The following is a 57,671-nucleotide window of genomic DNA, read 5'->3' as shown; positions in this document are numbered from 1 at the left end:
CGCCGTCGCACCGTCCCCAGGGAAACACTGATTAATGTACGCACTCGCGTTGGTACCCCAGGTTTTCCGAGACAAGGCGCGGTGCGCAGCCGGTAGTGGTTCTACCGGCAAGGGCCGCAACGCAGGATCGGGGAACCTGGGGTGCCAACCCCACAAATCATTGAATGCAGGGGCTCGGCCGCTTTTGCGTGGGAACGGCGTTGCGGTTCCCTTGTGCAGAATGACTGCACGGCAGTCACCGCGCCTTGTTCGCACGCAAAAGTGACTCGAGCGCGAGTGCGTACATTAATCAGTGTTTCCCTTGAGGCGTTCCCGCCCATCCTGCGTGCGGACACCCGCCTGATCGTGCTGGGCAGCTTTCCCGGCGTCGCGTCGCTGGAGGCCCGGGCCTACTACGCCCACCCGCGCAACCAGTTCTGGCCGATTGTCGGGCAGATCCTGGGCGCCCCCTTCCCGGAAATGGATTACCCCGAGCGCATCGAGCGCCTGCTCGACCACGGCGTGGGCCTCTGGGACGTCTACGGGGCCTGCTCGCGCGAGGGGAGCCTGGACAGCGCCATCCGCGCCCCGGTCCCCAACGATCTCGCCCGCCTGACCCGCGAGGCCCCGGGCCTGCGCGTGATCGTCCACAACGGCGCCGAGAGCGCGCGGCGCATCCGCGAGACCCGCGCCCTGGGCGTCGAGGCCCTGCGCCTGCCCTCCACCAGCCCCGCCAACGCCCGCCTCAGCCTGACCGAGAAGCTGGAACCCTGGCGCAACGCCTTCGCCCTCGCTGGCCTTCCACGCGACTGACCGGCACCGCACCGGCTCGCAAGATTAGGGTTGAATCGCGAATTGTTATTGTATAACGTTTATTAGCGTTTCGTTACGCTATAACAGTCCATTTCCGTTGATTGGCACTGCCCAGAACAGCAGACTGCCGCGCAACCAGGAGCCCAAAATGCCTCGCACTCCGTACTCCCGCCCGGTCCTCGCCGGCCTGACCGCCCTGACCCTCGCCGCCCCCGGAGCCGCTGCGGCGCAATGGACCGCCAGTGACGACAACTCGTCCTGGGGCCTGGATGTGTCCCTGATTCTCGAGGGCGTCTACTACAACGAGCTTTCGCACGGTAACGATTCGCCCGCCGGCTTCAGCGATGGCCACGACCACGGTCATGACCATGGCCATGACCACGATCATGGCTTCGACGACGGCTTCAACATGGGACATTCCGAGCTCGCACTGAACGCGCAACTGGGCGACCTGTTCGACGGCGTCCTGATTCTGGGCTTTGACGACAGCGATATCGAGGTCGAGGAGGCCTACCTGACCACCCGTGCCCTGCCCGGCGGTTTCCAGGTCAAGGCCGGTAAATTCCTGTCCGACATCGGCTACATCAACAGCCGCCACGGGCACGACTGGGACTTCGTCGACCGCCCGCTGGTCAATGAATACCTGTTCGGTGACCATGGCCTGCAGGAAACCGGCGTACAGGCCACCTGGCTCGCCCCTACCGAAACCTACACCCAACTAGGGGTGGAACTACTGCAGGGCGAGACCAGCGGGATCGCCAACTACGAGGGCAGCCAGTCGGCGCTGAACGGTCAGGAGCGCATCCTGCGCGACCGCTCCGGGCCACGCCTGGTCACCGCCTTTGCCAAGATCGGACCGGATCTCGGTCCGGACCACGCCGCGCAGTTCGGCATCTCCGGTGGCTACGCCCGCAGCTATCAGGTGACCGACGAGCACTCGACGCGCTTCGAGGACTGGGACGGCAGCGCCTGGTTCGCCGGTCTGGATGCGGTCTACAAGTACAGTGCCGGCCGCGCCTACGGCCATGGCGACTGGCGCCTGCAGGGCGAGTACTTCTACCGCGAGATCGACGTCGACCGCCGCGACGTCGAATTCACTGACGTCGATCGCGATGGCGACCCTACGGGCCGCAATGTCGGCGATGTGCGTAACGTTCAGTCTTTCAAGAACAAGCAGGACGGTATCTACGTCCAGGGCGTCTACGGCTTCGCCCCGCGCTGGGAGGCCGGCCTGCGCGCCGAAGCCCTGGGTCTGAGCAACGACGTCGGCCGCGGCGACGGCGAGTCCTTCGGTGCCTCCTATCGCCACTCCGCCCAGGTGACCTTCCGCCCGGTGGAGCCGGTGTTCCTCCGGGCTCAGTTGTCGCAGAACGACTTCATCGATGACGACGGCCATCGCGACCGTGGCCTGGAGTTCATGCTGCAGCTGAACGTGGCCCTCGGCGCCCACGGCGCCCACCGCTTCTGATCCGTATTGCCTTGTTCAGGGTCGGCAGGACCGTTGATGCCCTGCCGACCCCATCCGTATCCCGTTATCACCAGGAGTCCCGCATGTTTTTTAGCAAGACTCGCACCCGTATCACCCGTACGCTCGCCGCTGTTACCTCGGTGGCGGCGCTTACCCTCATCCTGCTGCCGTCGCAGGCCGCCGCCGGACTGAACATCGTCGCCACCACCTCCACCCTGGGCGCCCTGGCCCGCGAGATTGGCGGCGACGAGGCCGAGGTCCGCGTGCTCGCACCGCCGGACCGCGATGCCCATTACCTCGACGCCCGCCCCAGCTTCATGGCCGCCCTGCGCCGGGCCGACATGCTGCTCGAGATCGGCGCCGGCCTGGAGGAAGGCTGGCTGCCGGCCGCCCAGCGTGGCGCCAGCAACCGCGCCATCAACTCCGGCCAACCGGGGCACTTCCGATCGGCGGACATGATCGAACTGCGCCGCTCCATCACCATGGACGGACCGAACATGGGCCACGTGCATGAAGAGGGTAACCCACACTTCAACGCCGATCCTTTGCGTATGGCCGAACTCGCTCTAGCCCTGGGCGCGCGCATGGGCGAGCTCCGCCCCGACCAAGCCGACACCTTCATGGAGCGCGCCGAACGTACCGCCGAACGCCTGCGCGAACATGCCGAGGCCCTGGCCGAACAGGTAGAACCGGATCAGCGCATCGTGGTGTATCACGAGGATCTCGACTACCTGGAAGAATGGCTGCCGGTGGAGATCGTCGGCTACCTCGAACCCGCCCCGGGCATCCCGCCGACCGCGCGCCACCTGCGCAGCCTGGTCAGTGATCTCGAAGGCACCGAGGGCACCGTCCTGTACGCCGAATTCCAGCCGCCGCGCGGCGCCGAGTTCCTGGAGCGCAATCTCGGCTGGCCCACCCATGCCGTGCCGCTGGATCCGCCCGCCGATTCGGCGCTGGAGGGTTATCTGGATCTGATGACCACCTGGGCGCAAAGCCTGCCCCAGCGGTAACCTGCCGGCACAAGCCTGCTGAAGGTTCGGACCCGGAAAGTCACTTTCCGGGTCCGTTATCATTTGCGCCTTCCCAACTCTGTCGAGCCCACATGCCGCCGAACGCCACCCCTGCCATCCTGAGCGTGCAGTCCGCCCGGCTCGGATTTGATCGTCCGGTGCTGGGGCCATTGTCAGTTGATATACCCAATGGTGCGCGCTGGGCCTTGACCGGCCCCAATGGCGTTGGCAAATCCCTGCTACTGAAGGCCGTTACGGGCCAGGCACGGGTGCATGGCGGCCGGCTGCACCTCGCACCCAATGTTGATGTCAGCTTGCTGGGACAGGACCATCCCCGGCGACAGCCTTGGCCCTTGTCCGGACACGACTGGTTCCGGGCGATGGGGGCAAATACTCCGGATCAACCCCGCATACAGGCACTGCTCGATCGCCGGCTCGACCGCCTGAGCGGCGGTCAGTGGCAACTCCTGCGTCTCGCCGCCGCGTTGCACAGCGGCAGCGCACAACCGTCACGTGAGCGCTTGGTCCTGCTGGACGAGCCGGCCAACCACCTTGACGCCGAGGTGCGGGGTGACGCCGTCGACCTGATCGCCGCACTTCCAGCCAACGCGACACTGGTCATGACCAGCCACGATGATGACTTCCTGCGAGCCATCGGCGTGGAGAACCACCCACTAGAGGGCTACTTCGATGCTGGGTGACCTCCTGCTCGTTCCGTTCGTCGCCGGGCTGCTGGTCACGGCTGTACTCGCGCTGGCCGGAGCCGGGCTGTTCCTGCGCGGCTCAGTCTGGCAGGCACTGGCACTTGGCCAATGGGCGGCGGCCGGCGGGGTCCTGGCCTCCGTGCTGCACTGGCCGGTACTGCCCGTGGCACTGGCCCTAGGCGCTGGCGTAATGGCGCTGCTGCAACGCACTCCGGACCGCGAGCGTCTACCGCTTGCCGTTTTCCTAGCCGGACTGGCCGCGGTCACGTTGCTCGCGGCCAATTTCTCGCAGGCCAGCCTCGCCGCCGCGGCCTGGGCCGAGGGTCAGCTGTACTTCGCGGGACCGCAGGAACTCTGGGCTGTTGCGGCACTGGCACTCGCCAGTCTCATGTTAGTACCCGGCTTGCTGAAGGTATGGCGCCATGCTCAGCTCGCCCCCGACGTGCCCGCCAAGCGCGCCCCGGCAGCATGGCTGCGCCTGACGGAGATTGCCTGGCTGGTGGCGGCGATCGTGCTCGGCAGCATGGTCCTGGGCCTGCCAGCCGCGCTAGCCAGCCTGCTGCTCCCAGCCTGGGGCGCCGCCCATCTGGCGCGCGACCTTCGCGGCCACTTCCTGTGGGCGCAGTCGCTCGCCCTGGCAGGATTCCTGATCGCCTGGAGTCTAAGCCTCCCGCTGGACCAGCCCTTCGCCCCGGTACTCGTACTGGTGAACGTCGTACTCGCTCTCGTCGCCCGCATGGTCGCGATCTGGCGCTGAACTGACGGCCCTCGGCCTATTCAATTCGAGGGCCGACCCAGGAGTTGAAAAATGCCTCTCAAAACTACGCACAAGAAAAGCTCCCACACGACTTCATCGACCGCCAAGGCAGCGGATTCGCCGATCTTCCAGGCGATCGAGAAGCTCCAGGGTGAGCGTCCCTGGGGCAGTTTTCTGGATGCCGGAACCGGGCGGAAGTCGGTCGAATGGATATGTGGCCTGGACACCGAGCGCTGGACGGCCGTAACTGCCTCCAATCAGATGGCGACGACCGTGAAGAAGGCAGCGGGCACGGCCCGTCGCCGCCAGGACCGCATCATGGTCGGCAACTGGATGTCGGAGCAGCTGCTGTTTGGTGAACGCTTCGATACCGTCCTGCTCGACTACTTCATCGGCGCGATCGAAGGCTTCGCCCCCTACTGGCAGGACCGCGCACTGCACCGGCTGCGACCCCACGTGGGCGAGCGGCTGTATCTCGTCGGCGTGGAACCCTATGTAATGACCGAACCCAAGACCGAGTCCGACCGCATCGTGCGCGAAATCGGTCGCCTGCGGGATGCCTGCCTGCTGCTCGCGGGGAACCGCCCCTATCGCGAATACCCTTCGTCCTGGGTCATGCGCCATCTCGGGATCGCCGGCTTCCGGGTTCTGGATGTCCGCTATTTCCCGATTCACTACCGCGAGCGCTTCGTCAACGGCCAGCTCGACCTGTGCCTGCGCCAGCTGTCGCACTTCAATGACGATAGCCTGGCAAAGGCCATGCACCAGAAGATCGAGGCGCTGCGGGAAACCGCCCTGCCGCTGGCCCGAAGCAAGGAGGGCCTCCGGCACGGGGCGGATTACCTGATCGCGGCCGAGCCGATGGCCGACCGGCATCGCAGCCTGCCCGACGCGGCAGGCACCCCGCAGTCAGTGCCGTCCGGGCCGTAGCACGGGCTACGCCATCGTCCCCCTGGGCCCGAACAGGCCTCAGTCCGTTTGACAATGCACCGCAAGTGCGTATGATTCTCATTTAGATGCGCAGCCCGGACAGCTGTGTGTCGCCAGGACGAACGGTGACTTCCTGCCTTTGGTCTCTCCAACCTCCGTAAGCATTGCCGCCGGATTGCGTATCCGGCGGCTTTTTTACGTGTCCACACACTTGCCGAAAAGCGACGTGGCAGATGCCTGACCAACCCCACCGCCTTGTGGCGGTCCACGGTCCGACTGGCTGCTTCAGCGTTCCGCTGACGGCAGACGCACGACCCGCGCCACGGCGTCGTGTGCATGCAGGCTCTCGCGGTGGCGAACCTGGATGCGATAGCCGCGGGCGGAGTACTCCGGGCGCAGGGTGCTGTCCAGGCGCCGTACGGCGTCTTCGCAGAACATCAGGTTGCGGCCGTTGGCGAGCGCGAAGGCCTTCTCGTCGATACGCTTTACCGCGGTCTGCAGGGCGGTGCCCAGCGCCTGTTCGACGCGATCGATCAGGTCGGGCAGGGGCAACCTCGATACCAGCGGATCCAGACCGACCGTGACGGTTGCCTCGCTGCGCTGGCTATGGGGCGTCGCGACAATGCCCTCGGCCCGGCCCAGCCATTCGCGCACGGTTGCCGCATCCACGGCCGAGCGTGTGAAGTCGCGGTCGAACTGTTCCTGGATCGCCTGCCGCGCCAGGGCGGCGGAGCAGGGACAGGTGGAGGAATAGCCCACCTGAACCTCCAGCTCCAGGGACACCGCCCCGGACTCGCTGCGTGCAGCGATCCGGAACGGGTAGCGCTTCCAGCCCGCGGCGGCACTGACCAGGGCCGGCCGTTCCAGCGGCAGCTCCCCGGCAAGACGGACCTCGGCCACGCTGGACAGACCATCGTGCGAAGCCAGAAACGCCTCGAGCACGCCACACAGGCGCGCAACGTCCAACTCGCGGGACTCCAGCTGCCGTAGGGCCCCGTAGAGCCGTGACATATGGATGCCGCGCGCGCCCGCGTCGTCGAGGCTCACTCCCGCGCTAGCCCGGGCGATCACTGGCTGGCCGGTCAGATACAGCGGAAGGGTGATGTCTTCCATACCCACCCAGTCGAGCGCGGAGGCGTGCGTAGCAGCCGACGCGGCAATATCCGGTAGCGGATCCGGCGCGGAGGTTTCCCTATCCGGCGAGACCGGAGACACACATTTAGAGGACATAAGACACCTTGTTGCAGGCGGGTCGACCCCATCACAGGACGGTGGCCGATCCGTGTTGTCGGGGCTCAATCGAAACGTTATGGTATAACATCCCACGCGCAACCGACGGAACCCCATGACCCGTGACGAACTGCTGGCCATGCCTGACGAGGCCTACATGAACGAGGCCCAGCTTGCGTACTTCCGCGAGCGCCTGCTCGACATGCGCGAGGAGATCCTGGCCGACATGGAGGGCGCCCGGGACGGACTGCGCGACAACGAACGCACCCCGGACGAGCTCGACCGGGCGGCAATGGAGGAGTCGCGTCTTCTGTCGATGCGGGTGCAGGAGCGCGAAGGCCGCCTACTCCGAAAGATCGATGCGGCCCTGTTCCGCGTCGAAACCGGCGATTACGGCTACTGCGAGGTAAGCGGCGAACCGATCGGTCTGCCCCGCCTGCTGGCACGCCCGACGGCGACCCTCTGCATCGAGGTCAAGGAACGCCAGGAAAAGACCGAACACGTCTACAGCCGATAGCCCCGAACACTGCCCGCAACCGAATATCAGGAGGCACCATGAAACGTCTGCCCGTTACCGTCCTTTCCGGCTTTCTCGGAGCCGGCAAGACCACCCTGCTAAACAATATCCTGCACAATCAGGCAGGCCTGCGCGTCGCCGTGATCGTCAACGACATGAGCGAGGTGAATATCGATAGCGCCATGATCCGTGGCGGTCAGGATGCGGTTACCCGCACCGACGCCCGCATGGTCGAGATGACCAACGGCTGTATCTGCTGCACGTTGCGCGACGACCTCCTGGTCGAGGTTCGCCGTCTCGCCGAATCCGGCCAGTACGATCACCTCGTGATCGAGTCCACCGGCATCTCCGAACCCATGCCGGTGGCCGCCACCTTTGCCTTCCGCGACGAGGATGGCCAGTGCCTGGACGACGTGGCGCGTCTGGACACCATGGTGACGGTCGTGGACGCCGGCGCGCTGTTGCAGGATTACGCCTCCAGCGACTTCCTGGGCGAGCGCGGCGAGTCCCTGGGTGAAGACGACGAACGTACGGTGGTCGACCTGCTGGTGGACCAGATCGAGTTCGCGGACGTAATCATCCTCAACAAGATGGACCGTGCCTCGGCGGATCAGGTGGATACCGTGCGCGGTGTGGTGCGCGCCCTAAACCGCGAAGCCAAGGTCATCGAGACCACCCACGGCAAGGTATCGCCGCAGCAACTGCTGGGCACCGGGCGTTTCGATTTCGACCGCGCCTCCCAGGCCGCCGGCTGGGCCCAGGAAATGATGGGTGGACATACCCCGGAGACCGAGGAATACGGCATCTCCAGCATCGTTTACCGCGTCAATCGGCCGTTCCACCCGGAGCGCTTCTTCGCCCTCCTGCACGAGGAGTGGCCCGGCATCATCCGCAGCAAGGGCTGGTTCTGGCTGGCCTCGCGCCCCGACTGGGTCGGCACCCTGTCTCAGGCTGGCGGCGCGCTGACTCACCACGCCGCGGGGTTCTGGTGGGCCTCCGTACCCCCCGAAAAGCGTCCGACCGACGAAGACTGGTGGGCAACCGCAATCGCTCCCGTCTGGGATGAACATTTCGGCGACCGGCGCCAGGAAATCGTGCTGATCGGCATCCACATGGACGCGGATGCGATGCGCAAGCGTCTCGACGCATGTCTCCTGACGGACGACGAGATGACAGCCGGTCCAGAACGCTGGCTGAGCTACGCGGACCCCTTCCCGGTCTGGCACCTGGGGCCCGAGGCCGCGGAGCGCGAGGCGGAAGCCCCGGCCGCCAGCGACACTCGGTCGGACGTTCCCGCATGACGGCTACTCAAACCTCGCCACCAGCCGCGGCGCGTTCGCGGCACCGCTTTGTTGACCGGGCTGCCGAGCTCAAGGGCATTCACCGCAACGATGTGAATGCCCTCATATGGCGGCGGTGCATGAATGCACCGTTGCAGGAGCAGGCCCGCGCACTAGCCGCAAGTGAAAGCGACATGGTCCTGAACACCTGCTGCCGGCCAGACCAAGTGCGTGAACGGCTTCTGGAGCACACCGCCCTGTCCCCGTTCAGGGTCCACCGTCTGGCATACGACCTCGAGCGGCTGGCACACAACTTCGCGGTGGCCGCCCACGCGCTCAGCGTTCGCATCCAGCTCGAGGTTCTGCACGGTCAACCGTGTCCGATGTTCCATGTCGACAACAACGTCCTGCGGATGGTCTGCAGCTACACCGGACCCGGGACCGAATATGCAGACGATCGCTACGTGAACCGGGACCGGCTGCGTTGTGGCGACAACGAGGGCGTTCTCGGGGGGCATCCGCCGGTGACGCTGGATACCGGGGCCGTCATCCTCATGAAAGGCGAGCGCTCACCCACTTGCGCAGGCCTGGGGGCGGTCCATCGCTCACCGCCACTGGCGGACAATGCCCGACGCCTGCTCGTGCGGCTCGACCACCCCTGATCGAACACCATCCCATAGCTCCAAAAGAAGCCCGGGAGACGCGGAGCGATCACAGGATCCGCATCTTGCCGCAAAAACTGCGATTCATTGCTTGACTCCCGCCTCCCCTTCGAGGAACATAAATGCGAATCGTTCTCGTTTGCAAGGAGTTAACATGTTCACCCTCGACGCATGGCTTGAAAACCCCGACCCCTCGCTGCGGATCATCGACGATCACTCCCGCCGGGTCGTGGCCGAGTGGCGCGGGCAGGAACTCCGGGATCTGCTGGACTCGGGCATCATTGCCCCGACCGATTGCTGCGGCCCGCATAGCCGCGACACCGTCCACGAAACCATCCGGAACCTGATCCTGGAGGCCTGCCTCGAAGGCATTACCGTCCAGCGCAGGGCGCCGCAGCCACGCCCGGACGCCCAGGCACCCCCAATGGCAAACCGATCCAGAGTTAACGCTGCAAACCCTGAAAAGCGCCATTGCCGCCCGCACTCCGGCCGACCAGCCGACCCACAGCGCAACCGCCAGCGGCGAGTCACCTGTGCACAAGGCCCAGCAGGAGCCCCCCGCCCCACGAAAAAGACTCGCAACGCGGCCAAGGGGCATGTCCTCCACCTGATGTTTCGGAAGCACCCACCACTTCACTGATTCCGATGAACCGCGCCGGGCGCATCGTTCACCCGAAGTCACCGAGGCAGGGACTCGCGTGCCGATGGCCCCGCCCCTCGCCCCGCTACGGGTCAGAAGTGTGCGCGGGTGTGCTCAGAACGGACCAAGGACACGCATATGCGCCACCACACTGCGTCCCAGGGCGCTCAGGGCGTAGCCACCCTCCAGCATGGAGACCACGCGCCCATCGGCGTGACGCTCGGCCAGGGCCACCAGCTCACGAGTGATCCAGGCGTAGTCATCCTCGGCCAGCAACAGGCGCGAGAGTTCGTCCTCGCGATGGGCATCGAATCCGGCGGAGATCAGCACGAGTTCCGGGGCAAAGGCGTCCAGCGCATCGAACCAGGCCCCAGCCACCGCGTCGCGCCACTGTTCCCCCGACGATCCGCCGGGTACCGGGACATTCAGGCAGTTGTCGGCCAGCGGCGGGATGCCCGACCCGGGATAAGCCGGATGCTCGAAGGCGGAAGCGAACAGGATAGCGTCATCACCCGCCACCAGGGACTCGGTGCCGTCGCCATGGTGCACGTCGAAGTCGACGATGGCGATGCGCCCCACACCATGGCGCTCCTGTGCATGGCGGGCGGCAATCACCACGTTGTTGAACAGGCAGAACCCGGCCGCCCGGTCGGCACGGGCGTGGTGCCCCGGTGGCCGCACCGCGCAGAAGGCCCGCCGGTTCGCCGCCCCCATAACCCAGTCCACCGCGCCAATGCCCGCGCCGGCCGCCAGCAACGCGGCCTCGCGACTCCCCGGCGACAAGGCCGTGTCGCCATCCAGCATCACCCGCCCCCCTTCCGGGACGTGCTGCTGGATGGTGTCGATAAAGTCGCGTGTGTGAACCCGGCGCAGGTCCGCCCGCGTCGCCGGGAACGCCTCGCGATGCAGGACCCACGGATCCAGCCCGCTGGCCACCAGCTGGTCACGGATTGCGCTCAGCCGCTCCGGACATTCCGGGTGGCCGGGACCATTGTCGTGCTCAAGGCCGGCGTCCGGCGAGAAGAACGCTAGATTCATGCTATGAAGACACTGGGCACGTCATAACCGAGAGCATGCATGGGAACCCACATCCTGGACAAGCTGTTCAATCCGCGCGGTGTCGCCGTGTTCGGCGCATCCGAACGCGAGGGCAGCGTCGGCCGCACGGTGCTGGCCAACCTCCTGGCGGCCGGCTTCAAGCGCACCCTGCTCCCGGTAAATCCCAAATACGCCGAGGTACAGGGCCTGCACTGCGTGCCCGAGCTGAAACCCGGCGAGCACATGGTGGACCTGGCGCTGATCGCCACCCCGGCTCGGGCCGTCCCCGGCATCCTGCGCAACTGTGGCGAGGCGGGCCTGCGCGGCGCCGTCATCCTCTCGGCCGGCTTCGGCGAAGCCGGCCGAGAGGGCGAACGCCTGCAGCAGGAATGCGTCGAGATCGCACAGCGTTACCGCATGCGCCTGATCGGCCCCAACTGCCTGGGCATCATGCGCCCGGGCATCGGGCTCAACGCGACCTTCAGCCACAACCAGGCGCTGCCCGGCAAGCTCGGGCTGATCTCCAGCTCCGGGGCGCTGATCACCGCCGTCCTGGACTGGGCGGAGCCCACCGGCATCGGGTTTTCCAGCGTGGCCTCGACCGGCGACGCCGCAGACGTCGACTTCGGCGAGCTGCTGGACTACCTCGCGGTGGACCCCGAGACCCAGGGCATCCTGCTGTACGTCGAGGGCATCCGCCACACGCGGCGCTTTCTGTCGGGCTTGCGCGCCGCCGCGCGCATGAAGCCCGTGGTAGTCCTCAAGTCCGCTCGCCACGCGGCCACCGCCCAGGCGGCCGCCACCCATACCGGGGCGATGATGGGCTCCGATGCGGTGTTCGACGCGGCCCTGCAGCGCGCCGGTGTGGTCCGGGTGGAGCGCGTGTCGCAGTGGTTTTCCGCAGCCCAGACACTGGCCAGCGGCGTGCGCCTGCGCGGCGAGGATCTCGCCATCCTCACCAACGGCGGCGGACCCGGCGTGATGGCCGTGGACCGGGCCGCCGACCTCGGCCTGAACCTGGCCACGCTGGCCGACGGCACGCTGGAGGCACTCAACGCCCTGCTGCCCGCCCACTGGTCGCATGGCAACCCGGTGGACATCCTCGGCGACGCCACCCCCGAACGCTATGGCGAAGCCCTGCGCATCGTGCTCGCGGACCCCGGGGTTCACATGGCGAGCGTCCTGCTCACCCCGCAGGCCATGACCGACCCCGACGCCTGTGCCGAGGCCGTGATCGAACAGGCCCGCAAAAGCCACAAGCCGGTGCTGGCCTGCTGGATGGGCGACCCGCTGGTGGCCCGCGCCCGGAATCGCTTCGACGCGGAAGGGATCCCCCAGTTCCGCACGCCCGAAGGCGCGGTCGAGACCTTCGCCTGGCTGATCGAACACCGACGCAACCAGCGCATGCTGCTGCAGGTCCCCGGCCCCCGCAGCGATGACCAGCCCGCGGATATCGAGGGCGCGCGCCTGATCCTGCAACACGCACGCAGCCAGGGCCGCAGGGTCCTGAGCATGCGCGAGTCCCGGGCCGTGCTGGCCGCCTTCCACATCCCCTGCAGTCCCAGCATCCTCGCCCGCGATCCGGCCGACGCGATGCTGGCCGCCGAGACCCTGGGCTTCCCGGTCGCGCTCAAGATCAGTGCGCCCGACCTCACCCACAAGAGCGACTTTGGCGGTGTACGACTCAACCTGCGCAGCGTGCAGGCCGTGCGCCAGCAGGCCCAGGAGATGCTCGACCAGATCCACGAGCAATTCCCGGAGGTCGAAGTTGAAGGCGTGAGCGTGGAACGCATGGCCGAGGTCGGGCATGTTCGCGAACTGCTGGTGGGGATCTCGCGCGACCCGGTGTTCGGCCCGGTCATCGCCTTCGGACTGGGCGGGACCGCGGTGGAGGTCATCGGCGACCAGGCCGTCGCCCTGCCGCCGTTGAACCCCTCGCTGGCCCGGCGCCTGATGGCGCAGACTCGCGCGGCGCGCACCCTTGGCACCTTTCGCGGCGCGCCCCCGGTGCGCGAGGGCGCGGTGGAACAGGTCCTGCTCCGGGTCTCGGAGATGGCCTGCGAGCTACCCGAACTCGCGGCGCTGGATATCAACCCCCTGCAGGCCGGCGAGAACGGCGTGATGGCCGTGGACGCCCGCATCGAACTGGCCGATCCCGCGCACGACGGCCGTGACTACGCACACATGGCCATCCACCCCTATCCCGGCCACATGGCCCGGAAGGTCACCACCCGCGACGGCCATGAGCTCGAGCTCCGGCCGATCCGGCCCGAGGACGCTGCCATCGAGCAGGAATTCGTGCGCAGCCTGTCGGAGAAGTCCCGCTATCTCCGGTTCATGCGCTCGATGGACGAACTCACGCCCGAGATGCTCGTGCGCTTCACCCAGATCGACTACGACCGCGAGATGGCCTTTATCGCGGTCGACCACCACACGGGCCGGGAGGTGCAGGTCGGCGTCGCCCGCTACACCACCGAACCCGACGGCGAGAGCGCGGAGTTCGCCGTGGTCATCAGTGACGCCTGGCAGGGCCGCGGTGTGGGCAGCCTCCTGATGGAGGCGGTCATCGATTCCGCCCGCAACGCCGGCCTGCGCGAACTGTTTGGCGAGGTGCTGCGCCACAACGGCGGCATGCTCGCGCTCGCCCAACGCCACGGCTTCCAGCGCGAGATCCTCGCCTCCGACGAGGAGATCATCCGCGTCAGCCGGCGCCTCCACTGACCACCGGGACGGTCGCCCGCAAGCGCCGCAAGCGACCCGGCGGGCATCCGGCGCCCCGGCGCGTCGCTTGCGGGGCCCCGGGCGAATGGGTAGCGTCCCCGGGCATGCATCGACCCCTGCCCCGCCCGTGAACCGCGCCGAGCGTATCTTTCACCTGCACCGATTGTTGCAGGGGCGGCGGCCGCCCTCGCTGGCCGACCTGATGGAGCGTCTCGAGGTCTCGCGCGCGACCGTCAAGCGCGACCTCGAATACATGCGCGACTTCATGCAGGCACCCATCGAATACGATGCCCAGGCCAATGGCTACCGCTACGCACAGGATGCCCCGGCGTTCGAGCTGCCGGGGCTGTGGTTCAACGAATCCGAGCTGCTGGCGCTGCTGACCATGGAGCAACTCCTGGAGGACGTGCAGCCCGGGTTGCTGGCGCCCACGCTGGGGCCACTGAAGGGCCGCATCCGCGAGCTGCTCGCCAGCGGCGGGCACCAGCCGGACACCGTGCGCCGCCGCATCCACATCCAGCCGCTGGCCCAGCGCGGCAGCCGCGGCGAAAGCTTTCAGGCCGTGGCCGCTGCGACCCTGGACGAGCACCCCGTCGAGATCGAGTATCACGGCCGTGCCCGGGACGCCGCGAGTTGTCGCGTCGTGCACCCGCAGCGCCTGCTCTACTACCGCGACAACTGGTACCTGATCGCCTGGTGCGAGCAGGCCCGGGACCTGCGCACCTTCGCCCTGGAGCGCATCCGCTCGGTGCAGCCGGTGGAGTCCGCCTACCGCACCATCGACGAGGCGACCCTGGATGCTCATACGGGGGACGCCTTTGGCATCTTCACCGGTCCCGCACAGGAATGGGCCGTGCTGCGCTTCACCCCGGAACATGCCCGCTGGGTCGCCGACGAGATCTGGCACCCGGAGCAGATCGGCGAATACGAGGGCGACGCGTATCGCCTCCGTATTCCCTACGCCGACCCGACCGAGCTGGTCCAGGAGATCCTGCGCCACGGTCCGGGCGTCGAGGTGCTGGCGCCCGCCGACCTGCGCCAGCGCGTGGCCAGCGACCTCGCGCGCGCCGCTCACCAGTACACCTAGGGAAACACGGATTAATGTACACGCTCGCGCTCGAGTCGCTTTTGCGTGCGAACAAGGCGCGGCGACCGCCGTGCAGTCATTCTGCACAAGGGAGCCGCAACGCCGTGCGTGCGCAAAAGAGGCCGAGCCCCTTCGGGGTTGGCACCCCAGGTTCCCCGATCCTGCGTTGCGGCCCGAATCGGTCAAAAACGGGCCGGTAGAACCACTACCGGCTGCGCGCCGCGCCTTGGCTCGGAAAACCTGGGGTACCAACGCGAGTGTGTACATTAATCCGTGTTTCCCTAGGCCAACGGATAAGAACCGATTTCGGGGGTGGCTCATCCTGTGAGCCACCCCCGGTGCTACAACGGACACCCAGGCAACACCGAGGAGTCCGAACATGTCGCACAACCGCCAGGCACGCCCCGTCCCGCCGCTCGCCGGCTACTACGCCGAGCGCGGCACCTACAACCGCACCGCCACCACCGAGGAACTGCTGGACCGCATCCCCCTGGCCGGCTTCCGCCACCACGAGGCGCCCCGGCTGTGGGAGATCCTCAAGCGCGGCCAGGCCCTGACCGTGGAACGCGAACGCACCAACACCCACGACGGCCGGGCCGTCGCCGTGCGCTGGATGGACCATCACCTGGGCTATCTGCCTCGCGACCGCAACGGCCTGGCCGCCCAGCTACTGGACCAGGACCAGCCCCTGATCGCCCGCATCCTCGAGAAGCGCGATCACGCCGACCGCCACCACCGTCTCGAGCTCGGCCTCTACCGCGCGAAGTCGAGGCCCACCCCGGCCCACTAGACCCACATACTCGAGGCGACGCGGATCAACCTTCGATGGGCACCGATCAACCGACCCAGATGGTCTTGGCGTTGACGAATTCGCGGATGCCGAGCTCGGAGAGTTCGCGGCCGTAGCCGGAGTCCTTCACGCCGCCGAAGGGCAGGCGCGGGTCGCTCTTGACGATGCCGTTGACGAAGGCGCAGCCGCATTCCAGACGCCGAGCCAGGGCCTCGCCACGTACCGGATCGGCGGTCCAGACGCTGCCGCCCAGGCCGAAGCGCGAGCGGTTGGCGAGCTCGATGGCATGATCCGCGTCGCGCGCCCGGGTGACCGCCGCGACCGGGCCGAAGGTCTCCTCGTCGAAGGCCGCCATGCCGGGCTCCACGGCATCCAGTAGCGTGGGCGGGTAGAAGTACCCCGCCCCGTCGCGGGGCTCGCCACCCGCCACCAGGCGGGCGCCGGCCGCCACGCTGCGAGTCACCTGGTCGTGCAACTCGCTACGCAGGTCATCGCGCGCCAGCGGTCCGATGTTCGTTCCCTCGTCCATCGGATCCCCGATGACCAGGGCCTCGATGGCCGCCTGGAAGCGTTCGACGAAGGCATCCGCGATGGCCTCCTCGACGATGAAGCGCTTGGCGGCGATGCAGGTCTCGCCGTTGTTCTGGAAGCGCCCGCGTACCGCCTGCTCCACGGTGTGGTCGAGATCGGCATCCGCCAGCACGACGAAGGCATCCGAGCCGCCCAGTTCCAGCACCGAGGACTTCAGGGCCTTGCCGGCCGCAGCCCCCACCGCGCGGCCGGCGCCTTCGGAGCCGGTCAGGCTGACGCCCTGCACGCGACGGTCAGAGATGATGCCCTCCACCGCATCGGAGCCAACCGGCAGGTTGCGGAACACGCCCTCGGGAAAACCGGCCGCTGTGAACACCCGTTCCAGATGTTCGGCACATCCGGGGACATTGGACGCGTGCTTCAGCAGCACGGTATTGCCGGCCAGCGTGGCCGGGATCGCCTGGCGAAAGGCCTGCCAGTAGGGAAAGTTCCAGGGCATCACCAGCAACACGGTCCCCAGTGGCTGCCAGGCGATGAAGGAACGGCTCGCATCCGAGGCGATCATCGTGTCCTGCAGCAAGTCCGGGCCGTGCTCGGCGTAGTACTCGCAGGCGTTGGCACACTTGTCGACCTCGGCGCGCGCCTCGACCAGCCGCTTGCCCATCTCGCGGGTGGCGGTGGTCGCCAGGGTCTCGCGCGCGTCGCGCAGCACCCCGGCCAGGTCGTGCAGGCGGGCGGCGCGCTCCGCCACCGGGCGTGCCGCCCAGTCCGGTGCGGCGCTGGCCGCGCGTGCCAGGGCGGCCTCCAGCCCGTCCCGATCCATGCGGGGATAACGCGCGAGCATCTCGCCGGTCGCAGGGTTGATCGCGGTCAGTTCGGTCATGTCGGCGCCTCGGATTGGTGACCCGGAAACAGGCCACGGGAAACACAGGTCAACTATTTGCTAGTTTGAACAATGCGGGTCACCCGAGTATAAGACGATCCGCATTCGCTTTCGGAAGGACCTTGCCCCATGTCGATCGATTCGATTCGCAATGTCTGCCTGCTCGGCGGCACGGGCTTTGTCGGCCACCACATCATCCGCCGACTGATTGACCGCGGCCTGAAGGTCCGCGTGCTGTCGCGCCGCCCGCACCGCCATCGCGACCTCCTGGTCAACCCCGAGGTCGACCTGGTCGAGGGCAGCGCCCATGATCCCGCCACCCTGGAACGCCTGTTCGCGGGCCAGGACGCGGTGATCAACCTGGTCGGCATCCTCAACGAGCGTGGCCACAGTGGGGCCGGCTTCCGCGCCGCCCACACCGAGCTGACCGAGAAGGCCCTGGCCGCCGCCGAGTCGCAGGGCGTGCGCCGCTTCCTGCAGATGAGCGCGCTGAAGGCGGACATGGACGACGCCCCCAGCCACTACCTGCGCAGCAAGGGTGCGGCCGAGCAGGCCGTGTTCGCCAGCGAATCCCTGGCGGTCACTGTCTTCCGCCCCTCCGTCATCTTCGGGCCGGAAGACTCCTTCCTGAACCGCTTCGTGACGCTGCTGAAATTCTCGCCCGTGATGCCACTGGCGCGTGCCCGGGCGCGCTTCGCCCCGGTGTTCGTGGGCGATGTGGCCGAGCACTTCGTCGAGGCCCTGGAAGACCAGGATACCTTCGGCCAGGGCTTCGAGCTGTGCGGCCCGAAGACCTACACCCTGGGCGACCTGGTGCGGTATGTGGGCCGGGTCTCCGGCCACCGGCGCCCAGTAATCGGCCTGCCCGACTGGGCCGGCAAGCTGCAGGCCAGCGTGCTCGAGTTCGTGCCCGGCAAGCCGTTGTCGCGCGACAACTTCGCCTCGCTGACCATCGACTCGGTCTGCGACGGCGAACAGCAGCTGCCCTGCCCGACCCGCTTAGAATCCATTGCCCCCAGCTATCTGGGCGGTGGGGGCGCGGGGCGCGAGGCCCGCATGCAGCACCTGCGCACGCTCAATCGCGGGGCCAGCCGCGGCTGATCGAAGGGTGAACCGGTAACCGCCATGCAGACCTATCTCGTCGGCGGTGCGGTTCGCGACCGCCTGCTAGGGCGCCCGTTCACGGAGCGCGACTACGTCGTTGTCGGCAGCTCGCCGGAGGCGATGGAGTCCAATGGCTTTCGGCCGGTCGGGCGCGACTTCCCGGTCTTCCTGCATCCCGAAACCCACGAGGAATACGCGCTGGCGCGCACCGAGCGCAAGACCGCACGCGGCTATCACGGCTTCCAGTTCAATGCCTCGCCCGAGGTCACCTTGGAGGACGATCTCGAACGCCGCGATCTCACCATCAACGCGATGGCCGAGGACGCCGACGGCCGCTTGATCGACCCCTACAACGGCCAGGCCGACCTGGAGGCGCGCCGACTGCGGCATGTCTCCCCCGCCTTCGCCGAGGACCCGGTGCGCCTGCTGCGCGTGGCGCGGTTTGCCGCCCAGCTTGCGCCATGGGGCTTCGAGGTCGCGCCCGACACGCTGACGTTGATGCGCGAGCTCGTCACCTCCGGCGAGGTCGACGCCCTGGTACCCGAACGCGTCTGGGCGGAATGCGAGAAGGCCCTGAAGAGTCCGGCACCACGGCGTTTTCTGGAGGTGCTGCGCGAGGCCGGGGCACTCGCCGTCCTGTTCCCCGAGATCGAGCGGCTGTTCGGCGTGCCGCAGCCGGAGCGCTACCACCCGGAGATCGACACCGGCGTGCATACCTTGATGGTGCTGGACCAGGCGACCCAGCTTTCCGATGCACCGGAGGTCCGTTTCGCCGCGCTGGTGCACGACCTCGGCAAGGGCACCACTGACCCGGAGATCCTGCCCAGCCATCACGGGCACGAGGAACGCGGGGTGGACCTGATCCGCGCCCTGACCGAACGCCTGCGCATACCCAATCGCTACCGCGACCTGGCGGTGCGCGTGGCGCGCTACCACGGGCTGGTGCATCGCGTATTCGAGCTGCGCCCGAAGACCCTGATGAAGCTGGTCGACGGCCTGGACGTCCTGCGCCGCCCGGAGAACGTGGAGCCCTTCCTGCTGGCGGTGGAGGCGGACTTCCGCGGCCGCACCGGCTGGGAAGACAAGCCCTATCCACAGGCCGACGCGGTGCGCCGCGCAGTGGCGGCCGCGCAAGGCGTGCAGCCGGCGGCCCTGATAGCCGAGGGACACAAGGGCAAGGCACTGGGCGAGGCCCTGCAGCGCGAGCGCGTTCGCGCCATTGCCGCCGCCCTCGACGAACACCCCGACGCGTAGGAGCCTGCTCGCAGGCGAATGCCCCCGCCAGAGTCCGACGCGGGCAGGGGCATTCGCCTGCGAGCAGGCTCCTACTTGCCTGTTTCGGCCCGTGAACGTACTCTTTCGCGGCTGTCGAGCGCACTGAGGAAACTGCGATGGATTACGCCAAGGCCCGGATCAACATGGTCGAACAGCAGGTCCGCCCCTGGGACGTGCTGGACACCCGTGTACTGGACGTAATGGAAACGCTCCCGCGCGAGCGTTTCATGCCCGAGCCCTATCAGGCCCTGGCGTACGCCGATTCCGAGATCCCCCTGGGGCACGACGAGAACACCCTGCCGCCGGTCGTGATCGGCCGCCTGCTGCAGGCCGTGTCGCCGCAGCCGACCGAAACCGTGCTGGAGATCGGCACCGGTTCCGGCTACGTCACGGCCTGCCTGTCCCATCTGGCGGCCCAGGTCGACAGCGTCGAGCGCATCGACGAGCTGCGCCTGGCCGCCCGCAACCGCCTGACCGATCTCGGCATCGAGAACGCGCAACTGCGCACCGCCTCGGTGACCCCCGACTGGACCCCGCCGCGCCCGCGCTACGACGCGATCATCCTGACCGGCGGCATGACCGAATATGACGACTTCCTCGAGCCCTACCTGACTCTGGGCGGGCGACTGTTCGTGATTACCGGTGACGGTCCGATCATGGAGGCCCAGCTGATCATCCGCACCACCGAGGACGGCTGCCGCCACGAGGAGCTGTTCGAGACCCGCGTGAAGCCGCTGGTGGGCTTCGAGCCAAAGCCCGCCTTCGAATTCTGAGCGGCGCCCGGGGTGCCCATTTCAGGCGCGGGCAGCATGGGGTGGAGATCCCATGCCCGAACCGGCTCTGATAGGATAGGCTTTTCCTAATATCCTTCCGGAGTCGCGTCCATGAACCGTCTGCCGTCGCTTCTCGCCACCGCCGGGCTGGCCCTTGTGATCTCGGCCCCCGCCGCCGCCTCGAGCCTCCTGGAGGTCTACGAGCGCGCCGCCACGGAAGACGCGGAGCTGCGCACCGCCGAGGCGGAATACCGCGGCGTGCTGGAAAATCGCCCGATCACTCGCTCTGCCCTGCTGCCACAGATCTCCGGGCAGGCCGAGGCCGGCGCGTTCTACCGCGACGACCGCGATTCGCAAACCGGCAGCCTCGACGGTCGCCAGACCAGCTTTGGCGTCAATCTCTCGCAGAGCATCTACGACCGCCGCAACTACATTGATCTTGTGCAGGTGGATCTCGAGATCGCCCGCGCCGAGGCGGAACTGGATTCCGCCCGTCAGGACCTGATCCTGCGCGTCTCCCAGGCCTATTTCGACGTACTGATCGCACAGGAGACCCTGGCCTTTCGCGAGGCCGAGGTCGAGGCAATCGAGCGCCAGCTGGAACAGACCGAACGCCGCTTTGAGGTCGGCCTGGTCGCACGCACCGACGTCACCGAGGCCCAGGCCCAGCGCGACCTTGCCGAGGCCGAGCGCATCAGCGCCGAAAACCAGCTGGACCTGACCCGCGAACAGCTCGCGGTGATCACCAATACCTACTGGGAGCAGCTCGACATGCTGCGCGACGACGCCGAGCTGACCCCGCCGGATCCGGCCGACCCGCAGGCCTGGGTGGATATCGCCCTGGCGAACAACCTGGAACTGGCCGCCCAGCGTCTGAGCACAGAGAGCGCGCGCGAGCAGATCCAGCGCCAGCGCGCCGAGGGCCTGCCACGCATCAACCTGAACGCCTCGGTCAACGAGAACCGCTATCACGGCCTTGATGCCGGCACGACCGGCGGGGCGATGTTCTTCGAAGGCACCGAAGCCCAGGTCGGGATCCAGCTGGAGATCCCGTTCTACACCGGCGGTCGTGTCAGCGCCCTGACCCGTCAGGCGCGCGAGAATTTCCAGGCCGCGCAGGAAGGCCAGTCGCTGGTTGAACGCCGCACGACCCAGGACACCCGCAGCGCTTATCTGTCGGTGATCTCCAACAACTCGCGCGTGCGTGCCCTGGAGCAGGCCCTGGCCTCCACCCAGTCCGCGTTCGAGGCGGCCGAGGCCGGCTTCGAGGTGGGCACCCGCACCCAGGTCGACGTCCTGCTCGCCCTGCGCGAGGTCTTCCGCGCCGAGCGCGACTACGCCGAGGCCCGCTACGGCTTCCTCAGCGAGTCGCTGCGCCTGCAGCGCGCCGCCGGCCGCCTGAGCGTGACCGATCTCGAGGCCATCAACCGCCTGCTGGAGTAATGGCCGCTGCCGCTTCCAATCCGCGAGCCCGCTGCGAGCGTACGCGCTCGCGTCTGGTCCTGATCGACCTGCAGGAACGCCTGCTGGCCGCCATGCCGGACGCGCGGGACGAGGTCGAGCGCAATACCGCCCGTCTGATCGAGGCCGCACGCAAGCTGGATATCCCGATCGAGGTCTCGCGTCAGTATCCGCAGGGCCTGGGCGAAGTCACCGCCACTCTGCAGCAAGCGCTCGACGGTTACGGCTCGGTCACCGACAAGACCTCCTTCTCCTGCTGCGCCGAGGATGACCTGCGCGCGCGCCTGACAGGCGGCGACCAGATCATCCTGACCGGCTCGGAGACGCACATCTGCGTGACCCAGACGGCGCTGGAGTTGCTGGACGCAGGCGTGACCGTGTTCGTGGTCGAGGACGGGGTCTGCTCGCGCGACGCCGGGCGCAAGCGCAACGGGCTGGAGCGCCTGCGCGCCGCCGGCGCCATCATTACCAACCACGAATCGGTGCTGTTCGAATGGCTGCGCGACGCGGCCGATCCGCAGTTCCGCGAACTGAGCCAACTGATCCGCTAACCGGAGGATTCCGCAGGGATGCGCATACTCGGCAACATTCTATTGGGCGTCTGGCTGATCCTGTTCGGCCTGCGCGGCCTGCTGGGGCTGCAGTTCCAGTACGACCATTACGTCATCAGCGGCCTGGCGGTGATCGCCGGCATCCTGTTCATCCTGCGACGCTAATCGAGTCCCCATGCGCCTGACACCCGACGAATACCGCAACCAGGAGCACCGCCGCATCACCCTGCTGGGGATGTCCGGTGTCGGCAAGACGCGCCTGTCCAACATGCTCCGGCGCGAGGACTGGTTCCACTACTCGGGGGACTATCGCATCGGAACGCGCTACCTGAGCGAGCCGATCCTGGACAACATCAAGGCCCAGGCGATGGCGGTGCCGTTCCTGCGCGACCTGTTGCGCTCGGACTCGATCCAGATCATCAACAACATCACCGTGGACAACCTGCACCCGGTGGCGAGCTTCCTCGGCAAGCTCGGCAACCCGGAGCTGGGCGGCCTGCCGCTGACCGAATTCAAGCGCCGCCAGACCCTGCACCACCAGGCCGAGGTGCAGGCGATGCTCGACGTGCCGGACTTCATCCACAAGGCGCAAACGCTGTTCGGCTACCCGCATTTCGTCAATGACGCCGGCGGCTCGGTCTGCGAACTGGACAGCCCCGGCGTGCTCGAGACACTGGCCGAGCACACCCTGATCCTGTACATCAAGGCAACGGACGAAGACGAGCGCCAGCTGATCGAGCGCGCCGAGCGCGACCCCAAGCCGCTGTACTACCGCGAGGCCTTCCTCGACCAGCAGCTGGCCGAATACATGCGTGACGAGGGGCTGGACTACGTCGCCCAGATCGATCCGGACGCCTTCGTGCGCTGGGTCTTCTCGCGCCTGTTCCGCGCGCGCCTGCCGCGCTACGAGGCGATCGCCGAGACCCACGGCTACACCATCAGCACCACCGAGCTGGCGCGCGTACGCAACGCGGCCGACTTCGATGACCTGGTCTGCATGGCCCTGGAACGGGAGGCACGCCTCTAATGCCACTTGTCGCCTATTCCGATCTGCCCACCTTTGCCCGTCTGAAGAGCGAGGGCGAGACCGTACTGCCCAGCGACTTCGCGCAGCAGCAGGAGATCCGTGCGCTGCACATCGGGCTGCTGAACATGATGCCGGACGCCGCCCTGTCGGCCACCGAACGTCAGTTCTTTCGCCTGATCGGCGAGAGCAACCAGATCGCGCAGTTCTATATCCACCCGTTCACCCTGCCGCAGCTCAAGCGCGGGCCGAAGGGGCGCGATCACATCAAGCAGTACTACGAGGACTTCGAGGACCTGAAGAAAGAGGGTCTCGACGCGCTGATCATCACCGGGGCCAACGTCACCCAGCCGGACCTGGCACTGGAACCCTTCTGGGAGCCGCTGGCCGAGGTGGTGGACTGGGCCTGGGAAAACGTGACCTCGACGCTTTGCTCCTGCCTCGCCACCCACGCCGTGCTGCAGGCACGCTACGGCGAACACCGCCGGCACATGGGCGAAAAGCTGTGGGGCGTGTTCCCGCACCGCGTGGTGGACCGCGGGCACCCGCTGGTCACCGGCGTGAACACCCGCTTCGACGTGCCGCACTCGCGCTACAACGATGTCTCGCGCGAACAGTTCGAACGCCACGGGCTTCGGGTGCTGGTGGAGAGCGACCAGTCCGGCATCCACCTGGGCGCGTCGCCGGACGGCTTTCGCATGGTCTTCTTCCAGGGCCACCCGGAGTACGACTCCATCAGCCTGCTCAAGGAATACAAGCGCGAGGTCGTGCGCTACATCCAGGGCGAACGCGACGCCTACCCGCCGTTGCCGGAGAACTACCTGATGCCGCAGGCCGCCGCGATCCTCGGCGAGCATCGCGAGCAGGTCGAGGCCGCGCTGGAGCACTGCACCGAGATCCCGGCGCTGCCCGAGGCGCTGCTGCTGGACCGCCTGGACAACACCTGGCACGACACCGCGCTGGCGGTGATCAACAACTGGCTGGGCAACGTTTATCAGCTGACCAACCTCGACCGCCGCAAACCGTTCCGCGACAGCGTCGATCCGAGCGACCCGTTGGCCGGGCGGCGTTAGTCAGCCGCCGTCATTGCGAGGAGCCGAAGGCGACGTGGCAACCTCCCGAAGTTGGCAGTGCGCCAGGTCCCGGTGGCTCCGGTGGGAGGTTGCCGTGTCACTGCGCTCCTCACAATGACGGGGGCAACGCAACGGAAGGACTCCATGGCCGAACATGACCCGGACAAGCTGCCGCGCCCGATCGTCTCCCTGTACGAGACCATCGCCGGGGACGAGGACGCCCGCGTCTGCAAGGACATTCCGGAAAACGCCTGCAGCGCCCAGCCGACTAACTTTTTCGTCCACCTGGTCTCCAACACCCTGAGCAAGATCGGCGACGAGCTGGCCTCGGCCCGCCTGGTCCTCGCCTGGCTATTGGGCGCCCTGGGGGCCCCGGCCGCTTTCGCCGGCTTCCTGGTCCCGATCCGCGAGTCCGGCTCGCTGCTGCCGCAGTTGTTCGTGGCCGCCGCCATCCGGCGGCGGGCCATCCGCAAGGGCTTCTGGATCCTCGGCAGCCTGCTCTCCGGGCTCGCGGTGGCCGGCATGGCCGTGGTCGCGCTGACCCTAGAGGGTGCAGCCGCCGGCTGGGCCATCCTCGGGCTACTGGTGGTCTTTGCGCTTTCGCGCGGGATCAACTCGGTCGCGGCCAAGGACGTGCTGGGCAAGACCATCGCCAAGCATCGCCGCGGCACGGTGATGGGCTACGCCGCGTCGCTGGCCGGGTTCTTCACCCTGGGGCTGGGCATCTACCTCACGCTCGCGAACCTGGAAGAGGCCGGCATAGGCGTGTTCGTGGCCCTGCTGGCCGCCTCGGCCGGGGCCTGGTGGGTCGCCGCCGCGACCTTCACCCGGCTGCGCGAGGATCCGGGTGCCACCGAGGGTGGCGGCAACGCCGTCACCGAGGCCATCAAGTCGATGCGCCTGCTGTGGACCGACCGCGCCTTCGGTCACTTCGTGCTGACCCGCGCGCTGCTGATGAGCACGGCCCTCGCACTGCCCTTCTACGTCCTGCTCGCGGAGGACGCGACCGCCGGTGATCTGGGCACCCTGGGCCTGCTGATCCTCGCCAGCGGCCTGGCCTCGGCCGTCAGCGCCCCGGTCTGGGGCCGGCTGTCCGACCGCTCCGCCCGCTGGGTCCTGATCCTCTCGGGACTCCTTGCAGCCGGCCTCGGCATCGCGGTCGCCCTGAGCGTCTGGCTCGCGCCCGTCGGCACCGACCATGCGCTGGTCCCCGGCGGCTGGGTCTATGCGACCCTGTTCTTCCTGCTCGGGGTCAGCCATGCCGGCGTGCGTCTGGGCCGCAAGACGTACCTGGTCGACATGGCAACCCAGGAAACGCGCGCCGCGTTCACCGCCGTCAGCAACACCGTCATCGGCGGCCTGCTACTGATCGGCGGCCTGTTCGGGCTGCTGGCCCAGCTGGCCGGCACCGAAGTCGCCATCTTCGTGCTCGCGCTGATGAGCCTGGCCGGCGCCGTGAGCGCCTGGCTCATGGGCGAAGCCTGACGCCCGCCTCGTCCCCGCCGACTCCGCCGGCTGGCCACGGCTCGTCGTCGGTGCTTACATGCCTTCGCCCAGCCGCCTGCCCTGTTGTGGCTGGTCCGGGTTCGTCCTCCGGTGTTTACGGTGCCTTCGTCCGGCCGCCTGCCACGCGCTCTCTCGCGAGCGCACCGCGAGGTACTTTCTTGCTTGCCCAAGAAAGTACCCAAAGAAGGGCACCCGGATTTCGCCCGGGAACCTCGCTCCGGACGCGCTGGGCCGGCGGCGCTGAACTCGCTACGCTGCGCTTCGCTCAGACATCCAGCGCCTTCTCCCAGCCCATCACGCCCTCCGCGAGGGGCTCCATACGGGAGGAGAAGGTCAAGACAGACGGTATCCGGACACCAGCAGCCAGCCCCTGTCCCGTAGGGTGCGGTTGAGCGCAGCGCAACGCACCGGTCCCCGCGCCGTGCGGACCCGTGATGCGATTCGCTGCGCTCATCACATCCTACGCCCCCCGGCGCCCGCTTCGCGGGCGCGGCACGCCATGGCCGCAGGCCGAGCGTGCCAAAGATGCCGGAAGACCCAGCCTCCATCCATGAGCAACATCGCCGGGACGGCCGTTGTTTGGACCTTCCCCCCGTTGTCGTCGCGCCGAGTGGAGAGGCTTTTCGCGGGATTCAAGGCGCTGGATGTCTGAGCGGAGCCGCAGGCGGCCGGACGAAGCCACCGTAAACACCGACGACGAACCAGGGCCAGCCTCTCCCGGGAGGCGGCAGAACGAATGCGATTCCTGCTCCGGGATGGCGAGCCTGTAAGGCGTCACGGTGCGCGCTACGGCACGCCAAGGTGATAGTCTTGGCGCCCGCAACAACACTTGCTCGCGACCGGAATTCGAATGGCACTGCTCACCCTGCGCAACATCCACCTGGCCTACGGCATGGCCTCCCTGCTTGATGGCGTCAACATGAGCCTGGAGCCCGGCGAACGCGTCGCGATCGCCGGGCGCAACGGCGAGGGCAAGTCCACCCTGCTCAAGGTCATCACCGGCGAGGCCCAGGCCGATTCCGGCGAACTGACCCGCCAGGATGGCCTGACCACCGCCTACCTGACCCAGGAACTACCGCCCGGGATCGAAGGCACGGTCTTTGACGTGGTCGCCGAGGGCCTCGGCGAGGCCGGCCGGTTGCTGGAACGTTTCCACCACCTGAGCCAGGCCGCGGCATCGGGTGACATGGACGCCCTGGACAAGATGGGTCCAGTGCAATCGAAACTCGACGCCATCGACGGCTGGAGTCTGCAGAACCGGGTGGAGACCACGATTTCGCACCTGAGCCTGGATCCCGAGGCGCAGTTCGCCGCGCTGTCGGGCGGGCTGAAGCGACGGGTGTGGCTGGCGCGCGAGCTGGTGCAACGCCCGCAATTGCTGCTGCTCGACGAACCCACCAACCACCTGGACGTGGCCGCGATCCGCTGGCTGGAACAGTTCCTGATCGAAAGCGGACTGACCGTGGTGTTCATCAGCCATGATCGCCAGTTCATGGAGAGCGTGGCCACGCGCATCCTCGAGCTGGACCGCGGGCATCTGTACGAGCACCCACCATCCATCGAGGCCTTCCGCGAGCGCCAGGCCGAAAGGCTGGAAACGGAGGCCACCCAGCGCGCGGAGTTCGACCGCAAGCTGGCCCAGGAGGAGGTCTGGGTGCGCCAGGGCATCAAGGCGCGACGCACCCGCAACGAAGGCCGCGTGCGGGCACTTCAGGCATTGCGTCGCAAGCGTGCCGAACGCCGTGAACGCGGCGGCCAGGTGAAGATGAAGCTGAGTCCGGAGCAACGCTCCGGACGCCTGGTGATCGAGGCGGAACACGCCGATTTCGGTTACGACACCCCCATCGTGCGCGACGTGAACCTGCTGCTGCAGCGCGGGGATGCCCTGGGCATCGTCGGACCCAACGGGGCCGGCAAGACCACCCTGCTGCGCGGGCTCCTGGGCCAGATGGAGCCGCTCGCAGGCAGCGTCAAGCTGGGCACCCAGCTGGAGATCGCCTACTTCGACCAGGCCCGTGCCCGCCTGGACGAGGCGACCACGGTTCAGGATGCGGTCGGCGAGGGCCGCGACCGGGTCATGGTCAACGGCGAGAGCCGCCACATCCTGTCCTATCTGGAAGACTTCCTGTTCCCGCCCGCGCGTGCCCGCCAGCCGGTATCGGCGCTGTCGGGGGGCGAGCGCAACCGCCTGCTGCTGGCCAAACTGTTCCTCCGCCCGGCCAATCTGCTGGTGCTGGATGAACCCACCAACGACCTGGACGTGGAGACGCTGGAGCTGCTGGAGCAGCTGCTGATCGAGTACACCGGCACCGTTATCGTGGTCAGTCACGACCGCTCTTTCCTCGACAACGTCGCGACCTCGACCCTGGTCCTGCCGGGCGATGGCGCGGTCGAGGAGTTCGTCGGCGGCTGGTCCGACCTGCCCGAACGGGTCACCCGGCGCCTGCTGGAGGGCGAGTCCGGAGCGACCGCGAAGGCCGAGCCCGCGGCCAAACCCGCGGCGCCCGCACCCGAGCCGGCACCGGCGGCCCCACGCAAACGGTCCTACAAGACCGCGCGCGAACTGGAGGCCCTGCCGGCACGGATCGAGGCCCTGGAACAGGAACAGCAAAGCCTGACCACGGCCATGACCGAACCGGATGCCCTGCGCGACGGTGACCGCATGCGCGAACTGCAGGCGCGGCTGGAAGCCGTCGAGTTAGAACTGGCCCACTGCTACGAGCGCTGGGAACAGCTGGAATCCGACTGAGCCCCGGCACGTCTACCCTGCGGCGACGCCCTGAATAACCGGCTCAACTCTGAGCGCGGCCGGCCGTAACAGGGGTTGAATAACCACCTTTCGAGTCCGCGGTCGTAATGGCCGCGGCCGGTTCGTGAAGCGCCGGACACAAGGCGCCCAGAAGGAGTCATCGCATGCTGGACAAACTCTCCATTCGGGGGCTGCTGATCGCCGGCTTTGGCCTGGTGGTTGCCATTTTGATCATCAACTCCCTGCTGGCCCTGCGCGCGATGAGTACGGGCAGCCAAGGGGTTGAGCAGCTCACCCAGGCCGACTACCCGGCGGTAGCCCGGGTCAATGACGTCGAGCAATTGCTGCAGGAGAGCGCTGCGTTTCTCGGGTTCTACCTGATGAGCGAGGAGCAGTCCCACCGCGACGCGTGGCAAAACGCGATGCGTGACCTCGATGGCGCAACCCGGGCCCTGAACGAGAACCCGGTGATCGCCGCCGACGAGGAGCTGTCCGCCAGCGCAACCGAGGTCCGCCGGCTGGTCAACCAGTTCGCCAGCTTCGAGGACCGACTGATCGAGGTTGCCGAAAACGCCGCCGAAAACATGCCGGCGCTGGGAATCGCCAATGCCCGGGCCAACCCTGCCAGCCGCGAGATGACCCAGCAGACCAACATGATGATCAGCGCCGAGATGGGCCTCCCGCGCTTCCAGCGGTCCTGGGATCGTCTCGACACCCTGCATGACCTGCGCATGTCGGTGGTGCAGGTCACCTCGAACCTGCGCGGCTTTATCGCCTTCCGTGACGATGCCTTCCGCGAGAATGTCCGACTGTTCGCGACTCGCACCAACGACATCACTGCACAGCTGATGGACCAGTTCGACGATCTGGACTTCGAACAGCAGATCGCGCTGGAGGACTTTCAGGGGGCGCTGGACACCCAGAACACGGCGCTGGATGACCTGATTGAGATCCACGGCAGCGAACAGGCGCTGCAAGACGCCTACCTGATCCGTACCGAGATCGGGCCCGGTCTGATCGAGGCGCGTGACCACCTGCAGGGGCTCAGCGAGCGGATTACCAATCGCGCCGAGCGCAGCGCCGCCGCCCTGACCGCCGACATGCGCGCGACCCAGACCACCCAGGGCGTGCTGGCCCTGATTGGCGTGATCCTGGGCTTGGCCGGCGCGGTGTTCATCATCCTGGTGGTCCGGCGCGCCCTGGCCCACTCGACCGCGGCACTCGAGGAGATCGCGGACGGCGATGGCGACCTGAGCCGTCGCCTGGACGAGAACGGCCTGATCGAAACCGCACAGCTGGGCCGGGCCTTCAACCGCTTCACCGACAAGATCGCCCAGGCCATCGGCAATGCCCGCGGCGGTACCGAGACGCTGAATCGCGCCACCGAGAACCTGAACCAGGAGGCCTACCAGGCCCGCGAGGCCGTCTCGCGCCAGCGCGACGAGACCGACCGCGTCGCCACCGCGATCAACGAACTGCAAAGCAGCGCCGAGGAGATCGCCCGCAACACCGATGCGACCTCCCAGGCGGGCCAGGAGGCCGGGAATGCAGTGAACAACGGCTCCGAGGTGATGAGCAAGAACATCGAGTCCATGGCCTCGCTGCTCGGGACGGTCGAACAGGCGGCCGACACCGTGGCCAAGCTGGGCGAGGACTCGAAGCAGATCGGGACCATCCTCGAGGTGATCCGCGGCGTGGCCGAACAGACCAACCTGCTGGCCCTGAACGCGGCCATCGAGGCCGCCCGCGCCGGTGAACACGGCCGCGGCTTCGCGGTGGTGGCCGACGAGGTACGCAAGCTGGCGACCCGTACGCAGGAATCCACCGACGAGATCGAGACCATGATCGCGCGCCTGCAGTCCGCCACCACCAGCGCGGTGAAGGCCATGCAGCACGGCCAGGAAGAGGCCGAGGCCACCATGGAGCACACCTCCGAGGTGAACGGTGCCCTGCAACAGATCCGCCAGTCGGTGACCACGATCGTGGAGATGACCGAGCAGATCGCGGTCGCCTCGCGCGAACAGAGCACGGTAGTCGAGGACATCAACCGCAACATCGTGCAGATCTCCGACGAGGCGGATCAGTCGGCCAATACCGCCGACCGCGTCAGCGCCGCCTCCGACGAGCTCAAGCAGGTAGAGAAGGAGATCCAGCAGGCACTGGCCCAGTTCCGGCTCTGACCGGGCGGGTTACAGACTCCGGGCCTCCAGCCAGTTCCGGGCGGCGCGACGCAACCTTCGGGTCACGCCGCGCCGCCCGGAAACGTCCAGCTCGCGTGCCAGTCGGTCCCAGTCGATGGGCTGCGCCAGGCTCGCCTCGAGCAGCTGACCTTCCGGCTCGTCCGGCGGCGCCACCGCCAACTGCCGCAGCAACGCGGGAAGCGCCCACTCCAGGGGCCGCGCCCGCTGGGAAAAGGCTCGGACCTCCTTCAGATCCGCCACCGGGTCAACCGGCGACAAGCGACAATCTCCCTTCGCATCCTGATCCCCAAGGACTTCGCTCACCATGGCTGCGGTCGTGTCCAGCAGGAACCGTGGATGCCAGGCCGGCCAGTCGCGCCGAAAGGCCGCCAATGCTTGTTGCAGCCGGGGCTGCAATCGGGGCGCGGTCGCACGCAGGACCACGCCGCTCACCTGGCCACTGGCCGCATCCGGCTGGATGCCGACTCGCACCAGGCCATAACCGGCGCGCTGCCAAAGGTGCAGCAACACAGGTTGCAGCCCGAAACTCGCGCCAATCAGCGCCACCCCCTTGGCACCAGCCCGGTCCTCGACCGCACGCAACAGACGACTCCCCAGGCCCTGCCCCTGCCAGTGCGGATGCACCGCAATGCGCTGAATGCGCCACGCGCCCTCCCCCGCCAGGTCGAAGTCACCCCGGGCCGCAACGGTGCACGGCAGGAAATGCCCCTGCGGGCGCCGTTCGCCCGACCAAACCGCTTCGGCTAGCGCGCGCTCCAGTCCGCCCTCTTCCTGGATCAAAACCACCCCGAACAGGGCGCCATCCGCCGCCCCTTCCAGCAGCAACAGGTGAACACCCGCATCATCCAGCCAGCGCGCCAGATCGGAGGGCCGTGTGCGGTAATGGGCATCTGCCAGCAGGCCCATTACCGCCTCCAGGGTTTGCGGCGTGTCCGCGAGCGCCGTGCCCGTGCTCCAGCGCAGCCGTACAGCCTGGGAGACCGGGGGGCGACTCACCGCCTCCAGCAGGAACAGCCGATTCAGCCAGTCCTCGAGCGGATCGCCCGGGGCCCAGCGGACCGGTGTATCCAGGGTCTGTAGCCGTACGCAAAAGCCCGCCCCCTCCAAGGCCGGCAGCGCACGCAGCCGAAAGCCCTGCCCGCTCCCCTCGAAGCCGCCGGTCGTGGTCGCCAGCACCAGGCGCCGTGCGCGTCGAGCCAGCCGCAACAGTCGATCCACGGGCAGGTTCGCCGCCTCGTCGATCATCAGGGTATCCGGCGATTCCGGCGCCTGCCGCAGGACATCCGGCGCCATGAACACCTCCCCCGGGTCCGGCGCACGCGTCCATTGCCGGGCACGCTGCAGCAGGGCATCCACCGCCCCCCGCCCCGGGGCGGTCAATGTAATTCCCGCAGCGCCCCGCTGCAGCGCGGCGCCCAGGTACTCGCCCAGCACGGTTGATTTGCCCCGCCCGCGCGGCGCAATCAGCACCAGGCAATTTCCCGGGGCCAGACGATCCAGACGCTCGAGGACGGCCACCTGATCCGGCGTCCAGGCAAAGGGGAGTGCCGGACTTGCTGGGATCGCCGGCAGCGCGGCAACCGGACACGAAGCGTCCAGGCTGTTCACCCAGGCATCGGCCAGCGCGGCCTGCCAACGGCGGGAGAAGGCCCCTTCACGCACCCCATCATCGAGGATCAACAGCGCCCCGCCCCCACGCAGCAGGCCCGCGGCCATCACCAGGGCATCCACGGCAAGGGGAGCGTGCGACTCGAACACCAGCGCCTGGACCTCCCGCCCTAGCCAGTGGCCCATCTGCGCGGGTGCCACCCGCGGGACCCCCTCAGGCCCGGAACAGCCCACCCACAACACGGGAGCATGCGCCGCCGCAGCCAGCAACCACTCGCCGGCCCGGCGGAAGCTGCCCGCATCAGCCGGCAGGCGGTAGAGTGTTCGGGGCTCCATCCAGGTGTGATCTCTCAAGCGGTGGCCAAAGGAGAACACGGATGAATCGACTCCAGCGCGCGCGTGTACATTAATCAGTGCTTCCCTGGCATCGTGGTAGACGATCTGCACATTCTATTCAGTCCAAGACAAGGAGGAACTCATGCAAGAGCGCAGCATTGCTTCCGCACTGGTGACCGGCAACTCGAGCGGCCTCGGCCTGGGCATGACCCGGGTTCTGCTGGAACAGAGTGCACGGGTCTACGGCATGAGCCGGCGCGGCTGCCCCGAGGCCGGGGTGAGTGGCGACGAACAGGTGGACCTAAGCGATTTCGGCGCCACACAGGACGCAATGGAACGCCTGTTGCAGGGCGTGGAGTCGCTGGATCTGGTGATACTCAACGCCGGGCTACTGGGCCACATGCAGCGCATGCAGGACGCGCCGATGGACGAGTTGCGCCTGCTGATGGACGTGAACACCTTCGCCAACAAGGTCATCCTCGACGCGCTGCTGAAGCATCGCGTGGCCGTCGGCCAGATCATCGCGATCTCCTCCGGCGCGTCGGTCTCCGGGCATGCCGGCTGGAGCGGCTATTCGCTGTCCAAGGCCGCGCTGAACATGATGATGCAGCTCTACGCCCACGAATTCCCCGAAGAGACCGCCATCAACGCCTTCGCCCCGGGCCTGGTCGACACCACGATGCAGGACTACCTGTGCGACGAGGCCGACCGCGAGAGCTTCCCGGTGCTCCAGCGCCTGAAGGCGGCGCGCGGTACCCCGGACATGCCCGACCCGGAAAACGCCGCGCGCGCCATCCTAGATGCCCTGCCGCGCCTGCGCCACACGACCCGCGGCAGCTTCGTCGACATCCGCCAACTCTGACGCCCGTTTCTGTTTCGCACGCAGAAAACCGTAGTGGAAACGCTCTTGATTCTGCCTTTCTTCGCGGCCTTGTGCGGTTCGGGCGCGGACCGCGACCCAACCCGGAAAATCGGCTTCGCAGCGCCAAAAAAGGTTCATGAAGGTGCGTTGGATTTTGCCTGGGATGGCGCGTATAGTCGGGAGCGTGATTCGTGGTTGAGCGACAACACTAGGAAGTTTCTAGTTTCTGAACCAGTGCTCCCGTTGATCTGTTGGCAGCATGCCGCGAACACATTTGTTAGTTACATGAAGAGGTTACAAGTTGTGAATACTGGTGTTGTGAAGTGGTTCAACGAGAGCAAGGGTTTTGGTTTCATTACCCCCGATGATGGCGGCAAGGACGTGTTCGTCCATTTTTCCGCGATCAGCGGTTCGGGTTTCAAGACCCTGGCCGAAGGCCAGAAGGTCTCCTTTGAAATCCAGGAAACCGCCAAGGGCCTGGCCGCCGGCGAAGTGACCGCCATCTAAGGCGCCACTCCCAAGGCTGACGGCTCCTTCGTTGGACCGTCCGAAAAGGCCGCCTCCGGGCGGCCTTTTTCGTGTCCGGCGTTTTGCATTCACCACCAAACGCCCCCCTATCCCCTCTGTACCCTCTGTACCCTCTGTACCCTCTGTACCCTCTGTACCCTCTGTACCCTCTGTACCCTCTGTACCCTCTGTACCCTCTGTACCCTCTGTACCCTCTGTACCCTCTGTACCCTCTGTACCCTCTGTACCCTCTGTACCCTCTGTACCCTCTGTGTGCGATCGCTCTTTACTTGGAAGTAACGGGTAGGATGCGTTGAACGCAGTGAAACGCATCGGGGTCGGGCCGTCCCACGGATCGATGCGATTCGCTACGCTCATCAGCATCCTACCCACCACCAAACGCCCTCCCTATCCCCTCCGTGATCGCTGCGCCCTCTGCGGCCTCTGTGGTGCAATCGCTCTTGAGCTTGCCCTTCTTCGTGTGTGTGCGAGCTTCGTGGAGGATGCAGAAGTTCATCGAGAATGATTCAAGTACACTGCGGGGCTTTCCCGTAGGCTGCCCCCGCACGCGATGAACCGCCTGTTTCGCTCCACCGCCGTCGTCAGTGGCATGACCATGATCTCCCGGATCATGGGCTATCTGCGCGACATGGTGCTGGCGGTCACCTTCGGCGCCGGACCGGCCACCGACGCCTTTTTCGTCGCCTTCCGCATCCCGAATTTTCTGCGCCGACTGTTCGCCGAGGGCGCCTTCAACCAGGCCTTCGTTCCGGTGTTCGCGGAGTTTCGCGAGAAGCGCGGGCGCGAGGCCCTGCGTGATTTGCTGGATCACACCGCCGGCACCCTGATGACGGTGGTCACCGTCGTGACCCTGATCGGGATCCTGGCGGCGCCGGCACTGATCTGGGTGTTCGCCCCGGGGCTGGGCACCCAGGAGGCCGGGCGCCAGGACCTCGCCGCAGCCATGCTGCGGATCACCTTCCCTTATCTGCTGTTCATCTCGCTGACCGCGATGGCGGCCGGCATTCTCAACAGCATCGGGCGCTTTGCGGTGCCGGCCTTCACCCCGGTATTCCTGAACCTGTCGATGATCGTCGCCGCGCTGTGGCTGGCGCCGATGTTCGACGAGCCGGTGGTCGCCCTGGCCTGGGGGGTGTTTATCGCCGGTGCCCTGCAACTGGCCTTCCAGATCCCCTTTCTGTGGCGCGCGGGGCTACTGCCGCGCCCGCGCTTTGGACGCGCCCACGAGGGGGTGCGCCGGATCGTGAAGCTGATGCTGCCGGCGATCCTCGGGACCTCGGTGGTACAGATCAACCTGCTGGTGGACACCCTGATCGCGTCGTTCCTGGTGGCCGGATCGATCTCCTGGCTGTACTTCGGCGACCGCTTCGTGGAGCTGCCGCTGGCCCTGTTCGGGATCGCGATCGGCACGGTGATCCTTCCGCGCCTGGCGCGGCAGTACAACCTGGCCGACCCGGCCGCCTTCGGTCGCACCCTGGACTGGGCCCTGCGCCTGGCGATGCTGGTCGCGCTGCCGTCGATGGTCGGCCTGGTCGTGCTGGCAGTGCCGATCCTGGCCACGCTGATCCAGTATCAGGCCTTCACCCAGTTCGATACCTACATGACCGCGATGGCCCTGGCGGCCTATGCCCTGGGCCTGCCCGGTTTCATCCTGATCAAGGTGCTGGCGCCTGGCTTCTTCGCTCGCCAGGACACCAAGACCCCGGTGAAGATTGCGATCATCGCCATGCTCTGGAACATGGTGCTGAACGGCGCCTTTGTGCTGCCGTGGTATCTCTCCGGCACGCCCGGAGCGCACGCCGGACTGGCGCTGGCCACCTCGGCCTCGGCCTATATCAACGCCGGGCTGCTCTACCGCGGGCTGATCCGCGAGGGCATCTACCAGCCAGGACCGGGGTTGCGCTCGTTACGCCTGGGGCTGCCCCTGGGACTCGCCGCGATGATCGGGGTGCTGATCTGGCTCTCGCCGGAGTTCAGCCAGTGGACCGAGTGGTCCGTCGACACCCGCCTGCTGGCGCTCACCGGCCTGATCCTGGCCGGTACCGCCACACTCGCCGCCACGTTGTGGCTGACCGGCGTGCGCCCGCACCACTTGCTGCTGCGCGAAGGCACCGATCAATGATGCCGGGGAAGGCCCCGGCGGGTTATACTTTCGGTTTTGCGCGGGATCGGGGCGATGCGGCTGATTCGCGGCCTGGGGCCGGCCGACAGCAAGGCGTTCGAGGCAGCCGGCATGCATGGCGCGGTGGTGACCATTGGCAACTTTGATGGTCTGCATCGTGGTCATCAGGCTGTTCTGGGACGGCTACTCGAGGCGGCGCAGGATCGCCAGGCGCCGGCGCTCCTGATGACCTTCGAGCCGTTGCCACGCGAGTACTTCGCCGCACGCTCCCAGGCCCCCGCGCCACCCGGCCGCCTGCAGCGGCTGCGCGATCGCCTGGTGACGCTGGGCGACAGCGCCCTCGGCGCAGCCTGGGTCCTGCGTTTCGACGCGCAGCTGGCGGGGCTTTCGGCCACGGCCTTCATGGAGGAGGTCCTGCATCGCCGTCTGGGCGCCCGCCATGTGCTGGTGGGCGACGACTTCCGTTTCGGACGCGGACGCGAGGGCGATCGGTCGGCCCTGCAGACGGCCGGCAAACGTCTTGGCTTCACCGTCGAATCCACCCCGACGGTGCGTGACGCCGAGGGGCGCATCAGCAGCACGCGGGTGCGCGCCGCCGCCGTGGCCGGCGACTTCGCCCGCGTGGCGGAACTCCTGGGGCGGCCCTACCGGCTGCACGGCCGGGTTGCACACGGCGACAAGCGCGGGCGCACCATCGGCTTTCCCACCGCGAACCTGCGCCTGGGGCCATGGCCGCTGGCACTGCGCGGGGTGTACTCCGGCTGGCTGCGCCGGGCCTCCGGCGAGGCCCTGCCCGCCGTCGCCAACATCGGCTGGCGTCCGACGGTGGGTGGCACCGAACAGCGTCTGGAGGCCCACGTACTCGAGGGCCAGCCCGACCTGTACGGCGAGGCCGTCTGTTTTGAACCCGTCGCGCAGGTGCGCGGCGAGCAACGCTTCGAGGGACTGGAGGCGCTGCGCGCGCAGATCGCGCGTGACGTCGAAACCGCCCGCACGCAACTCTCCGCACACGACTGAAACCGGCCCGCAGGGCCGATCCGGAACTCGCTAATGGCACGCAAACCGGCACCGCCGAATCCCTACAAGGACACCCTCAACCTGCCCGAGACGGCCTTCCCCATGCGCGCCGGCCTGGCGACGCGGGAGCCCGAGTGGCTGGAGGCCTGGAAGGCCGAGGACCGCTACCAGCGCCTGCGCGAATACTGTGCCGGGCGGCCGCGCTTCGTGCTGGCCGACGGCCCTCCGTATGCGAACGGCTCGATCCACGTCGGCCACGCGGTCAACAAGATCCTCAAGGACGTGATCGTGAAGAGCCGCACGCTGGCCGGCTTCGACGCCCCCTACGTGCCGGGCTGGGACTGCCACGGCCTGCCGATCGAGCTGAAGGTGGAACAGAAGCTGGGCAAGGCCGGGCGCGACGTGGACGCCGCGACCTTCCGCAAGGCCTGTCGCGAATACGCCCAGGAGCAGGTGGACGGCCAGAGCGCGGACTTCCAGCGTCTGGGCGTGCTGGGAGACTGGGACAACCCCTACCTGACCATGAACTATCAGGTGGAGGCGGACACCGTCCGCGCGCTGGGTACCATCTTCAAGCGTGGCCACGTGCAGATGGGCGAGAAGCCGGTGCACTGGTGTGTCGACTGCGGCTCGGCCTTGGCCGAAGCGGAGGTCGAGTACGAGGACAAATTCTCGCAGGCGATCGACGTGCGCTTCCGCGTGGTCGACGACATCGACTTCCTGCGCCGCTTCGACGGCATCGACGGCTCGCGCGGCCCGATCAGCGTGGTGATCTGGACCACCACCCCATGGACCCTGCCGGCCAACCAGGCGGTCGCCCTGCACCCGGAACTGGACTACGCCCTGGTGGAGCTGGAGCACGAGCGCATCCTGCTGGCGGAGGACCTGGTCGAGGACTGTCTGGCGCGCTACTCCCTGGGCGAGGGCCACATCGTGGCACGCACCAAGGGTCAGGCGCTGGAAGGCCTGATGCTGCGCCACCCGTTCCTGGAACGCGACGTGCCGCTGATCCTCGGCGATCACGTGACCACCGAGACCGGTACCGGCGCGGTGCACACCGCCCCCGGCCACGGCCAGGAGGACTATGCGGTCGGGCTGCAGTACAGCCTGCCGGTGGAAAACCCGGTGGGCCCGGATGGCCGCTTCCTGCCCGACACCCCGCACTTCGCCGGCGAGAACGTGCACCAGGCCAACGGCCACGTGATCGACGTGCTGAAGGAGCACGCCGCGCTGATCGTGGCGGTCAAGTTCGAGCACAGCTATCCACATTGCTGGCGCCACAAGACCCCGATCATCTTCCGCGCGACGCCGCAGTGGTTCATCAGCATGGACCGCGCCGAGCTGCGCGCCGATGCCCTGAAGGCCATCGCCGACACAGAGTGGATGCCGAGCTGGGGGCAGGCCCGGATCCACGGGATGGTGGTGAACCGCCCGGACTGGTGCATCTCGCGCCAGCGCAACTGGGGCGTGCCGATCCCGTTCTTCGTGCACAAGGAAACCAACCGCCTGCATCCGCATACCGCAGAGCTGATCGAGACCATCGCACAGCGCATCGAGCGCGACGGTATCGAGGCCTGGTTCCAGCTGGATCCGCAGGAATTGCTGGGCGAGAAAGCGGGCGACTACGTGAAGCTGAACGACACGCTGGACGTCTGGTTCGACTCCGGTGTGCTGCACTCCACGGTCGTGGAGAAACGCCCGGAACTGGGCGAGCTGCCGGTGGACCTGTTCCTGGAGGGCTCGGACCAGCACCGCGGCTGGTTCCAGTCCAGCCTGCTGACCAGCGTGGCCATGCGCGGCGAGGCGCCCTACAAGGCGGTGCTGACCCACGGCTTCACGGTGGACGAGAAGGGCGAGAAGATGTCCAAGTCGCGCGGCAACGTGGTCGCGCCACAAGAGGTGGTCTCCACCCTGGGGGCGGACATCCTGCGCCTGTGGGTCGCGGCGACCGACTTCTCCGGCGAGATGGCGATCTCCAAGGACATCCTCGACCGCACCGCCGATGCCTATCGCCGCATCCGCAACACTACGCGCTTCCTGCTGGGCAACCTGAACGGCTTCGAGCCGGCCGAGCACGCCCTGCCGCTGGAGGATCTACTGCCACTGGACCGCTGGATCGTCGCCCGCGCACTGCAGGTACAGGGCCAGGTCACGCAGGCCTACGACGGCTACCAGTTCCACCAGATCTACCAGCGGGTACACAACTTCTGCTCGGTGGAGCTGGGCAGTTTCTACCTGGACGTGATCAAGGATCGTCAGTACACCACCCAGGCAGACTCGCACGCCCGCCGCTCGGCACAGACCGCGCTATATCACGTGGCCGAGGCCCTGACCCGCTGGGTGGCCCCGATCCTGACCTTCACCGCCGAGGAGATCTGGGAACTGCTGCCCGGCGAGCGTCCGGACAGCGTGCTGTTCGCCACCTGGTACGAGGGGCTGGCGCCCCTGCCGGAAGACGCCACGTTCTCCGATGGCGACTGGGACCGCATCCTGGAGGTGCGCACCCATGTCGCCCGCGCCCTGGAACTGGCGCGCAACGAGCAGGGCATCGGCGCCTCGCTGAATGCCGAGATCGACCTGCACCTGCCGGCCGACTCGAGTGCCCGCAGCCTGCTGGAACGCCTCGGAGACGAATTGCGCTTCGTGCTGATCACCTCCGAGGCACGCCTCGCCGAAGGCGCCGCACCGGAAGCGGCGCATGCCGCGGAACTCGGCGACGGGACGCCGCTGGGCGTGGCGGTGCACAAGAGCGAACAGCCCAAGTGCGCCCGCTGCTGGCACCGCCGCCCGGACGTCGGTCAACACAGCCAGCATCCGGAACTGTGCGGGCGCTGCGTCAGCAACGTGGACGGTCCGGGCGAGACCCGGCACTTCGCCTGATGGACTTGCGGGGGTCCGGCCTCGGCCCGGGGCTGCTCATCGCGGTGGCCATCGTGCTGGCCGACCAGGTCACCAAGGTCTGGGCGGAGCATGCGCTGACGCTGTTCGCGCCGGTCGAGGTCACGAGCTTCTTCAACCTGTCGCTGGTGTACAACCCGGGTGCGGCCTTCAGCTTCCTGGCCGGGGCCGGGGACTGGGGCCGCTGGCTGCTGACCGGCATTGCCGTGGCGATCGGGCTTCTGATCCTCGTCTGGCTGGCCCGCCTGCCGCGCCAGGCCTGGTGGTCGGTGACCGCCCTGGGCCTGGTGCTGGGCGGCGCCATCGGCAACCTGATCGACCGCGTGCGCTACGGCGCGGTGGTGGATTTTCTGGACTTTCACTGGGCGGGCTATCACTGGCCGGCCTTCAACGTGGCGGACATGGCCATTGTTGTGGGGGCGATCACGCTGATCGTCGCCACCTTCATCGAGGGCGATCGCAGCCACTCGGGCAACACAGACTAGTCGGGAGCACACATGACCACGGCCACCAAGGGCGCGCACATCGAGATGCACTACCGCCTGATCCTGGAAAACGGCTTTGTCGTGGACGGGACGGGCGAAGAACCCATCACCCTGGAGATCGGTTCCGGCGAGATCCTGCCCGGGCTGGAGGATCTGCTGGTCGGTCTGATCGCGGGCGACCACCGGGAATTTGCGATCGAGGCCGGCGTCATGTTCCCGTTTCGGGACCAGGCGGCGGTGCAGGAAATGCCGCGCTCGCAGTTCCCGGCCGACCTGCCGCTGGAAGTGGACTACATCTACGAGTTCAACAGCCCGGCCGGCGATGCCGTACCCGGCCGCATCGAAGCGGTGGAGGACGACACCGTGACGGTGGATTTCAACCACCCGCTGGCGGGGCAGAACTTCACCTTCGAGGTGGATGTGCTATCGGTAAGTGAACCGCAATAGGTCGCAGGAGAGTCTCCTATGAGCATGCAGGCCCAGCTCGCCAATCCGCGCGGTTTCTGCGCCGGGGTGGAACGCGCCATCGAGATCGTGGAACGTGCCCTGGAGATCTACGGCGCGCCGCTGTACGTCCGCCATGAAGTGGTGCACAACCGGCACGTGGTCGGGCGTCTGACGGATGCCGGCGTGCACTTTGTCGACGAGCTGGACGAGGTCCCCGACGGCCAGGTGGTGATCTTCTCCGCCCACGGCGTGCCCAAGCGTGTGCAGCAGGAGGCCGAACAACGCGGCCTGACGGTGTTTGACGCCACCTGCCCGCTGGTCACCAAGGTGCATCTGGAGGTAGCGCGCTACGCCCGCGAGGGCCGCGAGGTGGTGCTGATCGGCCACGCCGGGCACCCCGAGGTCGAGGGCACCCTGGGCCAGTTCGATGATTCCCGGGGCGGGAGCATGATGCTGGTCGAGACCATCGCGGACGTCGAGAACCTGGAGGTGGCCAACCCCGACCGGCTTGCCTTCGTGTCCCAGACCACGCTGTCGATGGACGACACCGCCGGGATCATCGACGCCCTGACCGCGCGCTTCCCGAAGATCGAAGGCCCGCGCAAGATGGACATCTGCTACGCCACCCAGAACCGCCAGGACGCGGTGAAGGACCTGGCGAAGCAATGCGACCTGCTGCTGGTGGTCGGCTCGAAGAACAGTTCGAACTCCAACCGCCTGAGCGAGATCGGCGCACGCATGGGCGTGGAGTCCTATCTGGTGGACGGCGCAACCGACATCGACCCGGCCTGGCTCGAGGGCAAGAGCCGCATTGGCGTCACCGCCGGCGCCTCGGCCCCGGAGATCCTGGTCAACGAGGTGCTCGACTTCCTGCGCGGACACGGCGTCGACGCCGTCTCCGAACTCGCCGGCCGCGAAGAGACCATCACCTTCTCCATCCCCACCGGCCTGCGCCGCGAATCCGCCTGACCCGCCCCATCCTTCCTTGCGCCGATTTGTTCACCACGAAGCGCACGAAGAGATGAAGAGGGCAAGGCGAATGAACCACAGAGGTCACGGAGATAACCAGGGATGGCTTTGTGGCGGGCAGGATGCCGATGAGCGCAGCGAATCGCATCGGCCACATGTAACGGCCCGACCCTGATGCGTTTCGCTACGCTCAACGCATCCTACCCCTCTAGAAATTTGTCGTCTTTCTCGGTGTCCTCTGTGCACCCTGTGGTGCAACCGCCTTTGACCTTGCCCTTCTTCGTGCCTTCGTGCGCTTCGTGGTAAAAACCCGCCCTTGACCTTATTCGGGATACTTAAACGACATGGATGATCGACCCCGTTTTCGGCTGAGTATCCGCTGCCCCGATCAGCACGGAATCGTCGCGCGCATTGCCAACGCAATCGCGAATACCGATGGCTGGATCACCGAAGCGGCCCAGCACACCGATGCCGAGGCCGGCTGGTTCTTCATGCGCTGGGTGTTCTCATTGCCCATCGATGCCGAGCCCGCGCTGCGTGAACGGCTGGATGAACTGGCCCTCGATCTTGGCATGGACTGGTGGCTGGCGGGGGCCGACACCCGCCCGCGCGTGGTGCTGATGGTCTCGCGCGAACCGCACTGTCTCAATGACCTGCTGGCCCGCTGGAGCAACGACGAACTGCCGATGGAGATCCCGGCGATCCTTTCCAACCACCGCGACCTGGCACCGCTGGCGGATTGCTACGGCATCCCGTTCGAGCACATCCCCGTGCCGCGCGAAGACCGCGAGGCCGCCTTTGCCACCCTGCAGGCGCGCCTGGCCGACCTGGCGCCCGATGCCATCGTGCTGGCGCGCTACATGCAGATCCTGCCGCCCATGCTCTGCGACGAATACCCCGAGCGTATCCTCAACATCCACCACAGCTTCCTGCCGTCGTTCGTCGGCGCCCGCCCCTATCACCAGGCCTTCGCCCGCGGCGTGAAGCTGATCGGCGCCACCTGCCACTACGTCACCGAGGACCTCGACGCCGGCCCGATCATCGAGCAGGACGTCACCCGCATCCGCCACGACGACGGCGTGCAGGACCTGATCCGCAAGGGCCGCGACGTCGAACGCTGGGTCCTCGCCCGTGGCCTGCGCTACCACCTCGAGGGCCGCGTCCTTACCCACGGCAACAAGACCATCGTCTTCAACTGACGGGGTGTCGACGCGGCGTTAAAGCGCCCGCTGGCCATTACCCCCTTCGCCTAACGCATCACCACCACGGCCGGAACCGCCTGACCTAGACTCGAACCATCGACTGGCGGGGATGGCCCATGGACAGCACGACGAGCAAGCGATCCGCCCTCTTCTTCCGGGGCTTTTCGGCAGACACCTGGCAGCGCGCGTGGAAGACGCTGAAGGTGCTGGCCGCGGCGAGCCTTCTGGCCCTGCTGGTTACCCAGCGCCCGGCTGCCGCCGACGGGCTGCCGGACACGATCGAGCGCATCAAGCCCTCGGTAGTCAGTATCGCGACCCACCAGCCGTCGCGCAGCCCGCGAGCCAATTACCTCGCAACCGGATTTGCGGTCGGCGATGGGCGCCTCATCGTTACGAATCACCATGTGATCCCGGAATCACTGGATCATGCAAACCGCGAGCAACTCGTGGTGGTCAGCGGCGAAGGTCGCGACACCTCCATCCACAGCGCGGAGCTTGTGGCCCATTCGGCGAACGACGACCTGGCCCTGTTGCGGATCGCCGGCCCTCCACTGCCCCCCTTGCGACTGGGATCGTCGGACGCCGTACGCGCGGGCGAGCAGCTGGCCTTCACTGGCTACCCGATCGGCATGATCCTGGGCATCTACCCCGCGACCCATCGTGCCAACGTGGCCGCACGCACCCCCATGGCGATCACCGCCCGCCGCTCGAGAGAACTGAGCGAGGCTCACATCCGGCAACTGCGCGCCGGTGCGCCGATGGTGTTTCAGCTGGATGCCACCGCCTACCCCGGTAACAGCGGCAGCCCCCTCTACCGCATCGACAGTGGCGAAGTCGTCGGCGTGATCAACCAGGTCTTCGTCCAGGGCGGGCGCGAGGCCGCAGTAAGCCGGCCCAGCGGGATCAGTTACGCGGTCCCGGCCGACCGGATCCGCCCGCTGCTGGCCGGCTACCAGGAGTAGGCCGATCCGCATCCCCTCCCCTCACGGCAAGTCCGAGCCGGACAAAGGCACACCCATGGCGGCCTCATCGTCCGATACTCGCTGCGTTTACCGCCAGATCCACATCGATGTGGCCCGCAACGCCACGGACGACTTCAACCCGTTCCATGACGGCGACAAGTGGACGCGCATCCGCGGCAATCCGTTTGGCGGACCGATCGTGCTGGGCTTTCAGCTGGAGTGTCTGGCAGAGGCCCTGGTGACCCGGATGCGGATCGCCGAGGGCGATGCCGGAAGCACCTCGCAACTCCCGTTCCGCAACTACCAATTCACGTTCGCCGGCGCCCTGCGCGTGGACGAGCCGTTCACCACCGTGGTCAAACCCACCCTCCGGGGCACGGATGCGTCGGGACAGCCGCAGGTATCCAATCGCATCGCGATGCGCAAAGGCAGCGGGCTGGTGCTGCTCGGCCATGTACGCGACTCCCTGACGCCCCAGGCGTTGACCGGCGAGTCATCGCCGCTGCCCGCGGATGTCCGACTCGAGCCGCTCGAGGATCGCTGCGTGCTTGCAGAAAACGGGTGGTTCCACAAGCGCAAGTTCATGTCCAACAGCAATGCCAAGAACCTGTTGTCGGGGTCGCTCGTGCGCCAGGCGGACTACTTCGACGAGCTCGAAGATCGCATCAACTTTCCGGACATGTTTCCCGCCGCGCTGATCTCCTGCGCCCTGCTCGAAAAGGCCGATGCAGACGGCCACGATTTCTACCGCGACCCCATGGTCTACACCGCGCACCACATCAGCGTGGACCAGCGGCTAGCACGCGCCCTGCGCAGCGCCGACGCCCTGCACATCCTGGTGAGCCCCGCGGAGCAAGTGGAAACCGCGGGGCGCGGCCTGGCGGGCTCCGGCATGGCACAACGACGCTATCGGTGCATGGGGCTGGTGGCAGGCCCGCGCATCCTGTTCCGCGGCGAACTGTTTCTCGCACCCCTGATGGCCCTTTCCGAAGCCATGGTTTCCGGCCCCGCAGCCCCCTGAGCCCTGGCCAGTCCGATCAGGGCTCGGCCTGGTTCCTTTTGCCCTTGCGATGGTCCTTGGCCGCCTTGCGCAGCAGGTGCGGAACCAGCAAGTGCAAGGGCATGCGCAGATAGTGCGAGCGTACATACAACAACCAGCGGGCGGTGCCGGACAACCGACCGTCGCAACTCCAGTGATGCGGTTTCAGGCCGCGCCGGAACAGGCCGTCCATCAGCGCCAGAAGAGGAGGCGCCGGACGCGCCGCGGCCAACGCGCGGAACGCCGAATCGGGGACGGGGGTCTGCAGGAACTCGCGACCATAGCGCAACGCATAGTAGAGCGGGCGTGCCAGATCCATCTCGAAGGCGCGCGCCGTCAGGCGTTCCCAGAAGCCCGAATCCTCCGCCACAAAATGACGCAGTAGCGCATCCATATCCGCCAGGTCCCGCAGGCCGTTCTCCAGTTCGCCATCGTGAAACAGATGCGTCGCACTGTGCAGGACCATGTCGGCCGGCCCCGGAACGTACATACCGGGAAAGCCATCCAGCGGCAGCGCGGCCGCCCACAGGAGTTCCGGATCGGGATGCAACCGCGCGGTCGGCGGCAGGATGGTGTGATGCACATCCAGCACGCTCTTGCGCCGCATGTGCGTGAGCGGAGGCAGCTCGTGCATCCACTGGCGATAGTAGGTCTGGTCGTAAGTGTCGTAGCCCTCGCAGACCCATCCCTGAACGAACAGGTGCTGTTCCGCCGACTGGATCTGCGCCTGCGGGACCAGGATGTCGACATCGGAGAACTGCCGCCCCGGCGCACTGGGCAGCCCGGCCATCACGTAGGCAGCGCCCTTCAGGAGCATCACCGGGATCGCCTCCGGCGCCAGGGCCTCGTGAATCCGTGCCACCTCCCAGCGAACCATGGCGTGCTGGCGATCCGCCAGGACCCGCGCGACGTGCAGGTGTCGCCGGGGCGCCGGAGGCACATCCGACAACGCCCCGGCATCCTTGATCAAGGCTTGCAACCGGCCCTCCAGAGAGGCCACTCGCGCCACCCGGACCAGCCAATCCCAATCCGCCGGCGAAAGACCACGGGAGGCTGCCGGCTCGGCCAGGACCGCGAGCAGTTGCTCCAGCACAGGGCGCGTCATGCGCCCCCCCCGGCCAGATCGTTCAGTAACCCCAGGGAGGCATCCAGGTCCGCGTACTCCAGATTCAGGCAGGCGCTTTGCTCGATCAGATCGGCCGCCGCCTCGAAACCCGCTCCGCCCACCACGCTGTAATTGAAGGACGAGCCGACCAGCTTCAGCAATGCCTCGGCCCGCTCCAGCGGTTGCAGCCGGTCACGTCCTCCGGCCGCAAAGCGCGGGAAGACCAGCCAAGCCGGCCCGGCCTGCTGGTGCATCCGTTCAATGCTCGAATCCGGTGGCTTCAGATGTGCCACGGTCCCCTTGCTGGTGTCGTGGGAGGCAGGCCCGATGATCGCCTGCGGATGGCGTTCGCGGATCAGGTCGATGGCGGCATTCTTCAGACTGACCGGACGCGGCAGCGCGACCAGCTTGCCGGTCGCCAGCGACAGCAGGGCGAATTCGTCCGACAACAACCGCCAGCCCGACAGGGTCAGGGCCGCGGTCAGCGTGCTCTTTCCCGCCCCGGGCTCGCCCGGCATCACCAGCGCCCGGCCGTCGCGCTCCAGCACCGCCGCATGGATCATCAGGAAGTCATGGGCGTGCTGGGCAATGCACCAGTTCAGCCCCCACTCGAACAGCGGATAGGCATGCGCCAGCGGCAGGGGGCGGAAGGGCGAGCGACCATCCAGAAAGAAACGCGCCTGCGGACGCCAAACCGAGCGCAGGCCGGGGGAGGCCGCAAGGGTGACGTGGAAATCGGCGAAGGGGGTACTGGCGGTCGGCAAAAGTTGCCGGTCGTAGAACAGGGCCACGGAGTGCTCGACCCGGTCCAGCCGCGAACGCAAGCGGACCACGAAGGGCCCCACCTGGATGGCAAGGCCGGCGTCCCGCAACCCCGCCCTCAGGTCTTCATGGGCAATCACGCGTCCCGCGACTCCGGGGAGACACGGATCAGATCATGCTGCCGCAACTGGCTCAAGCCGGCGTGCATCGCATCCTCCAGGTCCCCTTCCGTGGCGTCATATCGCTGTTCAAGGTACTCGAACAGGGTGGCCGGCGTCATCGGCCCCTCTTGCAGGGCCTGGAAGATGTCGATCAGAGGGGGCTGCAGCACGTGCGTCTCGCCACAGCGCTGATCATAGACAACCACCGATTCACCCCATGCCCGCACGTGAGCGGCGGGCAGCGGGATCAGCGCAAAGGATTCTTCAGAAACGGACAAGGGGGCCTCGTGTACCGACCGGCCCAGGAGCGCTGGTGGGCAGCGCCCCGGGATATCAACGATTGAGAGTGGAAGAGTTGGTCCGCACCTCCACGCACTCGCCCGCCTCGTTGCGCGTGTAGCCGTCTCCGCAGTCGCCCAGGCCGTTGATCGGGCAGAAGCGCTCGTTCATGTAGGTGAAGACGTTCCTCACCGCGGAGTGCTTGCCCACATCCTCGCGGGCCATCGAATAGGCCTTGATCACCTCGTCGACCGAGGCGCCGAAGTCGATCGAGGTACACGCTGCGTTCAGAACGGCACCCACGGCATGCCAGTCGAGCGACCCCCTGCACACGCCCCAGGCATGGAGCACCTCCATCAGCGAGGGTGTGCCGGTCAGGCATTCCGGCCTGTAACCGAAGACCTCCTCGAAGGAGGTCGCCCCGCCCGTACCCACGGTGGCGTCAAAACGCTGGCAGTTGTTGTCGGTCCCGCTGGTCTGAATGCAGGAACCCGGGGAATACCCGGTGCACTCCCAGGCACCCCAGTTGTCCTTCCAGAACGCCGAGGTACAGCCATCGCCCGCGGTGCACTCGTGGTCAATGTTGGAGACGTTGGCGGAGAAGATGTTGCCCGACAGCGAGCACTGCCCCTGAGCGCCCCAGACCGACTTGGCCGGGAGCGACACCAGCATCGCCCCACCCAGGCCGGCCGCGGTCAGGCGGCGCCGGCTGCGACTGCGAAGGCCGGACGAACCCGTGTCCGGGTCCACGGGGGCGGTGGACTTGCCCTCGCCTACGTCTTCGGGGCCATGATTTCCGTTGTGCTCGTGTTCATCACTCATGCTTGCCTGCTCCAGGTCAAACCTCGCCATTTCGCCGTCCGGGCAACGGCACCCGGCCACGCCGCAATGGGCTGCGATCCGGGGGGTACACTGCAATCAGACGCTTTCTCCTGGAACATAGCAAGCGGGATGCCAGCCTTTTGAATAACGGGTAACTTACTGATATAAAGGCTCCGACCCTCGACGATACAAAGCCCGCGGGGCACGCGGAGGCGCCGAGTGGAAAGTTTTCCGACAGCCCTGAGTGGCCCGCCCCTCATACCCGCCGCACCCGCAGAATGAACGAATGACTCAGCCACGCCCCAGCGGCCGGCACCGCCTGCAGGAAACTCCGGGTGCCCCGGTTCTCCAGGAGCGGCTGCAAGCGCGCCAGGCGGCCGGGGGCCAACGGAAGCCAGTACAACGCCTCGGGCCGCAGACCCACGGCCTCCGCCGCCGCGCGAAGACCCTGAGGGTCGTCGTAGCGCAGATGCGGCGGACGCCCTCGCCGACACCGGCGCCATTCGCGAACCGCCGTGGGCAGGCAACGCAGGTTCAGCGCATCGACCCAGGCCTCGCCTCCCGGGCGCAGAACGCGCCGAATCTCGGCAAGTGCCGGCTGGGGATCCGACAAGGCCTGCATGACGCCGAAGCACAGCACCCCGTCGAGGGCGGCGTCCGCCAGCGGGAGGTGATTGATGTCCGCCGCCAGCCAGGGAATTGCCGGATCACTTCGATCCCGCGCCTTCTGCAGGGAGGGCGTTGAGTAGTCCAGCCCCCAGACCTCATGGCCCTGCGCATGCAGCATCCGTGTGTAGGTTCCCGCGCCGCAGCCGACATCCAGCCAGCGACCGGGCCCCACGTCGGCGCGCCGCCACAGCCGCTCGAACTGCCGGACGCGGCTATGCAGGCCGCTGTGCGTCCAGCCCGCGATCCCGGCATCGTCCTCCAGGTTCGCCCCGCGCTCCAGGAAGCGCTGGCGCCAGCGGCGTTCGAAGCCGGCATCCTTCACCGGTTCGCACCTTGCGCCATCGCCATGACCGCGTGATGGTTCATTCCCGGCCCTCGCTGACCTGACCAATGAGTTCGGTCGCGGCAATCAGCACATGATCGCGGGAGAATCCGGCCCGGCGCATCTCGTCGTACAGCGTGCGCGCCAGCAACCGGGCCACGCGTTCCGGGGCGTGGGTAATGGGGCCCGTTGCCGCCCCCGGCTGTCGCGCCAGCGCCATCTGCGTAAAACTCGTGCGCAAAAGTCCCTTTAACCGATGGACGAGGACCGACTTCGCCACCACCAGGGCCAGGATCAACGCCCGGCGCAAATCCTCCTGCGTCAGCCGGCCCCGCCCCTCGGGGCTGTCGATGTTGATCACTCCCAACAGGTCGCCCTCCAGAATCACTGGCACCGCGATCACGTCGACCGGACCCGCACCCTCGGCCCGCCGCGCCTCGGCTGCAAAATCGGAGGCATGCAGGTCACGAATCAGCAACCCCTTGCGCGCACTCGCCACCCGCCCCGAAATACCCGAGCCAAGGGGTTGCCTCACGTCATAGGCCTGATCGGGCAGATACCCGTGATGTGCCTGGACGCGCAAGCGCGCCGCACCCCCGTCCGGGTCCGGCTTCAGCAGCATGATCGAACAGCGCTCGCACTCCATGGCGTGACTGACCAGCGCGGCCAGGCCGGCCAACCCCTTTTCCAGGGACTCGGCCTCCTCCACAAAATGAGCCAGCTCCATCAGCCGCTCGTCGAATGCATCAAAGGCCTCGCCCATCTCCCCGGCCCCACCGCGGTTTCGTCCTGCGAGCTTAACAGCCCGACCGGGCGCGGGATCGAGGCAGCGTTAGGCACAAGCCGAGCGGACCCGACTGGCCCATAACGCCCCCGACCGCGCACCGCACGACTGCACCAAATTCAACCCGCTCGAGGCTTCGCGGATTGCCTGACGCCCTTTGCGGCCGGCGCTGCGGACGCCGCCACGCCCAGCAACAGCACCAGGTAGAACAGCAGGGCGATCCGCGGGGAGTAGAACAGCGTACTGAACACGCCGATCGACAACGCCCCTGTCAACGCGGCAGTCGACGCCAGCGCCACCGCATCGCCCGCCAGCGAACTCCGCAACAGCAAAACCAGGGCCGCCAGCGTCAGCCACACAAAGGCCAGCAGACCCAGCCAGCCCTGATCGAAATAGATCTCCAGCCACTGATTCTCGACCCGCCACGGCCACAGATGGTCCGTAGTGAAGTACCAGTAACGGCCCAGATGCTCGAAGTCGCCGTTGGCGACGTATTCACGACCAGCCGAATCTTGAACCTGCACGCTGTAAAATTCGGTGACAGACCGCTGGCGCGCATCGACCCCCAGCGACAACACCAGGCCGCGCTGAATGGGCCAGGGGCGTGTCTCCATCGGATCCAGGTCGAAGGTCCACTGGAAGGTCTGACGTCCGCCGCCTTCCAGACGCATGCCTTCGCTGCGACAACCGAAGGAATGGCGGATGGGCTTCTCGCAGATGAAGACTCGAAATCCCGTGGGCTGGGCACTGGCGGCCTCCACGGTCAAGGTATAGAGACCGTCGCGGGGCAGGCTCACCCGCTGATTCACGAACAACGAATCGCCGCCGCCGATTTGCAGGCGCGGCTCACCCTCCGCGCGGGTGAAGGCCAGATTGCCGGGCAGGCGCCCGTCCCGGTTTCCGGTCCGGTAGTGCTCCGGAAAACTGCCGACACCCCGCCCAAACAGAGGTGAAAGCGGCCCGCCGCCCGGCAGTTCGAGGGCGGCCTGCCAGTGATCCATGCGGATCCCGAAGTCACGTTCGATGTGGCTCATCCGCTGCTCGGCAAACCCGCCCAACGTGGTGCCCGCAACTAGGGCAATCGCCACCACGGGCAACAGCACACCGACCAGTGCCCCCTGCCGAGCCTGCATGCGCCCATGCAACGCCGCCAGCAGCACCCCGACCGCGAGGACGGCCACGGCCACCGCCAACCCCAGGTACCCACCGCGCGAATAGGTCATTGCCACCGCGTATGCTGTCCCGACCGCCAGCAGGGCCGAGCCGGCGAGCATCAGGCCGAGGCGCTGGCGCCAGCACCAGATCAGGGCCAGGGGAAAGGCCAGCACCAGAAAGGTCTCGATGCTGGGCCCTCCTGCCTGCATCTCCGAAAACAGCCCGGACAGCCGATAGCCACTATCGAAGTTCAGCAGCCCGGGATAGGTAACCCGCTCGCGCACCACGAACGCCAGTTGCGCCAGCAGGGCCAGCGCCACCCCGGGGAGAAACCACCGCACCACCTGCTCCGGCACCGGGACAGGCGCAACCCTCAGCATCGCCAGCAGGACAACCGCCCACAGCAGGCCCTTGGCGACCCGCAGGGCATTCCACTGGTGGGCAAAATGCGCCGCCTCGCCGGGGTTCCAGGTGCCGGGCGGGAACAGGGCAACCGCCAGGCTGATCAGCGTCGAGGCCACCAGGAAACCCAGCGCCCAACGGATGCCGCGCGGCAACAACGATGCCCCCGAATGCAGCGCATGCGGCCCGAGCCAGAGGGCCATGGCCAGGGTCATCAACAGGAACAGGTCCAGCTCGGAGACGAAAAGGCGCCCGTGGTAGAGCGTCAGGTCCAGGGTGGCCAACAGCACGGGGATCACGAACAGCCAGCCCTGCGGCCGCCACGCCAGCAATGCGGCATAGGCCAGCAACCCGGCGCTCAGCGCCACGGGCACGACCGGCCAGGTCACCGCCAGCAGCAGAGTCGCCAGCGCCAGCAGGCCGGCAAGCGCCTGGCGCAGTCGCTGCAGGGGTTGCCAGCGCGTACCCGGCCCGGGCGGCGCTGGCTGCGGATCGCGTGGATCGGATACCACCCGCCCCGCCCCGGGCGGGCCCGGCGTAACACTGGCCCGGCCGAGCCATTGCAGCACCGCAGCCATTGCCCAGGCGGCCAGGCCGGCAAGGACCAGGCTGGCCGGATCCGGACGCGCACCCTCCACCAAGAGCTTGGCGGCCTCGACTACCAGCGCCAGTATCACCCCCGCCAATACGGCCAGAAGATTCAGTGCCGCCGGCTGCATGGGGTGGCGCAGCTGCCACAGCCAGACCAGGAAGCCCAGCGGGGCATACATGGCCAGGTGCAAAGCGGTACTACGCAGGGCATGGATCTCGTCCACGTGATAGTGGTAGTAGAACGGCCACAGGTTCAGGTCATCCCACTGGGTTCGGGCCGCTTCCATATCGGCGTGGAACGGGCCGAAACCGTGGTTGAGCGCGACCAGCAGCAACGCGTAGAACACGGCACCGATCACGAGTATCGGCGTGGCGAACTGCTGCAGCGTCCGGATCACGCCATGGGGATGCGCGGGCAGGTTCCGGAACAGGACCAGGCCGATGCCCATCCCCAGGGCCCGCAACAGCACGGACCGCCCCTCGGCGATGCCCGACAGGGTGGCGAGATTCAACAGCTCCAGCAGCCCCGCAAGAAGCAGGGCCAGCGGGATTCCGGCCCCCAGCAGCGAGGCGCCGCGCCGGTGCAACCACAATGCCAGGAGCAGCCCCACCGGGATACTGGCGACCACCTCCAGCGTCAGCCAGCTGATACAGCGAATCCCGCTGGTGCAGGCCCCGGCAGCGACCCACCAGCCCCAGGCATCGGATGCCAGGCGAGCCCGCAGCTCGTCCATGGCGAGCACCAGGTCAAAGGGGACGAAGCCGACCATCACATAGGCGGCGGCATAGATCACCAGCCCGGCGGTCAGGGCCTGCGCACCCGCACCTTCCAGCACCCGACGCCAGCGCGCCAACGGGTCGCGCGACGCCAGCCAGGCGAGCGAGCCGGCCACTGCCCCGGAAAAGTTGCCGGCGATATCGGCCGCCGCCGGATGCCGGTACGGCAGCCACACCTGCAAGAACTCCACGCCGGCCGTAACCGCCAGTCCCAGGGCGGCCACGAAGACGAACGCGCCGGCCGCAAGTAACCGGTTGCGGCGACCATGAGTCAGCCACGCGGTCCAGAAAAACCCCAGCGGCAGGAACATCAGGGCATTGGCCATGAACTGCTGGCGGCCACTGGTCCCGGGGCCGGTCAGGCTCATGCCACGGTAGATCTCCCAGGCACGCTCCAGGCTCATCGAGCCGAACTCGAACGGCAGCAGCGTCAGGTAGACCGCAGCGCCCAGCGACAGCCAGGCCCACAGCGCGCAGGTACGCAGCGACAGCGGTTCCGAACCGGCGCCCGGCCGGCTCATCGAAGGGTCAGGGAAGCGCCGATCCATGAATCGGTGCGGGCGCGCGTCACGCCCGAATGCACATGGGGCGCAGCGACGCCCCTGCAATCAGGCGGCACGTCGGAAACCATGGGGCAACAACGCGGACGGACACACGGTTCAGCGTCTCCCGGGACGAAAGCGTCCCGCCACTGTAGCTCCGGCCGCGCCCATGAACAGCGCGGGCGTTATGCGGGCGTGGCGTTCGCCATCCGTGCGCCGCGCCGGGGCCCAGGGGTACGGTGCGCGACGCGCCAGGTCCCGGAGCCTCCCCATCAGGAACATGGGGGGGGGTACCAACGCGAACGCGCGATTGGCTCGGCGCCCCCTTACAGGCGGAGATCCGTGGCAGTGCGGGGGAAGACCGATTTCACGTCGAAGATCACCGACTCGGGCCGGGCCAGTTCACGGATGGCCTCGATCCCCATCTGCAGGAATTCGCGGTGCGGCACGGCCACGATGATTGCATCGAACTGCCCCGGTGCCGGCGTCTCGGTCACCGGCGTGATGCCGTACTCGTGCTCGGCCTCGGCCGGGTCCACCCAGGGGTCGAAGACGGTCACCTGGGCGTTGTAGCCAGCCAGGGTGGCGTGGATGTCGATCACCCGGGTATTGCGCAGGTCCGGGCAGTTCTCCTTGAAGGTCAGGCCCATCACCAGGATCCGCGCCCCCACCGGGTTGATGCCCTTGCGCACCAGGGCGCGCACCGTGTTGTCCGCGATGTGCGCGCCCATGGCATCGTTCACGCGCCGCCCGGCCAGGATCATCTCCGGGTGATGCCCCACCGCCTGTGCCTTGTGCGTCAGGTAGTAGGGATCCACGCCAATGCAGTGTCCACCCACCAGGCCCGGCCGGAAGGGCAGGAAGTTCCACTTGGTCCCGGCCGCCTTCAGAACCGCCTCGGTATCCAGGCCCAGGCGCTCGAACAGCAGGGCCAGCTCGTTGATCAGCGCGATGTTCACGTCGCGCTGGGTGTTCTCGATCACCTTGGCGGCCTCGGCCACGCGGATGCTCTCGGCCTTGTGTGTCCCCGCCGTGATGACTCGCGCATACAACGCGTCCACGAAGTCGGCCACCTCCGGGGTGGAGCCCGAGGTCACCTTCATGATGGAGGTGACCCCGTGTTCCTTGTCGCCCGGGTTGATGCGCTCGGGGCTGTAGCCGGTGAAGAAGTCCCGGTTGTGCACCAACCCGGACTGCGCCTCGAGGATCGGCACGCAATCCTCCTCGGTCGCGCCCGGGTAAACGGTGGATTCGTAGATCACCGTGTCGCCCGGCTTGAGGACCTGCCCCACGCTGCGGCTGGCTCCCAGAAGCGGTCCCAGATCCGGTCGCTTGTGCAGGTCGATCGGCGTCGGGACGGTCACCACGAACACGTTGCATTCGCGCATGGTCTCGAGATCGGCGGTGTACGTCAGCTGCGGGGTCGCGGCGAGCTTCTCCGGCTCTACCTCGCGCGTGCGGTCCACTCCAGCCTGCAGTTGCCGCACCCGCTCCGGGTCGATATCGAACCCGCGGGTGGGCCATTGATGGCCGAATTCGACGGCCAGTGGCAGGCCGACGTACCCCAGACCGACTACTCCGATGGTGACTTCATCCAGCGCGGGAAGCGTATGCATAAGATGTCCGTTCTCGTTGCCAATCATAATGGAGGGCGCCCGGCCGGATACCTCTCCGTTTTCGTATGCGATACCGATGCTCGCAACCCAGTTACCGGCAGGGTGCACAGCCCGGGACACGCGGCCCGACACCGTCCGCTCGTCCGGGGTTGGGCCCCGGCGGCCCGGCATAGGCACCCCAGACTGCCTGCTCGCGCAAACGGCCATTGTAGTCGCGATCCGCACCCGCGACCGGGGCCGAACTCACGCCGGCAGAACGCTCGTGCAGAGCGCCCTCCCGGGGATAGAGATCCAGCGCATCCTGCCCGGCATCCGGTGCCGCCAGATACCGGGCTGCATCCGCGCGCGGCGCGGTGAAATTGTCGCTCCCCGCGATCCCCCCCGAGAGCTGCAGAGGGTCCCCGGCAAACACGGCATTGCCGGCCACCAGCTGGTCATAGGCTTGGTCAGGCGCGTCCACGCGGATACCGAATCCGGCGGCCAGGATCGTGTTGTTCACGATCCGGATCTCGCGTGGCAGGTGGTTGTGCGGCCGCACCAGTACCGCGTCGCCCGTATCGTTCAGGAACAGGTTGTCGTGTAGCTCGATATTCCCCTCGCCCTGAAACAGACGCTCGTGCGGATTCTGATAGAACAGGTTCCCCGCGATGCGATAGCGGTCCTGCGACCCCGGCCCGGCAGGCGGGAAATGCCCCACCAGCAGGTTGGGCCGCGCCCGCCCCCCGTCGCTGGCGCGCTCTGCCTTGCTCAGCAGGTTGTAGCGAATCCGGGTCTCCCGCGGCTCCACCGGCATCCCCGGGATCCCGTCGCGGTCCGTCTGGTGCTTGATCTGGATGTTGTACCCCAGGGTGCGGTGAACGTGATTGTGCTCGATCACGCCAGCGACAAACGGGCTGGTCCCGTCCGGCTGTCCCAGATACATCCCGGTCCCCACGTCGTGGATCTCGTTGTGCCGGATCACCCAGTCCCGGGCGGGCGCCCGCGTGGTGATCCCGGCGTTGCCTTGCGAATGGTCGTAATGACGGATGGTCAGGTGTTCCAGGGTCACGTGATGGACCCCATCACCGCGCGCCTCGGCGACCACCCCGGCCACGGGTTCGCCACCACCATCCAGGGTCAGGTGCCGGATCACGACATGCTCGGCGTCCACCAGACTGATCGTGTTCGCCCCACGCCGCCCGCGCAGGATGGCGGGCTCGCCGTCGACCGGGCCACTGATCACGATGGGTTGCTCCGGCGTTCCGCGCACGCCATGCAGCCGCAGGGCCCGGGGGTAGTCGCCCGGTGCCAGCTGCAGCCAGTCGCCGGGCTCCAGCGACGCCACCCGCGCACGGTAATCTTCCGGACCCGCCCGAACCAGGTTCCAGTCCGTATCCGGCAGCCCTTCGCCGGGGCCACCTGGAGCCGGCGAGGCGCCAGGCTCCGCGGTGGCTACCGATACCCCCTGCAGCAAGACGCACGTCGCCAGCAACCCGCAAAGGCCACGGCACAGCCCGCGATCGAAACGTTCCATCACCGAGGCCTCCCTTGCCGAAAACGCTTACCCAACCCACTTGCCGCACTCAACGATGGCCCCCGGCCACCCTGTTGTCACGCACTACCACCCACACCGGATCTAACGAGCCATTCACGAAGGCCCAGCATGTTTCTGCAGACGCGATAAAGTGATTCAACAGGGATCCCAACCGGGCCTCGCGGACCCATCGAGGATGCCAAGCAGCGCCCGTTGGCGTCGTCGCAAGCGGGCCCCGCCCATGCGCCCACAGGAGATCTCGACAGCCCATGACAAGCCATCAGCAATGCGACATCGTGTGCGTCGTTGGCGCACGGCCGAATTTCATGAAGATCGGCCCGGTGATGCGCGCGCTGGCGAACGCCGGCATCACCGCGCAGCTCGTGCATACCGGCCAGCACTACGATCCGGCGATGAACGAGCGCTTCTTCACCGATCTGAACATCCCCTATCCGGACATTAACCTGGAAGTCGGCTCATCCTCCCACGCGGTACAGACTGCCGAGGTCATGAACCGCTTCGAGCCGGTGCTGGACGCTCTGAATCCGCGGGCCGTTCTGGTCGTGGGCGACGTGAACTCCACCATCGCCTGTGCCCTGGTCGCGGCCAAGAAGGGCATCGGCGTGATCCACGTCGAGGCCGGGCTGCGCAGCTACGACCGACGCATGCCGGAGGAGATCAACCGGGTTCTGACCGACCAGATCTCCGATCTCCTGTTCACCACCGAAGGCCATGCCATCGACAACCTCGCGCGCGAGGGGATCGATCGCGAGCGCGTCCACTTCGTCGGCAACGTGATGATCGACACCCAGCTCCACAACCTCGAGCGGGCCGTGCCCTGGGACGCATCCCTGCAATCCGCGGGTATCGACCCGGCGCGCTTTGCCCCGGAGGGTGCCTACGGCGTGCTGACCCTGCACCGTCCCTCCAATGTCGACG

At 67.2% G+C, this 57,671-nt stretch carries 49 protein-coding genes and 1 pseudogene (1 of these 50 only partly in view); 36 read left to right on the top strand and 14 right to left on the bottom strand.

Going from position 1 to position 57,671, the window contains the following annotated elements; genetic code table 11:
- Positions 1–288 precede the first annotated feature (288 nt).
- The 6 genes from G315_RS0103395 (at position 289) to G315_RS0103370 (ending at position 5,661) form a co-directional block, all read left to right on the top strand.
- Entirely contained in the window at positions 289–792 is a 504-nt protein-coding gene (locus G315_RS0103395) for a DNA-deoxyinosine glycosylase (protein ID WP_051080782.1), read from the top strand.
- A gap of 148 nt (positions 793–940) precedes the next feature.
- Positions 941–2,260: a TonB-dependent receptor gene (locus G315_RS0103390; RefSeq protein WP_019611928.1), complete on the top strand. Its 1,320-nt coding sequence runs from the start codon at positions 941–943 to the stop codon at positions 2,258–2,260.
- An 83-nt stretch (positions 2,261–2,343) separates the two neighbouring features.
- Entirely contained in the window at positions 2,344–3,270 is a 927-nt protein-coding gene (locus G315_RS0103385) for a metal ABC transporter substrate-binding protein (RefSeq protein ID WP_019611927.1), read from the top strand.
- Between the two features lie 92 nt (positions 3,271–3,362).
- A complete protein-coding gene (locus G315_RS0103380; RefSeq protein WP_026287955.1) occupies positions 3,363–3,971 on the top strand; it encodes an ATP-binding cassette domain-containing protein in 609 nt (202 codons plus the stop codon).
- On the top strand, positions 3,961–4,731 hold the full coding sequence (locus G315_RS0103375; RefSeq protein ID WP_018938328.1) for a metal ABC transporter permease: 771 nt from the start codon (positions 3,961–3,963) through the stop codon (positions 4,729–4,731). The genes G315_RS0103380 and G315_RS0103375 overlap by 11 nt, the downstream gene beginning before the upstream one ends.
- 51 nt (positions 4,732–4,782) lie before the next feature.
- Positions 4,783–5,661 (top strand): hypothetical protein, encoded by an 879-nt coding sequence (locus G315_RS0103370; RefSeq protein ID WP_018938329.1) that lies wholly within the window; start codon positions 4,783–4,785, stop codon positions 5,659–5,661.
- A 285-nt stretch (positions 5,662–5,946) separates the two neighbouring features.
- Here G315_RS0103370 and folE2 read toward each other — a convergent pair whose 3' ends face one another.
- Entirely contained in the window at positions 5,947–6,891 is a 945-nt protein-coding gene (gene folE2 / locus G315_RS0103365) for a GTP cyclohydrolase FolE2 (RefSeq protein ID WP_081618757.1), read from the bottom strand.
- 115 nt (positions 6,892–7,006) lie between these two features.
- Between folE2 and dksA the strand changes: the two genes are divergently transcribed.
- The 4 genes from dksA to G315_RS14025 all read left to right on the top strand — a co-directional run bounded on the left by dksA (position 7,007) and on the right by G315_RS14025 (position 9,990).
- On the top strand, positions 7,007–7,408 hold the full coding sequence (dksA, locus tag G315_RS0103360; protein ID WP_018938331.1) for an RNA polymerase-binding protein DksA: 402 nt from the start codon (positions 7,007–7,009) through the stop codon (positions 7,406–7,408).
- A gap of 38 nt (positions 7,409–7,446) precedes the next feature.
- Positions 7,447–8,709 (top strand): zinc metallochaperone GTPase ZigA, encoded by a 1,263-nt coding sequence (zigA, locus tag G315_RS0103355; protein ID WP_018938332.1) that lies wholly within the window; start codon positions 7,447–7,449, stop codon positions 8,707–8,709.
- Positions 8,706–9,350, top strand: a complete 645-nt coding sequence (locus tag G315_RS0103350) for a DUF1826 domain-containing protein (RefSeq protein ID WP_026287956.1) — start codon at positions 8,706–8,708, stop codon at positions 9,348–9,350. The genes zigA and G315_RS0103350 overlap by 4 nt, the downstream gene beginning before the upstream one ends.
- Before the next feature lie 154 nt (positions 9,351–9,504).
- Positions 9,505–9,990: a hypothetical protein gene (locus G315_RS14025; protein WP_081618756.1), complete on the top strand. Its 486-nt coding sequence runs from the start codon at positions 9,505–9,507 to the stop codon at positions 9,988–9,990.
- A 114-nt stretch (positions 9,991–10,104) separates the two neighbouring features.
- On the opposite strand, the gene G315_RS0103345 is transcribed toward G315_RS14025, so the two are convergent.
- Positions 10,105–11,028, bottom strand: a complete 924-nt coding sequence (locus G315_RS0103345; RefSeq protein WP_018938334.1) for a histone deacetylase family protein — start codon at positions 11,026–11,028, stop codon at positions 10,105–10,107.
- A gap of 39 nt (positions 11,029–11,067) precedes the next feature.
- On the opposite strand from G315_RS0103345, the gene G315_RS0103340 reads away from it, so the two are divergent.
- From G315_RS0103340 to G315_RS0103330, 3 genes are all read left to right on the top strand, one after another.
- Entirely contained in the window at positions 11,068–13,749 is a 2,682-nt protein-coding gene (locus tag G315_RS0103340) for a bifunctional acetate--CoA ligase family protein/GNAT family N-acetyltransferase (RefSeq protein WP_019611926.1), read from the top strand.
- A 127-nt stretch (positions 13,750–13,876) separates the two neighbouring features.
- Positions 13,877–14,836, top strand: coding sequence for a YafY family protein (locus tag G315_RS0103335; protein WP_019611925.1), 960 nt, complete (start codon positions 13,877–13,879; stop codon positions 14,834–14,836).
- 379 nt (positions 14,837–15,215) lie between these two features.
- Positions 15,216–15,626: an HIRAN domain-containing protein gene (locus tag G315_RS0103330; RefSeq protein WP_018144761.1), complete on the top strand. Its 411-nt coding sequence runs from the start codon at positions 15,216–15,218 to the stop codon at positions 15,624–15,626.
- Between the two features lie 46 nt (positions 15,627–15,672).
- On the opposite strand, the gene G315_RS0103325 is transcribed toward G315_RS0103330, so the two are convergent.
- Complete coding sequence (locus tag G315_RS0103325) at positions 15,673–17,040, bottom strand: NAD-dependent succinate-semialdehyde dehydrogenase (RefSeq protein WP_018144762.1); 1,368 nt, start codon at positions 17,038–17,040, stop codon at positions 15,673–15,675.
- A gap of 129 nt (positions 17,041–17,169) precedes the next feature.
- Between G315_RS0103325 and G315_RS0103320 the strand changes: the two genes are divergently transcribed.
- The 9 genes from G315_RS0103320 to G315_RS0103280 all read left to right on the top strand — a co-directional run bounded on the left by G315_RS0103320 (position 17,170) and on the right by G315_RS0103280 (position 25,786).
- A complete protein-coding gene (locus tag G315_RS0103320; RefSeq protein ID WP_018144763.1) occupies positions 17,170–18,141 on the top strand; it encodes a complex I NDUFA9 subunit family protein in 972 nt (323 codons plus the stop codon).
- A 24-nt stretch (positions 18,142–18,165) separates the two neighbouring features.
- Entirely contained in the window at positions 18,166–19,398 is a 1,233-nt protein-coding gene (locus tag G315_RS0103315; RefSeq protein WP_018144764.1) for a multifunctional CCA addition/repair protein, read from the top strand.
- Between the two features lie 137 nt (positions 19,399–19,535).
- Positions 19,536–20,192: a protein-L-isoaspartate O-methyltransferase gene (locus G315_RS0103310; RefSeq protein ID WP_018144765.1), complete on the top strand. Its 657-nt coding sequence runs from the start codon at positions 19,536–19,538 to the stop codon at positions 20,190–20,192.
- 111 nt (positions 20,193–20,303) lie between these two features.
- The gene (locus G315_RS0103305) at positions 20,304–21,635 is read left to right on the top strand and encodes a TolC family outer membrane protein (RefSeq protein ID WP_018144766.1); all 1,332 of its coding nucleotides are present in this window, start codon (positions 20,304–20,306) and stop codon (positions 21,633–21,635) included.
- Positions 21,635–22,204 carry an isochorismatase family protein gene (locus G315_RS0103300; protein WP_018144767.1) on the top strand — a complete coding sequence of 190 codons (570 nt, stop codon included), beginning with the start codon at positions 21,635–21,637 and terminating at the stop codon, positions 22,202–22,204. The genes G315_RS0103305 and G315_RS0103300 overlap by 1 nt, the downstream gene beginning before the upstream one ends.
- 18 nt (positions 22,205–22,222) lie before the next feature.
- On the top strand, positions 22,223–22,369 hold the full coding sequence (locus G315_RS14620) for a hypothetical protein (RefSeq protein ID WP_018144768.1): 147 nt from the start codon (positions 22,223–22,225) through the stop codon (positions 22,367–22,369).
- A gap of 10 nt (positions 22,370–22,379) precedes the next feature.
- Complete coding sequence (locus G315_RS0103290; protein ID WP_018144769.1) at positions 22,380–23,231, top strand: hypothetical protein; 852 nt, start codon at positions 22,380–22,382, stop codon at positions 23,229–23,231.
- The gene (locus tag G315_RS0103285; RefSeq protein WP_018144770.1) at positions 23,231–24,301 is read left to right on the top strand and encodes a homoserine O-succinyltransferase; all 1,071 of its coding nucleotides are present in this window, start codon (positions 23,231–23,233) and stop codon (positions 24,299–24,301) included. The genes G315_RS0103290 and G315_RS0103285 overlap by 1 nt, the downstream gene beginning before the upstream one ends.
- A 144-nt stretch (positions 24,302–24,445) precedes the next feature.
- A complete protein-coding gene (locus tag G315_RS0103280; RefSeq protein WP_018144771.1) occupies positions 24,446–25,786 on the top strand; it encodes an MFS transporter in 1,341 nt (446 codons plus the stop codon).
- A gap of 286 nt (positions 25,787–26,072) precedes the next feature.
- On the opposite strand, the pseudogene G315_RS14705 reads toward G315_RS0103280, so the two are convergent.
- Positions 26,073–26,355 (bottom strand): annotated as a pseudogene (locus G315_RS14705) (hypothetical protein).
- Between the two features lie 302 nt (positions 26,356–26,657).
- Here G315_RS14705 and G315_RS0103270 point away from each other — a divergent pair.
- On the top strand, positions 26,658–28,556 hold the full coding sequence (locus tag G315_RS0103270; protein WP_018144772.1) for an ATP-binding cassette domain-containing protein: 1,899 nt from the start codon (positions 26,658–26,660) through the stop codon (positions 28,554–28,556).
- A gap of 164 nt (positions 28,557–28,720) precedes the next feature.
- Positions 28,721–30,736, top strand: a complete 2,016-nt coding sequence (locus G315_RS0103265; protein WP_018144773.1) for a methyl-accepting chemotaxis protein — start codon at positions 28,721–28,723, stop codon at positions 30,734–30,736.
- A gap of 9 nt (positions 30,737–30,745) precedes the next feature.
- On the opposite strand, the gene G315_RS0103260 is transcribed toward G315_RS0103265, so the two are convergent.
- Positions 30,746–32,701 (bottom strand): GNAT family N-acetyltransferase, encoded by a 1,956-nt coding sequence (locus tag G315_RS0103260; RefSeq protein ID WP_026182046.1) that lies wholly within the window; start codon positions 32,699–32,701, stop codon positions 30,746–30,748.
- Between the two features lie 142 nt (positions 32,702–32,843).
- Here G315_RS0103260 and G315_RS0103255 point away from each other — a divergent pair, with 142 nt between their 5' ends.
- The 11 genes from G315_RS0103255 (at position 32,844) to G315_RS0103200 (ending at position 45,214) form a co-directional block, all read left to right on the top strand.
- Positions 32,844–33,563 (top strand): SDR family NAD(P)-dependent oxidoreductase, encoded by a 720-nt coding sequence (locus G315_RS0103255; protein ID WP_018144775.1) that lies wholly within the window; start codon positions 32,844–32,846, stop codon positions 33,561–33,563.
- Between the two features lie 285 nt (positions 33,564–33,848).
- A complete protein-coding gene (locus G315_RS0103250; RefSeq protein WP_196799411.1) occupies positions 33,849–34,070 on the top strand; it encodes a cold-shock protein in 222 nt (73 codons plus the stop codon).
- Between the two features lie 571 nt (positions 34,071–34,641).
- Complete coding sequence (murJ, locus tag G315_RS0103240; RefSeq protein WP_018144778.1) at positions 34,642–36,213, top strand: murein biosynthesis integral membrane protein MurJ; 1,572 nt, start codon at positions 34,642–34,644, stop codon at positions 36,211–36,213.
- Positions 36,214–36,267: 54 nt separating this feature from the next.
- Entirely contained in the window at positions 36,268–37,230 is a 963-nt protein-coding gene (gene ribF / locus G315_RS0103235; protein WP_018144779.1) for a bifunctional riboflavin kinase/FAD synthetase, read from the top strand.
- A gap of 33 nt (positions 37,231–37,263) precedes the next feature.
- On the top strand, positions 37,264–40,110 hold the full coding sequence (ileS, locus tag G315_RS0103230; protein ID WP_018144780.1) for an isoleucine--tRNA ligase: 2,847 nt from the start codon (positions 37,264–37,266) through the stop codon (positions 40,108–40,110).
- Positions 40,110–40,613, top strand: a complete 504-nt coding sequence (gene lspA / locus G315_RS0103225) for a signal peptidase II (protein ID WP_018144781.1) — start codon at positions 40,110–40,112, stop codon at positions 40,611–40,613. Before ileS ends, lspA begins: the two co-directional genes overlap by 1 nt.
- Before the next feature lie 12 nt (positions 40,614–40,625).
- Positions 40,626–41,060 (top strand): peptidylprolyl isomerase, encoded by a 435-nt coding sequence (locus G315_RS0103220; RefSeq protein WP_018144782.1) that lies wholly within the window; start codon positions 40,626–40,628, stop codon positions 41,058–41,060.
- A gap of 18 nt (positions 41,061–41,078) precedes the next feature.
- Complete coding sequence (gene ispH, locus G315_RS0103215) at positions 41,079–42,029, top strand: 4-hydroxy-3-methylbut-2-enyl diphosphate reductase (RefSeq protein ID WP_018144783.1); 951 nt, start codon at positions 41,079–41,081, stop codon at positions 42,027–42,029.
- A 344-nt stretch (positions 42,030–42,373) separates the two neighbouring features.
- A complete protein-coding gene (purU, locus tag G315_RS0103210) occupies positions 42,374–43,228 on the top strand; it encodes a formyltetrahydrofolate deformylase (RefSeq protein ID WP_018144784.1) in 855 nt (284 codons plus the stop codon).
- A 119-nt stretch (positions 43,229–43,347) separates the two neighbouring features.
- The gene (locus tag G315_RS0103205; protein ID WP_018144785.1) at positions 43,348–44,193 is read left to right on the top strand and encodes a S1C family serine protease; all 846 of its coding nucleotides are present in this window, start codon (positions 43,348–43,350) and stop codon (positions 44,191–44,193) included.
- A gap of 55 nt (positions 44,194–44,248) precedes the next feature.
- The gene (locus G315_RS0103200) at positions 44,249–45,214 is read left to right on the top strand and encodes a hypothetical protein (protein ID WP_018144786.1); all 966 of its coding nucleotides are present in this window, start codon (positions 44,249–44,251) and stop codon (positions 45,212–45,214) included.
- A 16-nt stretch (positions 45,215–45,230) separates the two neighbouring features.
- Here G315_RS0103200 and G315_RS0103195 read toward each other — a convergent pair whose 3' ends face one another.
- The 9 genes from G315_RS0103195 to G315_RS0103155 all read right to left on the bottom strand — a co-directional run bounded on the left by G315_RS0103195 (position 45,231) and on the right by G315_RS0103155 (position 56,441).
- Complete coding sequence (locus G315_RS0103195; RefSeq protein ID WP_018144787.1) at positions 45,231–46,337, bottom strand: nucleotidyltransferase family protein; 1,107 nt, start codon at positions 46,335–46,337, stop codon at positions 45,231–45,233.
- Positions 46,334–47,239, bottom strand: coding sequence for an HprK-related kinase A (locus G315_RS0103190; protein ID WP_018144788.1), 906 nt, complete (start codon positions 47,237–47,239; stop codon positions 46,334–46,336). Before G315_RS0103190 ends, G315_RS0103195 begins: the two co-directional genes overlap by 4 nt.
- Complete coding sequence (locus G315_RS0103185) at positions 47,236–47,538, bottom strand: HPr-rel-A system PqqD family peptide chaperone (protein WP_018144789.1); 303 nt, start codon at positions 47,536–47,538, stop codon at positions 47,236–47,238. Before G315_RS0103185 ends, G315_RS0103190 begins: the two co-directional genes overlap by 4 nt.
- A gap of 55 nt (positions 47,539–47,593) precedes the next feature.
- Positions 47,594–48,361 carry a hypothetical protein gene (locus G315_RS0103180; protein ID WP_018144790.1) on the bottom strand — a complete coding sequence of 256 codons (768 nt, stop codon included), beginning with the start codon at positions 48,359–48,361 and terminating at the stop codon, positions 47,594–47,596.
- A 256-nt stretch (positions 48,362–48,617) separates the two neighbouring features.
- Positions 48,618–49,352 carry a class I SAM-dependent methyltransferase gene (locus G315_RS0103175; RefSeq protein WP_018144791.1) on the bottom strand — a complete coding sequence of 245 codons (735 nt, stop codon included), beginning with the start codon at positions 49,350–49,352 and terminating at the stop codon, positions 48,618–48,620.
- A gap of 40 nt (positions 49,353–49,392) precedes the next feature.
- On the bottom strand, positions 49,393–50,115 hold the full coding sequence (locus G315_RS0103170) for a GAF domain-containing protein (RefSeq protein ID WP_018144792.1): 723 nt from the start codon (positions 50,113–50,115) through the stop codon (positions 49,393–49,395).
- Positions 50,116–50,255: 140 nt separating this feature from the next.
- Positions 50,256–53,582 carry a VanZ family protein gene (locus tag G315_RS0103165; RefSeq protein WP_018144793.1) on the bottom strand — a complete coding sequence of 1,109 codons (3,327 nt, stop codon included), beginning with the start codon at positions 53,580–53,582 and terminating at the stop codon, positions 50,256–50,258.
- A gap of 347 nt (positions 53,583–53,929) precedes the next feature.
- Complete coding sequence (locus G315_RS0103160) at positions 53,930–55,219, bottom strand: nucleotide sugar dehydrogenase (RefSeq protein ID WP_026182048.1); 1,290 nt, start codon at positions 55,217–55,219, stop codon at positions 53,930–53,932.
- A gap of 91 nt (positions 55,220–55,310) precedes the next feature.
- Positions 55,311–56,441, bottom strand: a complete 1,131-nt coding sequence (locus tag G315_RS0103155) for a hypothetical protein (RefSeq protein ID WP_026338816.1) — start codon at positions 56,439–56,441, stop codon at positions 55,311–55,313.
- A gap of 560 nt (positions 56,442–57,001) precedes the next feature.
- Here G315_RS0103155 and wecB point away from each other — a divergent pair.
- Positions 57,002–57,671 carry the 5' portion of a non-hydrolyzing UDP-N-acetylglucosamine 2-epimerase gene (wecB, locus tag G315_RS0103145; RefSeq protein WP_019611922.1) on the top strand. Its footprint extends 485 nt past the window's final position, so only the first 670 of its 1,155 coding nucleotides appear in the window; its start codon is at positions 57,002–57,004; its stop codon lies beyond the right edge, outside the window.

This window comes from Thioalkalivibrio sp. AKL7, from assembly GCF_000381705.1.
Lineage (GTDB): Bacteria > Pseudomonadota > Gammaproteobacteria > Ectothiorhodospirales > Ectothiorhodospiraceae > Thioalkalivibrio > Thioalkalivibrio versutus.
Note: the sequence above shows the minus strand (reverse complement) of the source record. Positions and strands in the feature narration are given on the sequence as shown.

What these genes read in the sequence shown, in the direction of transcription:
- G315_RS0103390 (WP_019611928.1), top strand. Translation starts at nt 941, where the DNA reads ATGCCTCGCACTCCGTACTCCCGCCCGGTCCTCGCCGGCCTGACCGCC.
- G315_RS0103385 (WP_019611927.1), top strand. Translation starts at nt 2,344, where the DNA reads ATGTTTTTTAGCAAGACTCGCACCCGTATCACCCGTACGCTCGCCGCT.
- G315_RS0103380 (WP_026287955.1), top strand. Translation starts at nt 3,363, where the DNA reads ATGCCGCCGAACGCCACCCCTGCCATCCTGAGCGTGCAGTCCGCCCGG.
- G315_RS0103375 (WP_018938328.1), top strand. Translation starts at nt 3,961, where the DNA reads ATGCTGGGTGACCTCCTGCTCGTTCCGTTCGTCGCCGGGCTGCTGGTC.
- G315_RS0103370 (WP_018938329.1), top strand. Translation starts at nt 4,783, where the DNA reads ATGCCTCTCAAAACTACGCACAAGAAAAGCTCCCACACGACTTCATCG.
- folE2 (WP_081618757.1), bottom strand. Translation starts at nt 6,891, where the DNA reads ATGTCCTCTAAATGTGTGTCTCCGGTCTCGCCGGATAGGGAAACCTCC.
- dksA (WP_018938331.1), top strand. Translation starts at nt 7,007, where the DNA reads ATGACCCGTGACGAACTGCTGGCCATGCCTGACGAGGCCTACATGAAC.
- zigA (WP_018938332.1), top strand. Translation starts at nt 7,447, where the DNA reads ATGAAACGTCTGCCCGTTACCGTCCTTTCCGGCTTTCTCGGAGCCGGC.
- G315_RS0103350 (WP_026287956.1), top strand. Translation starts at nt 8,706, where the DNA reads ATGACGGCTACTCAAACCTCGCCACCAGCCGCGGCGCGTTCGCGGCAC.
- G315_RS14025 (WP_081618756.1), top strand. Translation starts at nt 9,505, where the DNA reads ATGTTCACCCTCGACGCATGGCTTGAAAACCCCGACCCCTCGCTGCGG.
- G315_RS0103345 (WP_018938334.1), bottom strand. Translation starts at nt 11,028, where the DNA reads ATGAATCTAGCGTTCTTCTCGCCGGACGCCGGCCTTGAGCACGACAAT.
- G315_RS0103340 (WP_019611926.1), top strand. Translation starts at nt 11,068, where the DNA reads ATGGGAACCCACATCCTGGACAAGCTGTTCAATCCGCGCGGTGTCGCC.
- G315_RS0103330 (WP_018144761.1), top strand. Translation starts at nt 15,216, where the DNA reads ATGTCGCACAACCGCCAGGCACGCCCCGTCCCGCCGCTCGCCGGCTAC.
- G315_RS0103325 (WP_018144762.1), bottom strand. Translation starts at nt 17,040, where the DNA reads ATGACCGAACTGACCGCGATCAACCCTGCGACCGGCGAGATGCTCGCG.
- G315_RS0103320 (WP_018144763.1), top strand. Translation starts at nt 17,170, where the DNA reads ATGTCGATCGATTCGATTCGCAATGTCTGCCTGCTCGGCGGCACGGGC.
- G315_RS0103315 (WP_018144764.1), top strand. Translation starts at nt 18,166, where the DNA reads ATGCAGACCTATCTCGTCGGCGGTGCGGTTCGCGACCGCCTGCTAGGG.
- G315_RS0103310 (WP_018144765.1), top strand. Translation starts at nt 19,536, where the DNA reads ATGGATTACGCCAAGGCCCGGATCAACATGGTCGAACAGCAGGTCCGC.
- G315_RS0103305 (WP_018144766.1), top strand. Translation starts at nt 20,304, where the DNA reads ATGAACCGTCTGCCGTCGCTTCTCGCCACCGCCGGGCTGGCCCTTGTG.
- G315_RS0103300 (WP_018144767.1), top strand. Translation starts at nt 21,635, where the DNA reads ATGGCCGCTGCCGCTTCCAATCCGCGAGCCCGCTGCGAGCGTACGCGC.
- G315_RS14620 (WP_018144768.1), top strand. Translation starts at nt 22,223, where the DNA reads ATGCGCATACTCGGCAACATTCTATTGGGCGTCTGGCTGATCCTGTTC.
- G315_RS0103290 (WP_018144769.1), top strand. Translation starts at nt 22,380, where the DNA reads ATGCGCCTGACACCCGACGAATACCGCAACCAGGAGCACCGCCGCATC.
- G315_RS0103285 (WP_018144770.1), top strand. Translation starts at nt 23,231, where the DNA reads ATGCCACTTGTCGCCTATTCCGATCTGCCCACCTTTGCCCGTCTGAAG.
- G315_RS0103280 (WP_018144771.1), top strand. Translation starts at nt 24,446, where the DNA reads ATGGCCGAACATGACCCGGACAAGCTGCCGCGCCCGATCGTCTCCCTG.
- G315_RS0103270 (WP_018144772.1), top strand. Translation starts at nt 26,658, where the DNA reads ATGGCACTGCTCACCCTGCGCAACATCCACCTGGCCTACGGCATGGCC.
- G315_RS0103265 (WP_018144773.1), top strand. Translation starts at nt 28,721, where the DNA reads ATGCTGGACAAACTCTCCATTCGGGGGCTGCTGATCGCCGGCTTTGGC.
- G315_RS0103260 (WP_026182046.1), bottom strand. Translation starts at nt 32,701, where the DNA reads ATGGAGCCCCGAACACTCTACCGCCTGCCGGCTGATGCGGGCAGCTTC.
- G315_RS0103255 (WP_018144775.1), top strand. Translation starts at nt 32,844, where the DNA reads ATGCAAGAGCGCAGCATTGCTTCCGCACTGGTGACCGGCAACTCGAGC.
- G315_RS0103250 (WP_196799411.1), top strand. Translation starts at nt 33,849, where the DNA reads ATGAAGAGGTTACAAGTTGTGAATACTGGTGTTGTGAAGTGGTTCAAC.
- murJ (WP_018144778.1), top strand. Translation starts at nt 34,642, where the DNA reads ATGAACCGCCTGTTTCGCTCCACCGCCGTCGTCAGTGGCATGACCATG.
- ribF (WP_018144779.1), top strand. Translation starts at nt 36,268, where the DNA reads ATGCGGCTGATTCGCGGCCTGGGGCCGGCCGACAGCAAGGCGTTCGAG.
- ileS (WP_018144780.1), top strand. Translation starts at nt 37,264, where the DNA reads ATGGCACGCAAACCGGCACCGCCGAATCCCTACAAGGACACCCTCAAC.
- lspA (WP_018144781.1), top strand. Translation starts at nt 40,110, where the DNA reads ATGGACTTGCGGGGGTCCGGCCTCGGCCCGGGGCTGCTCATCGCGGTG.
- G315_RS0103220 (WP_018144782.1), top strand. Translation starts at nt 40,626, where the DNA reads ATGACCACGGCCACCAAGGGCGCGCACATCGAGATGCACTACCGCCTG.
- ispH (WP_018144783.1), top strand. Translation starts at nt 41,079, where the DNA reads ATGAGCATGCAGGCCCAGCTCGCCAATCCGCGCGGTTTCTGCGCCGGG.
- purU (WP_018144784.1), top strand. Translation starts at nt 42,374, where the DNA reads ATGGATGATCGACCCCGTTTTCGGCTGAGTATCCGCTGCCCCGATCAG.
- G315_RS0103205 (WP_018144785.1), top strand. Translation starts at nt 43,348, where the DNA reads ATGGACAGCACGACGAGCAAGCGATCCGCCCTCTTCTTCCGGGGCTTT.
- G315_RS0103200 (WP_018144786.1), top strand. Translation starts at nt 44,249, where the DNA reads ATGGCGGCCTCATCGTCCGATACTCGCTGCGTTTACCGCCAGATCCAC.
- G315_RS0103195 (WP_018144787.1), bottom strand. Translation starts at nt 46,337, where the DNA reads ATGACGCGCCCTGTGCTGGAGCAACTGCTCGCGGTCCTGGCCGAGCCG.
- G315_RS0103180 (WP_018144790.1), bottom strand. Translation starts at nt 48,361, where the DNA reads ATGAGTGATGAACACGAGCACAACGGAAATCATGGCCCCGAAGACGTA.
- G315_RS0103170 (WP_018144792.1), bottom strand. Translation starts at nt 50,115, where the DNA reads ATGGGCGAGGCCTTTGATGCATTCGACGAGCGGCTGATGGAGCTGGCT.
- G315_RS0103165 (WP_018144793.1), bottom strand. Translation starts at nt 53,582, where the DNA reads ATGAGCCGGCCGGGCGCCGGTTCGGAACCGCTGTCGCTGCGTACCTGC.
- G315_RS0103160 (WP_026182048.1), bottom strand. Translation starts at nt 55,219, where the DNA reads ATGCATACGCTTCCCGCGCTGGATGAAGTCACCATCGGAGTAGTCGGT.